Raw genomic sequence first — 54,974 nt, 5'->3', positions numbered from 1 at the left:
CGCCCAGCAGGCCGACCGCGATCGCAAGCCAGCGCCCCAGGCCAACCCGCTCCCTCAGCAGCGGCCCGGCCATCGCGGTCACCAGCAGCGGCGCGACGAACGTGATGGCATAGGCCGTGGACAGCGGCATGCCGCGCAGGCCATAGACGAAACCGGCCATCATCGCCACGCCGAGCGCACCGCGCAGCAGGTGCAGCGGCCAGTGGATGCGCAGCAGGCTGCCGGGCGGGACGGTCAACAGCGCCCACGCCAGCACGAACGGCAACGACGACAACCCGCGCAACGCGGCCACCTGCAGCGGCGGATACTTCGCCGACAGCAGCTTCAGTCCGGCATCCATCAGGGCGAACAGGAGCACGGCCAGCAGCATCAGGACGATGGCGGCGGAATGGGGATGTCGGCGCATGCCGCATTATGACGTCACGGGAGCGCGCCCGCCCATGGATTAGAATGGCCCACCCCCGAATCCATGTTTCCGCCCGCCATGCCCTCCTTCGACGTCGTTTCCGAAGTCAACCAGCACGAACTCACCAACGCGGTCGACCAGGCCAACCGCGAGCTTTCCAACCGCTTCGACTTCAAGGGCGTGGACGCGAAGTTCCTGCTGGAAGAGAACACCATCACCCAGACCGCGCCCAGCGATTTCCAGGTCAAGCAGATGACCGACATCCTGCGCGCGCGCCTGATCGCCCGCAGCATCGACACCCGCTGCCTGGAGTTCGGCGACGTCGAGACCAACCTGGCGCAGGCCAAGCAGAAGGTCACCGTCAAGCAGGGCATCGAACAGAAGCTGGCCAAGAAGATCGCCGCGACCATCAAGGAAGCCAAGATCAAGGTCGAAACCCAGATCAACGGCGACAAGCTGCGGGTCACCGGCAAGAAGCGTGACGATCTGCAGGACGTCATTGCCCTGCTCAAGAAGACCGAACTCGAGCTGCCGTTGCAGTTCGAGAACTTCCGTGACTGATTCCGTGCTGCCCGGCGCAGGCGATTCCGCGCCGGATCCCATCGCTGCGACCCGTCGCTGGATCGAGCGCGCGGTCATCGGCCTGAACCTGTGCCCGTTCGCCAAGGCGGTCTACGTCAAGGAACAGGTACGTTTCGTGCTGAGCGATGCCACCACGCCGGAAGCCCTGCTGGAACAACTGGCCGAGGAACTGGTGCTGCTTCGCGACACCGAGCCTGCGCAGATCGACACTACCCTGATCATCCATCCGGATGTCCTGACCGACTTCCTGGATTACAACGACTTCCTCGACAACGCCGACGCGGCGGTCGAGGCCCTGGACCTGCAAGGCGTCCTGCAGGTTGCCAGCTTCCATCCCGACTACCAGTTCGCCGGCGCCGCGCCCGACGACATCAGCCACTACACCAACCGCTCGCCCTATCCCACCCTGCACCTGCTGCGCGAGGACAGCGTGGAGCGCGCGGTCGCCGCCTTCCCCGATCCCGACGTGATCGTCGAACGCAACATCCAGACCCTGGACCGCCTGGGTCACGAAGGCTGGCGCAAGCTGCTCGCGGATTGACCGCAAGTACGAATACCTTGTGGGAGCGACGTGAGTCGCGATGCGCGGAAAGTTTCAGGGTTCGCGACTTACGTCGCTCCCACAATGACGGCAACGGGAAGGCCGGCTACAACCAGATGCTGTTCCAGTAAGGGTAGTCGCCGATCTGTTCGGCCAAGCCCGCCCGCAACGGATTCCCGACCAGGTAACGGGCAGCGGGTTTCAGCGTGGCCTCGCCGCGTAGCGCGCGGTCATGAAACCCTTTCTCCCATACGCGGACAATCATTGGATGCTCCATGCGAAGCCTGCGTGCGCTGTTGGTCTTCAGTCGCTGCACCACCATCGAAAGATGGTCCAAGCCGCCCACCTCAATCAGGCCATGCCAGTGATCAGGCATCAGGACCCAGGCAAGCAGACGGGATTGATACCAGAGACGCGGGTCCGTGATTGCGCGACAGACACAGCGTGCGGCTGCGGAATCCTGGAATAGTGAATGCCTGGACGCTGTCGTGAACGTCACCAGATAGATCTGTCCGGGCAATGAAAGCCGGCCCCGCCTCAGTTTCGAATAGCCATCCATGGCCGTCCTTCTTCCGTGGATGTCCAGCATCCGTATCAGCGCACGTCCATGCCATCGGGCAAAAGCGCGTCCGGTTGTGGGGATTTCCTGATTCGCGACTTACGTCGCTCCCACAACGACCTATCCGGCGTTCGCGAAAAGCGTTGCGATATCCGCGCCGTCCAGTGCACGCCACTGGCCTGCGGGCAGGTCGTGCAGGGCCAATCCGCCGATGCGGCTGCGATGCAGGGTTTCGACGTGGTTGCCGACGGCGGCGAACATGCGGCGGACCTGGTGGTAGCGGCCCTCGGTCAGGCTCAGGCAGGCGTGTCGCGGGTCGATCACTTCGAGCACGGCCGGTGCCAGCGGCGTGGTTTCGGATTCAAGCATCAGTTCGCCGCTGGCGAACAGGGCCGCCTCGTCGCCGCGCAGGTCGTGGGCCAGCGTGGCCTCGTAGACTTTCGGGAGGTTCGATTTCGGCGAGATGATCCGGTGCAGCAGGGCGCCATCGTCGGTCATCAGCAACAGGCCGGACGTGTCGCGATCCAGCCGTCCCACCGAGGACAGCACCGGCGAACGCAGGCGGAAGCGCGGCGGCAGCAGGTCGTAGATCAGGCGACCGGCGTCCTTGGTCGAACAGGTGTAGCCCACCGGCTTGTGCAGCATCAGCGCCAGGCCCGGCGCGGGATCCAGTGGTTCGCCATCGACGCGGATGTTGTCGTGGTCGACCGGGTCGTCGGCATACAGCACCTCGCCCGCGCCATCGGTGACGCGGCCTTCGCGGAACATCAGCGCGACCTGCTTGCGGCTGCCGTAGCCGAGATTGGCGATGTGCTTGACGATCTTCATGCGCGGCCCGCCTTCACCGCCTCGATCACCTTGAAGCCTCCCCGTTCGGCGAACGTGCGGACCTGCGCGAAGCCGCTGCCCAGCGCCGACTCGTACGGCAGGTGGCGATTGGCGACCAGCCACAACCGCCCACGCGGCTTCAACGCGCCTGCCGCCACTTCGATGAAACGCCGGCCGATGTCGGGACGGTCGCCCCGACCCTGCGCATGGAAAGGCGGATTCATGACGATGAAGTCGTATTGTGCGGACACGCCCGCGGTCACATCGTGCCAATGGAACGACAACGCGGCGGAAGCATCCCGCAGGTTCTCCCGCGCCAGCGCCAGCGCGCGCGCTTCGGCCTCGTAAAGGTCCAATGCAGTGACACCCGGACAGCGCCTCAGCACCTCCGACGAGAGATAGCCGTAGCCCGCGCCCAGATCCGCGCCGTGTCCGGCCAGATCTGTTGGCAGGTGTTCCACAAGCAGCGCGGAGGCGGCATCGATGCGGTCCCAGGCGAACACGCCGGGGCGACTGACGAAACGCCCTTGCAGGATGGGACGCGGTGCATCCAGCCGCCGCCATTCGGCCAGCAACACTTCATCGCGCGCGGGCGCATGCGTCCAGAACACCCGGCAGTGGTATTTGCTGAGCGTCCCGGACAGCGGTGCGATGCGCTTGAGATCACCCTCGCCCGCCTTGGCGCCTTCATCGTTCGGCATGCTCGCCGCGATCACCCCACCCGACGCGGCGAGTGACAACGCCTTCGCGAACAGCGCCCGCGCTTCCTCGCGCTGGCGCGGCGGCAACACCAGCACCAGTGCATAGCCTTCGGCGGGCGCGTGGGACGATGCTTCCTCGACCACCTCCAGGCCCGCACGCATCAAACCATCCGCGGCGGGCTTGAAGCTCTGTTCACAGACCAGCCTGTCCAACGGGAATTGCCGCAGGGCCCAGCCGTCACGCGCGCGCAGGAACAACACGGGCCCTTCCGGCCAACGGAGATCGCCCTGCTGGAAGGGCAACAGCAGCGCGTCGAGCGCGGGATCTGAATGTGCGTGGGACACGTAGGCGTCATCAAGTCGAAACGAACGCGGCGATTCTACCCGTGCCCAAGGCCATCGCCGACGTGACCGCAGGCGTGATCGATCGCGCCGTCGGTCGACCGGAAGAAAATAGAAGTTAAAAAAGTGTTGCATCTTCAAAACAACCGGCGTATCGTGCGCGGCCTTCGCCCTCGTGGCTGTTTTTTCACCGAACCGATTTCCATGACCCGCCTTCCCGCCAACACGAACCTGTTTGCCCTGTGGCCCTGCCACGGCGCGGACGCGTGCGTCCTGTTGCGTGGCGTCGAAGGCGCGCGGTACCTGGATCACTAATCACGGCTGACTCCCTGGGAGATCGGCCACCCCGATCTCCCGAGGCACGCGAACGCCCTCGGGTCGCAAGTCCCGGGGGCGTTTTGTTTTTGGCGTTCGCGGAGGATGCGCATGCATCGAGCAGGTTTCGTTCCATCCGACAGGGAAACCCCTGGTTTCCGCCCTGGAGCATCCGGGTAGCGCGCCTGCGCGCCCCGAGGCAGGGGCGCGGCTGCAACCGGCGCATGTGCGCTGCGTGGTGATGCTCCGACGCGAGCGGCGTTCGGATGGAACAACGAAATGGGCGCCATGCGCCCGCACGGATTGCCGGTTGGCGACAGCCGGCAATGCGGAACATCTTCGAACACGTCTCAGCGGTACGGGCTTGTGTCCCGTCCGGTGCGTGCGGCGCTGCCGTGGCGTATGCCGAAACGTGGGAACGGGTGTTCCACTTGACGATGGCCGAGGGGTCAGGCACCGGCGGCAACGCCGACTACACCGGTTCGATTCCGGGACGTCACCACTGGATAGCTCAGCTGGGTAGAGCATCGGTTCCTTGATACCGAGAGTCGCGGGTTCGACTCCCGCTCCAACACATGGCCTTTCACGTCATGACATCGGGACGAAAGTCCCTTCCAGGAAACGCCCGGTGCGGCGTGCCGAACCATGCAAGGGAATGCGTGGAGACGCACGACGCAGCGGGGCTGGTGCCGGAACCGAGCCCTGGCGGCGGACGTTCCCCATCGATGGCTGACGGCAGGATGCCGGCCGCGCATCGGTGACGGAATCTCCGCCGGCAGCGCCGGACTCCCGCTCCGGTCGCGTCCACGGGCGTTTCCGCCTTTTTCAGATGGCGCCGCATCGCGCGGCGTCGTCAACACCTCGGCACGGCAACCGTTCCCCCGTGCGGAAACAGCCATCCGGGAACGGACCACCAGAGCCAACAACCACATAAGGAGACATGTGCCATGTTCTGGACCAAGAAGGTCGTGATCGGTGACGGCGAGCGCGGCCTGGTGTATCGCAACCGTCAGCTCGAGCGTGTGCTCGAGCCGGGCGTCCACAAGTTCTTCGACCCACGCGGCGAACTGGGCATCACCGTGCACGCCATCGCGCGGCCGGAGTACGCCGGCAACGATGCCGACGTGCTGATCGCGCGCATGGACATGCTGGCGCCGTACTTCATCCTGGCCGACATCGGCGAGCAGGAAGTCGGCCTGGTCTCGAAGAACGGCAAGCTGGAAGACGTCATCCTGCCGGGCGGCCGCAAGCTGTACTGGAAGGGCCTGGTGCGGGTGGACGTGCGCAAGGTCGCGCTGGATGGCCTGCCGGAAGTCGATGCCGCCGTGGCCCGTCGTCTGCGCCAGCTCGGCGCATTGTCGAAGGTGGCCGTGGTCGCCGACGTGCCTGCCGAGTTCACCGGGCTGGTGTTCGTCGACGGCAAGCTGTCGAAGACGCTGGCGCCGGGTGCCTACGCCTTCTGGAATTTCCAGAAGAACGTGGTCGTGGACATCGTCGACTTGCGCGTGCAGGCGGTCGAGGTCTCGGGCCAGGAACTGCTGACCCGCGACAAGGTGTCCCTGCGCGTGAACCTGGCCGCGAGCACCCGCGTCGTCGACGTGGTGGCCGCACGCACCAAGGTGGCGAAGATCGGTGATCACGTGTACCGCGAGCTGCAGTACGGCCTGCGCAAGGCGGTTTCCGCCAAGACGCTGGACGAACTGCTGGGCGACAAGGCGTCGCTGGACGCCGACATCTTCGCCCACGTGCGCGGCCAGATGACCGGGCTGGGCATCGAGGTGCTCGGCGTGGGCGTCAAGGACGTGATCCTGCCGGGCGAGATGAAGGACATCCTCAACAGCGTGGTCCAGGCCGAGAAGTCGGCCCAGGCCAACGTGATCCGCCGCCGCGAGGAGGCGAACGCGACCCGTTCGCTGCTCAACACGGCCAAGCTGATCGAGGACAGCCCGGTGTTGATGCGCCTCAAGGAGCTCGAGGCGTTGGAGAAGATCACGGAGAAGATCGACAAGCTCACCGTGTTCGGCGGCCTGGATGGCGTCATGAAGCAGCTGGTCAGTTTGAAGCAGTAGCAGCACGGCTCCCTCCCCTCGCAAGCGGGGAGGGGGCTTTCACCATTCGACTCCTTCTCCAAGCATGGGAAAAGAAGGGCAACGCCGGCTCCTCCCCCGCTTGCGGGGGAGGGTTGGGGTGGGGGAAGTCGGAGCAGGTGATATCGGTTGAGCGGGGCAAGCATCGAGCATTGTGATGCCTGCTCGATGGTACCTGGGTGTCTTCGTTCGCCCCCATCCCAACCTTCCCCCGCACGCGGGGGAAGGGGCTTTCACCTTGCCGCTCCTTTCCCGCGCACGGGGAAGGACCGTAATCCAGGCTCCCTCCCCCGCTTGCGGGGGAGGGTTGGGGTGGGGGGAAAACCGGAGCAGGTGATGTCGGTTGAGCGAGGCAAGCATCGAGCGTTGTGACGCCTGCTCGATGGATACCTGGTGTCTTCGTTCGCCCCCATCCCAACCTTCCCCCGCACGCGGGGGAAGGGGCTTTCACCTTGCAGCTCCTGTTCCGCGCACGGGGAAGGATCCGCACTACAGGCTCCCTCCCCCGCGCGCGGGGGAGGGCTGGGGTGGGGGAAAACCGAAGCAGGTGATGCCGGTTGAACGAGGCAAGCATCGAGCGTTGTGACGCCTGCTCGATGGTACCTGGGTGTCTTCGTTCGCCCCCATCCCAACCTTCCCCCGCACGCGGGGAAAGGGGGCTTTTCATTACATCGGTCCTTTCCGTACACGGAGAGAAGGGCTAGTCCCTTCCCATTCACCGGAGAGGGCGTTTCATTCTTCAAGGAAGAGATCATGAACACTTCAAACTTTGAATTGCTGCATGCCGAGGGCAGCACCACGCCGATCAAGGGTTGGGTGCGCGGCGTGCCGCTGGAAGCCGAGGCGCATGCGCAATTGCGCAACATCGCATCCATCCCGTTCGTCGGGCCGTGGGTGGCGGTGATGCCGGACGTGCACCTGGGCAAGGGCGCGACCGTGGGTTCGGTCATCCCGACCCGCGGGGCAATCATCCCGGCGGCGGTCGGCGTGGACATCGGCTGCGGCATGGCCGCGGTGCGGACCACGCTGCGCGCCAGCGATCTGCCCGACAGCCTGGCGCAGTTGCGCAATTCCATCGAGCGCAGCGTGCCGGTCGGCAACGGGCGTGGCGGCGAACACCACCGCCTGCCGGACAGCATCGCCAGCCGTGTGGCGGAATCAGGCCTGGCCCAGCGCCTGGACGTGATCAAGCAGAAGCACCGCAGGATCCGCACCGACAAGCTCGACAACCAATTGGGAACGCTGGGTGGCGGCAACCACTTCATCGAAATCTGCCTCGACGAGGCCGATGCGGTGTGGGTGATGCTGCACAGCGGCTCGCGTGGCACCGGCAACCTCATTGGCACCTACTTCATCGAGCGTGCCCGCGAGGCGCTGGCGCACCGCGTGCTCGGGTTCCATCTGCCGGACAAGGATCTTGCCTTCTTCATGCAAGGCGAGCCGCTGTTCGATGACTACGTGGAAGCGGTGTCGTGGGCGCAGGACTACGCGCGCCACAACCGCGAGGCGATGATGGCGCGGGTGCTGGCGGAAATGCGCCACCGCCTGCCGAAGTTCCAGTTGGAGAAGCTGGCGGTGAACTGCCACCACAACTATGTGCAGAAGGAAACGCACGGCGGGCAGGAACTGCTGGTGACCCGAAAGGGCGCCGTCAGCGCGCGTGAAGGCGAGCTGGGCATCATCCCGGGCAGCATGGGCACGCGCAGCTACATCGTGCGTGGCAAGGGCAACACGGACAGTTTCCACAGCTGCAGCCACGGTGCCGGTCGTGTCATGAGCCGTACCGCCGCGCGTCAGCGGATCACGCTGGCGCAACACCGCGAGGCGACCGCGCACGTCGAGTGCCGTAAGGACGAGGGCGTCATCGACGAATCGCCGGCCGCCTACAAGTCCATCGACGCGGTGATGGCCGCGCAGACCGATTTGGTCGAGGTGGTCCACACCTTGCGCCAGGTGGTCTGCATCAAGGGGTGAGCCACGGCTCGCCCCTTTTTTTGGCTGTCAGTCCGGGCCTTCGCGGGCTCTTCGCATTCTCGGAACATTGGCTTGATCGGCACCGAACGTTTCGCCTGTCATGCTCGGCATTCCCCCAGCACAGCGAGGTGAAGGCCATGCGAGCCATGTTCGTCGGCGGTGTCATCGACAACAAGGAAATGGACCTGGACGAGGGGCGTCCGCCGGTTCACTATCCGGAAAACACCGGCGCGGGCCAGCCGCGCTACCGGCTGCAGTACGTTGGCGAGCGCGACGACGGCAGCATCGGTTTCGCGGTCTATGGCGCGCCGGACCTGGCCGATGAGGAGATCGCCCGGATCATCGAGGAACGCGCCTATGCGCGCCGGTTCGACGCGCAACCGGTCAAGCCGCCGGAACTCTCGGGCGTCGATCACGACGGCGGCACCGTCCACTAGCGCCGCGCATCCGGATCAGTTCTGCAGTTCGCGCAGGGTCACCGAGGGCGGCGCGTCGAGCACGCGCCGCGTGGCAAACATGCCGGCCGCCAAGGCGGCCAGCAGGCCGATGCCGCCACCCACCGCCGCCAGTTGCCAGTTGGTGCGCCAGGGCAGTTCGAACACCTGGGTGGCGATGACGCCGGCCAGCACCGAGGCCGCGATGGCCGCGACCAGCCCCGACAGCAGGCCGATGGCGGCGAATTCGGACGCCTGCGCCAGCCTCAGCTGGCGGCGGCTGCCGCCGAGCACCCGCATCACCCCGCCTTCCAGCAGACGCTCGTCCTGGCTGGCGCTGATCGCCGCCAGCAGCACCAGCACGCCCGCGGCCAGCGAGAACCAGAACACCACCTGCACCACCGTCGAGACCTGGTCGGCGGTGCTGCGGACCTGCTTGAGCACCGCATCGACATCGATCACCGACAGGTTCGGGAATGCCGTGACCAGATTGCGGGTGAAGCGCGTCTGCGCCGGCGGCACGCTGACCGCGGTGATGTAGCTGGCCGAGTAGGCATCCAGCGAACGCGGCGATGCGAGCACGAAGAAATTGGGCCGGAAGCTCTCCCAGTCCACGCTGCGCAGGCTGGTGATGCGCCCTTCGAAGCTTTGACCGGCGATGTCGAAGGTGACCCTGTCGCCAATCTTCCAGCCCAGCGATTCGGCGAAGTCCTCCTCCACCGACAGTTCGGGCGAAGCCGGCACGCCGGTCCAGAACTTGCCGGCCGTCACCACGTTGTCGTCGCGCAAGCGATCGGCCACCGACAGGTTGAACTCGCGGTCGGCACGCCGGCGGGTGCGCTCATCGGCTTCGGCATAGTCGTCGCCGCTCGCGGGTTTGCCGTTGAGCTCAATCAGCCTGCCCCGGATCATCGGGTACAGCGTGGTTTCACCCAGTCCCTGCGCGCGCAGGAAATCCCGCACCGGCGCGACCTGATCCTGCTGCACGTTGATGATGAAACGGTTGGGCGCATCCGCCGCCAGCGCCATCTGCCAGCGATCCAGCAGGTCGGTGCGCACGAAGGTCAGCAGCAGCAGCGCCATCAGGCCCAGGCCAAGCGCGGAGATCTGGGCGATGCTGGTGCCCGCGCGCCGGCTGACGTTGGCCAGGCCGTAGCGCAGGCTGCCGCGCAGGCGTCCGCGTACCCGCCGCACGACCAGGATCAGCGCCCACGCCAGCACCGCGAGAACCGTCAGCGTGGCAAGGATGCCGATCAGCATCGCGGTGCCCAGCGTGGCCGAACCGGCCTTCCACCACAGCAACGCGCCCAGTCCGATGAAACCGGCCAGCGCCACCAGCCACGCGCTGGGTTCGGTCGGATCCAGATCCCGGCGCAGCACCCGCAGCGCCGGCACCCGCCGCAGCGCCAGCACCGGCGGCGCGCCGAAGGCCAGCAGCACGATCAGCCCGACGCCGTAGCCCTGCCAGGCCGGCAGCAGGCCCGCCGGCGGTATCGATATCTCCAGCGTGCGCTCCAGCCAACCGCCGATCGCCCATTGCAGGCCGAAAGCGATTGCCACGCCGACCGTGCAGGCAATCAGTCCCAGCAGCAGCAATTCGCCCACGTGCACGCCGACCAGCGTGCGTTGGCTGGCACCGAGGCAGCGCATCACCGCGGTGCCGGACAGATGGCGCTCGCTGTGGCGGCGCGCGGCCATCGCCACCGCGACCGCGGCCAGCACCACCGACACCAGCGCGGCCAGGCCGAGGAAGCGGCCGGCGCGGTCCAGCGCGGAACGGATTTCAGGTCGCGCGTCCTGGATGGTTTCCAGCCGTTGTCCGCGCGCCAGCTGCGTGCGCGCGGCGGCGGTGAAGCGTTCGACGCCTCCGGCATCGCCCGCGACCACCAGCCGGTAGCGGATACGGCTGCCTTCCTGCACCAAGCCGGTCGCCGGTACGTCGGCGATGTTGAGGAACACCCGTGGCGCGACGTTGAAATAGTCGAGCGCGGCGTCCGGTTCCTGCACCACGCGGGCGGCCAGCCGCAGCTGGATGTTGCCGATGCCGATGAGATCGCCTTCGCGGGCACCGAGGGTGTCGGCGCCCGCCTGGGTCATCCACAAGGTGCCAGGGGCGGGAATGCCGCGTGCATCGTGCTCGCCCCGCGCGTCGATGATGCGGAAACTGCCGCGCAGCGGGAAGCCTTCGCCGAGCGCGCGCAGCTCGCCCAGCTTCAGATCCTCGCCGGCGCGGATCATGCTCTGGAATTCCAGGGTCTCGGTCTGCCGCAGGCCCGCGCCACTCGCGGCGCCGCGCAGTTCCTCGCTGATCGGCGCGTCACCGCGCACCACCGCGTCGCCACCCAGCAACCGGTTGGCCTCGATGGCCAACGCGCGTTCGGCGCGATCGGTGACGAAACCCACCGCGGTCACCGCCACCACCGCCAACACCAGCGCGGCGAACAGGATGCGGATGTCGCCCGCGGCCAGATCCCGGCGCAGCTGGCGCCAGGCCATCTTCAGCGTTCTCATGCGGCGCTGTCCGCGATCAAGCGACCGCTGTCCAGCCGCAGGTGGCGGCCACAGCGCGCGGCGAGATGTTCGTCATGGGTGACCAGCACCAACGTGGTGCCGGCTTCCGCATTCAGTGCGAACAGCAGTTCGATGATCGCCTGCCCGGTGTGGGTATCGAGGTTGCCGGTGGGTTCGTCGGCGAACAGCAGCGATGGCCGGGTGACGAACGCGCGCGCCAGCGCCACGCGCTGCTGCTCGCCACCGGAGAGCTGGCGCGGGTAGTGACCCAGGCGCTGGCCCAACCCCACCTTCTCCAGAATCTGTCGCGCCGACGCCTCGACGTCGGCATCGCCGCGCAGTTCCAGCGGCAGCATCACGTTTTCCAGCGCGGTCAGCGAAGGCAGCAACTGGAAACTCTGGAACACGAAGCCGACCTTCTCGCCGCGCACCCGCGCGCGACCATCCTCGTCCAGCGACGACAGCGGTTCGCCTTCCAGCACCACCGTGCCGCCCGAGGGCGTATCCAGGCCCGCCAGCAGTGACAGCAGCGTGCTCTTGCCCGAACCCGAAGCGCCGACGATCGCGACCGTGGCACCGCGCGGAACGCGGAAACCCACGTCCTCCAGGATGGTCAGATCGCCGCCTGGCAACCCCACGCGCTTGCCCAGGCCGCTTACCTGAAGCGCGTCTGTCACGGGAGTACGAGGTGCGGTGGAATCGGCCATGATCATCTCTATGCTGATGCCCCTCCATCATTGGGAGCACGGATTAAATGTTCTTTAAGAACATCCGGTATGGGGCCGCCCGGACCCGCCTGCAATGTGCCATGAGTACCGCCCTGCTGCTATTGGCGTCGCTGCTGGCGCTGCCGCTGGCCGCGCAGGCGCCGGCCGCCGCCGCGCCACGCACCGTCCTGGTGATGGGCGATTCGCTTTCCGCCGCCTACGGCCTGTCCGCCGCGCAGGGCTGGGTCGCGCTCACCGCCGAACAGGTCAAGCGCACCCGGCCGGGCTGGCGGGTGGTCAACGCCAGCATCAGCGGCGAAACCACCGCCGGTGGCGCCTCGCGCATCGCCGCCGAACTGCAGCGCCATCGCCCGGCCATCGTGGTGATCGAACTGGGTGCCAATGACGGCCTGCGCGGCCTGTCGCTGGCGCAGACCCGCGCCAACCTGGACAGGATGATCCAGGCGGCGCGCAAATCCGGCGCGCGGGTGATGCTGATCGGGATGCGCATCCCGCCCAACTACGGCCCCGACTACACGCGCGGTTTCGAAGCCAACTTCAAGGCGCTGGCGGACCAGTACAAGCTGCCGCTGCTGCCGTTCCTGCTGGAACCCGTCGCCCGCGACCGCGCCAACTTCCAGGCCGACAACCTGCATCCGGTGGCGGCGGCGCAGCCGAAGATCCGCGACCACGTCTGGACGGTGCTGGCCCCCCTGCTGAAGTGACGGTCCCGGGGCCGGCCGGCGGGGCGGGGTAGGTTTTTTCCTACAGCACGTAGCGGAATCCGCTGAATGTGCAACGCCTCGCCTCCGGGCAGGCTATGCAACCGCGCAGGACGCGCGTCTGCTGGTTTCCGGAGGTTCCAATGCCCCGTCTTCTGTTCACCATCGCCGCCGCCAACGACGGCTGGCAGCTCTATGAGGGCGAGCATGGCCGTTCCCGGTTCCAGACCCTGAACGACGCCCGCGACAGCGCCCGGCTGCTGGCCGCGACCTTGTACGAGCATCACGGCATCCCGACCGCGGTGGTGATGGACATGGCCGGCCGCGAGGCCGTGGTCGTGTCCCGCCACGGCTGAGTCCGCCTGCCGGGTGCGGGAAGCGGACCCTCTCCCGCGTCCCGCGCCCGGCAGGCGCTTGCCATCCCGCTTCAACCGGCGATGCCGGACAGCTGCCGCAGCGCCTGTTCGAACACTTCCACCGGCTGGCCACCCTGGATCAGGTGGCGATCGTTGAAGACCACCGAGGGCACGGCGTTGATGCCGTGTTCCTGGTAGAGCCGCTCGCGTGCCCGCACCGCCTCGGCATATTCGTCCGATGCCAGGATGGCCCGCGCACGCGCGCCGTCCAGGCCGACCGATTCGGCCAGCGGCACCAGCACGTCCGGCGAGGACACATCCTGGCCTTCGCTGAAATACGCGCGCAGCAGCTCGTGCTTGAGCGCGCGCTGCTTGTCCGGATGCTCCTGCTCGGCCCAGTGCAGCAGGCGGTGGGCGTCGAAAGTGTTGACGATGCGGCGGCGGCGATCCATGTCGAAGGTGAAGCCCAGCGAGGCGCCGCGCTGGCGGATGGCCTCGCTGTTGCTGCGCGCCTGCTCGGCGCTCATGCCGTACTTGCGGGTCAGGTGCTCGACGACGTCTTCGCCGCCGGCCTGCATCTGCGGATTGAGCTCGAACGGCTGGAAGTGCAGTTCCACCTGCAGATCACCGCCCACCCGGGCGATGGCCTGTTCCAGCGACTGCAACCCGATCGCGCACCACGGACACACCACGTCGGAAACGAAATCGATCTTGACCGGCTGGCTCATGCGAATCTCTCCTGGCAAACGACGGTCGCTGGCGTGGGGTTGCGCCAGCGGCAATGGGACGAATGGACCGGATCAGACCGGCGTCGGATTGCGGTACTTGAAACCGGCCTGGTGCCAGTACGGATATGGCTTGGTCACGGCGCTGGCCGCGTCCAGGCGCGCGACCTGCTCGGCGCTCAGGTTCCAGCCGACCGCGCCCAGGTTCTGCTTCAGCTGATCCTCGTTGCGCGCGCCCACCACGATGGTGGAAACGGTCGGGCGTTGCAGCAGCCAGTTCAGGGCGATCTGCGGCAGGGTCTTGCCGGTCTCGGCGGCGATTTCGTCCAGCGCGTCGATCACCCGGAACAGGTGCTCCTGATCCACCGGCGGACCGGAATCGATGCTGGTCTGCGATTGCAGGCGACTGGTTTCCGGCAGCGGCTGGCCGCGACGGATCTTGCCGGTCAGGCGGCCCCAACCCAGCGGACTCCAGACCACCGCGCCCACGCCCTGGTCGGCGGCCAGCGGCATCAGTTCCCATTCGTAGTCGCGTCCGACCAGCGAGTAGTACGCCTGGTGGGCGACATAGCGCGACCAGCCGTAGCGATCGGCCACCGCCAGCGATTTCATCAGATGCCAGCCGGAGAAATTGGACACGCCGAGATAGCGGATCTTGCCAGCCCGCACCAGATCGTCGAGCGTGGACAGCACTTCCTCGACCGGCGTGCGCGCGTCGAAACCGTGCAACTGGAACAGGTCGATGTAGTCGGTGCCCAGGCGCTTGAGCGCGGCATCGATGGCATTGATCAGGTGGTAGCGGGATGACCCGACGCTGTTCTCGCCTTCGTCGAAACGGAAGGTCGCCTTGGTGGAGAGGATCAGCGAATCGCGCGGCCGGCCCTTGATGGCTTCGCCGAGAATCGATTCGGCCGCGCCCTTGGAATAGACGTCGGCGCTGTCGAACATGTTCAGTCCGGCGTCCAGGCAGACGTCGATCAGCCGGCGCGCCTCGGCGACATCGGTCTGGCCCCACGAACTGAACAGTGCGCCCTGGCCCCCGAAGGTGCCGGTGCCGAAACTGAGGACGGGCACGCGGAAACCGGATGCGCCCAGGTAGCGATATTCCATGGCGGAAAACTCATGCGGGGGAGGGTCCGCCATTTCACTCCTCCGCGCCGGAGCGGGCAAGCCGCGGGATGGAAAGCTTTGTTGCCTTCCATCCCGCGGAACCGGGGCAGGTGCCCGTCAGTAGGCGCTGGCGGTCGGGCGCACGATCACTTCGCTGACGTCCACATCATCGGGTTGCTCGACGGCATAGGCGATCGCCCGCGCGATGGCCTCGGCCGGAATCGCGATCTTGCGGAACTCGTCCATGCCGGCCTTGGACGCCGGATCGGTGATGGTGTCGGCCAGTTCGCTGGTCGTCACGCCCGGGGAAATCACGGTGACCCGCAGATCCTGGTGTTCCTGGCGCAGGCCTTCGGAGATCGCCAGCACCGCGTACTTGGTGGCGCAATAGACCGCCGCGGTCGGATACACCGCATGGCCACCGATGGACGACACGTTGACGAACTGGCCGCCGCCCTGCGCTTTCATGACGGGCAGGCCGGCAGCAATACCGTGCAGCACACCACGGATGTTGACGTCGATCATGCGATTCCATTCATCGATCTTCAGCGCTTCCAGCGGCGACAGCGGCATCACGCCGGCGTTGTTGATGATCACGTCCACCCGGCCGAATTCGGCGCGGGCATACTCGACGAACGCACGCGTGTCTTCCAGATCGGTGACGTCCAGCTTGCGGTAAACGGCCTGGCCGCCCGCGCGGGTGATGCCGGCGACCAATTGCTCCAGGCGTTCGGTGCGGCGCGCGCCGAGCACCACGCGGGCGCCACGGCGCGCCAGTTCACGCGCGGTAGCCTCGCCGATGCCGCTGCTGGCACCGGTGATGGCGATGACTTTTCCTTCGATTCCGGACATGGGGGATGGCCTTCTCGCGATGGCCGGCGCGGGATGCGCCGGCGGGAGGCGCAGTCTGGTGCCGCCACTGCTTTCGCCGATATCCGGTTCCTCCGTCATTCTTGCCTGATCCTGCCGCGGGCCCCGCCGGGCCGTATCGGCCCTCCCGGACCGGGCGTAGACTCCATCGCCATGGAAACCTCCCCTGTTTCTGCAAACCCCGCCTCGCCGTCCGGCCTGCCGCCGGCATCCAGTGCGGACGCCCGGATCGAGGAAGGGCGCGCCGCCCTGGCCGCGGCGATTGAACGATTCGCCAGCGAAGACGGCATCCATGCCACCGCCATCGACAACCTGCGCTTTTCCCGGCTCAGCGCGCCCAGCGCGCCGATGGGCGGACTGCAGGAACCCGCGCTGTGCCTGATCGCGCAGGGCAGCAAGCGGACCCTGTTGGGCGAAGAGGTCTACCACTACGACGCCACCCGCTACCTGCTGGCCTCGGTGGATCTGCCGATCACCGGACAGGTCATCCAGGCCACGCCCGAGCAGCCCTACCTGTGCTTTGTGCTGAAACTTCCGCCCGCCGACATCGCCGCGCTGGTGACCCAGGCCGAGGAAGTGTCCGCGCCGCTGCCGCCGCCTTCGCGCGGCATCGCGGTCAGCCAGTGCGATCCGGAACTGCTGGACGCCGCGCTGCGGCTGGTGCGATTGCTGGAAACCCCGCGCGACATTCCGCTGCTGGCGCCACTGATCCAGCGCGAGATTCACTACCGCCTGCTGCGCAGCGAACAGGGCGGCATGTTGCGCCACATCGGCGTGGCCGAAAGCCAGGGCCATCGGGTGGCGCGGGCGATTGGCTGGCTGCGCCAGAATTTCCATCAGCCGCTGCGGATCGATCACATCGCCCGGCAAGTGCACATGAGCCCCTCGGCGCTGCACCACCACTTCAAGGCGGTGACCGCGATGAGTCCACTGCAGTACCAGAAGCAGTTGCGATTGCAGGAAGCCCGCCGCCTGCTGCTCACCGAGGTGGTGGACGCGGCGACCGCGGGGCATCGGGTCGGTTACGAAAGCCCGTCGCAGTTCAGCCGGGAGTACAGCCGCATGTTCGGCGCCCCGCCCCTGCGCGACGTGGAGCGGCTGCGCACGAGCTGAAGACCGGTGTGGATCGGCTGCCGTTCAAGGACATGAACTTCGGGTGACGGACGCGCCGGAAAAGCCCGCCGACGCGTTGCCGCCCCCGGGGGGCCGGCGCAGAATCTGAGTCCCCTGATACTTTCGGAGACCGGTCATGAAACGCGTATCCCTCCTGTCCGCCCTGGTGCTGGGACTGGCGCTGAGTGGACCGCTGCTGGCCAAGTCCAGGACGGTCACCGACCCCAATACCCCGCGCGAACTACCGACCGCCAACGCCGTCAGCGTCGAGTGGACCGACCCCGGCCAGTTCACCGACATCCGCTACAGCGGCAACCGCTGGGAAGCGGTGCAGGGCAACTGGGTGGTGGACCTGGCCACCTACCTGCAGAAGCAGGCCGGCAAGCGCCTGACGCCGGGCCAGCAGATGCACATCACCATCACCGACATCCGCCGCGCCGGCAGCTACGAGCCGGGCCGCGGGTTCAACATGGATCGCATCCGCATCATCAAGGACATCTATCCGCCGCGGGTGACGTTGAACTTCGAATTGAAGGACGCCAATGGCCAGGTGCTGGCCCAGGGCGAGCGCAAGCTGGTCGACAGCGCCTTCATGATGAGCGGCGGCAACGTGATGGACACGGACCCGCTGCGCTACGAGAAGCGCATGCTCGACGACTGGCTGTATCGCGAGTTCCGTCGCGACGACGCCTGAATCGCGCGTTGTCCCGGAGGCACCGGATGAAAGGGAAAGGCGGCCCATGGCCGCCTTTCTTCGTTTCCGCGCCTGCGGCAGCTTCATTCCTGCGCGGGCATTCGGCGTTGCCCGCCCGCACTTGCGGTCCGCCCGGCCGCCACCATATAGGACTGCGGACGAACCCCGGAGCCTTCCATGAGCGCCTTCGATCTCACGCCTCCCACCGATGCCCAGCGCCGGCAACTCACCGACGGCCTCAGCGACGATGAACGCCGGGTCCTGCTCCAGCATGGCACCGAAGCGCCGTTCTGCGGCGTGTTCCTGGACAACAAGCGCGAAGGCACCTACACCTGCCGCTTCTGCGGGCTGCCGTTGTTCCGTTCCAGCGCGAAGTTCGATTCCGGCACCGGCTGGCCGAGTTTCTTCGCGCCGTTCGACGAGCAGCATGTCGGCCGGATCCGCGACAACAGCTACGGCATGGTACGCACCGAAATCGTCTGTACCCGTTGCGGCAGCCACCTCGGCCACGTCTTCCCGGACGGCCCGCCACCGACCCACGAGCGCCATTGCCTGAATTCGGTGTCGCTGGACTTCACCGGCGACGGCGAACCGTTGCCGGACCGGTTGCAGCGCGGCGCGCCGGAAGGCCAGCCGCTGTCCTGACCGCGCCACGGCGCTGTCACAAAACCGGCACACGGCGCATGTAACCTGCCGGTCACGAAACTGTCGTCTGCCGTGAAGGCGGCATCGCCATGCTGGTCCGTTCCGACGCCGACGTCCTGTTTGACGGGTTCCCCGGCCTGCTGTGGGCCGTGCGCTTCGATGCCGAGGGGCGCGCCACGCCGATGGAGGCCGGTGACCCGATGGAACCGGGTGAACACCATGGCTGGCGCTGGCTGCATTTCAACCAGAGCGACGCCCGCAGCGCGCAGTCCATCGCCCGGCTGGCGCTGTCCGAGGATGCCCGCGAAGCGCTGCTGTCCCACGATACCCACGTGATCCTGCAACGCCAGGAGGACGGCGCCTACGGCGTGTTCGTCGATTGGGAACACCAGCGTGCCGGCGGGACCGCGCCGCGCGCGCCCGGCCATCACGACGGCCTGGGCTGGCTGCATTTCGCCATCGGTGGCGGCGACGGCCTGCTGGTCACCGCCCGCCGGCAGCCGTTGCGATCGGTCGAGACGGTCCGGCGGCAACTTTGCGCGGGTGAACGCTGCAGCCATCCGGCCCGCGTGCTGGAAGCCATCGCCGAGCATTTCGCCGACTCGGTGGAACGCGCCACCGATGATCTTTCCGACTCGCTGGATCGCATCGAGGACCGCGTGCTGGCCGACGCCATCGGCGACGAACGGCGCGACCTGGCCTCGCTGCGGCACCAGAGCGTGCGCCTGCACCGGCCGCTGACCGCCATGCGCCGGGTTCTCAAGCAGTTCGAGCAACGGCACGCCCCGGACGAGGACGAGGACGAACTGCTGCCGGTGGCGTCGCGCCTCGGCCAGCGCTTCGATGATCTGGACGGTGACGTCTCGACCCTGCAGGAGCGCGCCCGCCTGCTCCAGGACGAGGTCGCCGCCAAACTTGCCGAGCGCACCAACACGCACCTCTACGTGCTGTCGATGATCACCGCGCTGCTGCTGCCGCCCAGCCTGGTCGTGGGCGTGTTCGGCATGAACCTGCATGGCCTGCCCTTCGCCGATCACCGGGCGGGCGCCTCCGCCGCGCTGGTGCTGGGGCTGCTGTCCAGCCTGGCGGTCTACCTGATCCTGCGCCGCCTGGGCGTCTCGCGCTCGACCTGAGCCGCCCGTCCGCGGCCTCCCCGCGGCCACTCAAGAAACCCGGATCGGGGCCGACATTCCTTCGTACCCCACGCCGCGCCCCGTCCATGTTGATCATCGTAGGAATCCTGGTCGTCATCGCCAGTGTGCTCGGCGGCTTCGTCGCCTCGCACGGCAAGCTCGCCGCCCTGTGGCAGCCGTTCGAACTGGTGATCATCGGCGGCGCGGCGCTGGGCGCGTTCCTGATGAGCAATCCGCCGAAGGTGGTGAAGGCCACCTTCGCCAGCATTCCCGCGGTGTTCAAGGGGGTCAAGTACAAGTCGTCCGATTACCTGGACGTGCTGACCCTGATGTACGAGCTGCTGAACAAGGCGCGCCGCGAAGGCTTCATCTCGCTGGAATCGCACGTCGACAATCCGGGCTCCAGCGATCTGTTCAACAAGTATCCCAAGGTGCTGGCCGATCACCACCTGATGGACTTCATCACCGACTGCCTGCGCCTGATGGTCGGCAGCAACATCGAGCCGCACGAGCTGGAACCGCTGCTGGAACTGGAGCTGGAAAAGCACCATCACGAGATGATGGCGCCGGCCCACGCGCTGGCGAAAGTCGCCGACGCATTGCCGGGTTTCGGCATCGTCGCCGCGGTGCTGGGCATCGTCATCACCATGGGTTCGATCGGCGGCGACATCGCCGAGGTTGGCGCGCATGTGGCCGGCGCCCTGGTCGGCACCTTCCTGGGCATCCTGCTGGCCTACGGCTTCGTCGGCCCGCTGGCCGCGGCGCTGGAAGCGCGCGCCGAGCAGGACAGCCGCATCTACGAAAGCGTCAAGACCGCCCTGCTGGCCTGCCTGCGCGGCTACAACCCCAAGGTGGCACTGGAGTTCGCGCGCAAGACGCTGCCGTCGGCGGTGCGTCCGCAGTTCGCCGAATTCGAGACCCATCTCAAGGGCGCCAAGTAGGCACGCGCCATGGCCGAGAAATCCACGGTCATTGTGGTTCGCCGGGTCCGCAAGATTCAGGGCGGCGGCCATCACGGCGGCTCCTGGAAGGTCGCCTACGCCGACTTCGTCACCGCGATGATGGCGTTTTTCCTGGTCATGTGGCTGGTCGGCGCGACCACCAACAAGGACCGCGCGGCGATCTCCGAGTACTTCCGCAACCCGAGCCCGCTCAGCGGCAAGAGCTTCTCGCCCGCGCCCGGTCCCAACGGACCCGGCGGCGCCAGTACCTCGATGATCAAGCTGGGCGGCACGATGGACATCCCGCGCGGCAGTGGCGACGACCCCTTCAGCAAACCGGATCCGGACGGCCACACGCCGGCCTCGCGCGAAGCCAGCGCGCAGGACCAGGCACGCGAACATGCGCAGGACCAGCAGCGGCTGGAAGCCTTGATGCAAGCGCTGGAGGAGGCGATCAGCCGCAGCCAGGCGCTGGAGCCGTTCAAGGATCAGTTGCTGATCGATCTGACCCCCGAGGGCTTGCGCATCCAGATCGTCGATCAGCAGAACCGGCCCATGTTCGATCTGGGCAGTTCCTCGCTCAAGCCGTACACGACCGACATCCTCCACGAGCTGGCCGGCTTCATCAATCGCGTACCCAACCACATCAGCCTGACCGGCCACACCGACGTCACCGCGTATGCCCGGGCCGGCTACACCAACTGGGAGCTGAGCGCCGACCGCGCCAACGCGGCGCGGCGGGCGCTGGTCGAAGCCGGCATGCAGGAGGACAAGGTGACCCGCGTGGTCGGCTTGTCGTCCTCCGTGCTGTTCGACAAGCAGGATCCGCAGAACCCGATCAACCGTCGCATCAGCATCGTCATCATGACCCGCGCGGCCGAGGCCGAAGCGCTGGACGGCGGCGGCATGGCGCTGGGCAAGGTACTGGCCGACGCGGACACCCAGGTGCCGGCCTTGCCGGCCGCACCCGCCCTGCCCGCGCGCGGCGGGCATCCCTGACGGGCTTCGCCGTACCCGCGCGGGAGGCTATCCTTGCGCGATGACGCTGCGCACCGTTTCCGCCACCCGCTACGTGACGCCCCTGCGCGAAGGCGGCTCGATGCCGGCCATCGTCGAGGCGGACGACGACGGCATGTATGTCCTCAAGTTCCGCGGCGCCGGCCAGGGGCCGCGCGCGCTGGTGGCGGAGCTGATTTCCGGCGAAATCGCCCGCGCACTGCAATTGCCGGTGCCGGAAATCGTGCTGGTCGAACTGGACGCGGAGCTGGCGCGCACCGAGGGCGATCCGGAGATCCAGGATCTGATCAAGGCCAGTGCCGGGCTCAACCTGGCGCTGGACTACCTGCCGGGCTCGGCCAATTTCGATCCCGTGGCCGAGCAGCCGGACCCGGCGCTGGCGTCGGACATCGTCTGGTTCGATGCCTTCATCAGCAACGTGGATCGCACCGTGCGCAATCCCAACCTGCTGATCTGGCATCGCCGGCTGACCCTCATCGATCACGGCGCCTCGCTCTATTTCCATCACGGCTGGGACGGTGATACCAGTGGCGCCGGCCGGCCGTTCCCGCTGATCCGGGATCATGTCCTGCTGCCCTGGGCCAGCGATCTGGAAGCCGCCGACGCGCGGCTCAGCGCGAGGCTGTCCCCGGAACGGCTGGCCGACATCGTCGCACTGGTACCGGACACGTGGCTGCAGGGTGGCGACGCCTTCGGTCCGCCCGACCAGCAGCGTGCGGCCTATACCCACTATCTGCAGCAGCGCCTGGCGCTGCCGCATGCGTTCGCGCAGGAGGCCCAGCGTGCGCGCGACTGACAGCTACGACTACGCCGTCATCCGGGTCGTGCCGCGGGTGGAGCGCGAGGAATTCATCAACGTCGGCGTGATCGTGTCCTGCGAGAAGACCGGCTTCCTGCAGGCGCGCATCGAGCTGGACGAAGCCCGCGTGCTGGCGCTGGATCCGCGCATCGATCTGGATTCCCTGCAACGCCACCTGGCCGCGATTCCGCGCATCTGCGAAGGCGGCGCCCAGGCCGGTCCCATCGGCATGCTGCCCAAACGCGCGCGATTCCACTGGTTGACCGCCAAACGCAGTGCCATCATCCAGACCTCGCCGGTGCACATGGGCAAGTGCGGCGACATGGAGGCGGTCATGGAGCACCTGCTTGACCGCATGGTACGGATCAAGTGAGTCATCCGGAGCCGTTGCGATGATCCCTCCGGCAGCCGATCAATGAGCGTATACGTGGATGACGCGGTGCACCTCTGGCGCGGCCAGCGCTGGGCGCACCTGATGGCGGACACGCTGGAGGAACTGCATGCGATGGCGCAACGGCTGGGCATCCCGCGTCGCGCGTTCCAGAACAAGACCAGCGGCGCCCACTACGACGTAACCGCGGAATTGCGCGAGGACGCCATCCGGCTCGGCGCGATCGCCATCTCGCGGCACGTGGACCGAACGCTGGTCAAGGCGGTGATCGCGCGCGCCAGGGAACAGGGCCGCGGCGGCGACTGAGACGCGCTGGCGTCGCCTCAACGGCCAGCGGGCGAATCCGTCGCCCGCGGCGCCAGCCGCTCCAGCGCCGAAGTCACCTCTCCGGCGATCTGATCCTGCATCGCCAGCTTGTCCTCGTGCGGGCGATCGTAGGTATCCGACCACACCACGAACCCGTCGTCGGCACGCAGCAGGCGCACGGATACACGCAGGGTTCGCTCCGACTTGCGCACGCTGCCGTCCAGCAAATAGGACACCCCGAGTGAACGCGCGATCTCGGGGACCGGCACCTGCTTGTCCTTGAACTGGAACGACGCGGTCGGCGCCGACACTTTCAATCCGGGCACCTTGCTCAGGCGGACGATCAGTTCCTCGGTCATGCCGTCGGCGAACGGTTCCTCGTTCATCGCATCAGTCAAATCCAGGAATGGCAGCACGGCCAGCGTCTGCAAGCGCGCCGGCGCGAGCACGGACAGTGATGCCATCGACGGCGTCTCCGTATTGACGGGCCGGGTCAGCTGATAAGCCGCCACGGCGGACGCCGCCAGCAGCATGACCACCAGCCACAAGCCGATGCGCACGGGAACGCGGGACGGCCGATGTTCGCGGCCTTCCCGTCCCTCGTCGATGGTGGTCCGGTCAGATCCGGATGGCGAACCGTCCACGCCGGGTGATTCCGCGACCGGACCGAGCGGCGTGGTCGCGGAAACGTCGGCGATCAGGCGGTAGCCCAGCCGCGGCACCGTGGCGATGTAGCGCGGCTGCCGCGGGTCGTCGCCCAGCTGGCGGCGCAGCGAGGTTATGGCCTGATACACCGAATCCTGGCTGACGATGACGTCGGGCCAGCCCCGGGCCAGCAGTGCGTCGATGCTCACCACCTCGCCCGGCCGTTCCGCCAGACGCAACAGCAGCGCCAGCGCGCGCGGTTCCAACTGGATGCGCCCGCCATCGCGCGTGGCCACGCCGGAAATCGTATCCAGTTGCCAGTCGCCCAGGCGCAGCGTGGTTCGCGCGGTCGTGTGCAAGTGTTCTTCCATCCGTTTCAGAACTTTTCAGCGCGTTTCAGGCCCGCCTTCAGGACTTCGGGCCGGCGGGACCGGCATCGTACCGCGCACCGGTCGCTGCCAGACAGGGCCGGCTGCTTCCAATCCAACCCGGGAAACCCGCATGCCCTTCGCGTCGAGATCCTTTGCTCTTCCCCTGGCCTGCCTGCTGCTTGCGCTGGCATCGCCGGTCCCCGTCCAGGCACAGCCTCCCATGGGCGACGACGACCATCACTGGGTCGCCAGTTGGAGTGCGGCGCCGGTAGGGGCGGGAGACGCGTTGCCGCCGGTGACGATACGCCAAGTGGTTCGCACCAGCCTGGGCGGAGCGGCGGTCCGCGTGCGCTTGTCCAACCTGTTCGGCAGCCAGCCACTCACGATCGGTCCGGTCCGGCTGGCCCGGCATGCGGACGGTGCCATCCAAGCCGACAGCGATGGATCGGTGACGTTCGCCGGGCTGCCGCAGGTGACGCTCCCGCCGGGAGGGTCGGTCCTGAGTGACGCGGTGGATCTGCCGGTGACGGCATTGGAGATGCTCGCCATCAGTCTGTACCTGCCGCAGGGCGCGGCCGCGCCGACCGTCCACCAGGTCGGCAACCAGACGGTGTACCTGGCGCGGGGCGATCTCACCTCGCGGTCGCGGTTCGAACCGGAAGGCGAACCCGACGATACCCGCTACCTGCTGACCGATCTGGAAGTCGCCGCGCCAGCGGGCGCGCGCGCCTTCGTCGTGCTGGGCGATTCGATCACCGATGGCGTGGGCTCCAGCGAAAACGCCAATGCGCGCTGGCCCGATCGGCTCGCGCAACGGTTGCAACGTGATCCGGCGCTGGCGTCCATCGCCGTGGTGAACGCCGGCATCGCCGGCAATCGCATCCTCAACGACGGCGTGGCGCCCTATCGCGGGCCGAGTTCGCTGTCGCGCCTGCAACGCGATGTGCTGGACAAGCCGGGCGTGCGCTGGATGCTGCTGTTGCAGGGTGGCAACGACATCTCCGCCTCGGACCGGCTCGAAGCGCCGGATCAGAAGGTCAGCGCCACGCAGATCATCGAGGGCATGCAACAGATCATCACCCGCGCCCGTGCGCGCGGTATCAAAGTCTGGGGCGCGACCCTGCTGCCGCGCGGCGGCACCACCTTCCCCGCACCGCCCAGCGCGGAGGCGCTAGCCAAGCGCGAAGCCGTCAATGCCTGGATCCGCGAATCGGGCGCGTTCGACGTTGTGGTGGATTTCGATCGGGTGATGCGCGATCCCGCGCAGCCTGATCGCCTGCTGCCCGCCTACGACAGCGGCGACCACCTGCATCCCAACGATGCCGGCTACCAGGCGATGGCGGACGCCATTGACCTCGTGCGCCTAGCAGAGGGCAACGGGCCCTCAGGAACGATGGCCCGATGACGGCCAGGAATCACGCGGCCGTGGACGTCAGATTGGCAGGGCGTGGCTGCGCTTCACGACCTGGCTGGGCAGATCCGTCTTGACGTTCTGGATGCCGTTGGCGCGTGTGAGGTGGCGGGTCTGGAAGCGGCGATAGTCGTCCAGGTCCTCCACCACCACCCGCAGCATGGCATCGCATTCGCCCAGCATGATGTAGCACTCCATCACCTGCGGCAGGCGTTCCATCGCGGCGATGAAACGGTCGATGGTGTCCGCGTCCTGCGCGGTCAGCCACACCCGCGTGAACAGGGTCTGCGGGTAACCCACCGCGGCGGGATTGACCACCGCCACGTAGCGTTCGATGACGCCGGCCTGCTCCAGCAGCCGTACCCGGCGCAGGCATGGCGAGGGCGAGAGGCCGACAACCTGTGCCAGTTCGGTGTTCTGCATGCGCCCGTCCCCCTGCAGCGCGCGCAGGATGCGGCGATCCAGCTCGTCCAGCTTCGCAGGCATTGAAACCTCCATTTCAGGATTTTATTGGCATCGAATGCCAATCTATCCGAAATTTCTGGAATATTCGCAACCCCGCGGCGAGGCAGTGTCCCTAGCATGATCGGCCATGGACACGACCACCCTGCTGCTCTTCTCGGCCACCGTGCTGCCGCTGATCGCCACGCCCGGCCCGGACATGCTGTTCATCGTCGCCCAGACCCTGGGCGGCGGCGGCGGTGCCGGATTGCGCGCCACGTTCGGAGTCTGCACCGGATACCTGGTGCATTCGATGCTCGCGGCACTCGGGCTGGCGGCCCTGATCGCCGCGTCGCCGCCGCTGTTCGCGATGCTTCGCTGGGCGGGCGTCGCCTACCTGGCCTGGCTGGCCTGGCGCCTGCTGCGGTCGGCGACGCGACCGGGTGGTTTGCAGGTCCGTGGCGACGGGCATCAGGCGGAATTCCGCCGTGGTTTCCTGACCGCGGTACTCAACCCGAAAGGCATGATGATCTACTTCGCGATCCTGCCGCAGTTCATCTCGAGCGCCACTCCGGCGGCGCCGCAGGCCATTGCGCTGTCGGCTACCTTCATCGGCCTGTGCGCCGCGTTCTATTCCCTGCTCGCCCTGGCCATGGCGTCCGGCGGCTGGCGCAACGGTCTCGACGAACGTCGCCGCCGCTGGATCGAAGGCGTGTCCGGCGGGCTCATCGCGGTGGCGGCGGGAAAGCTGGCCATCGGCTGATCATCGTCCGGAGTGCGGCGCGCATCCGGCCTGCTATCGTTCCACCCGCCGCGAACGCGGCGGATACCGGAGGTCATCGCATGCGTGGTCTGGACTTCAGTTCGTGGCAGACATTGCTGTCGACGCTGCTCGGCCTGGCGGTAATCACCTTGATCGGCGTCGGTATCCGCCTGTTGGTCATGCAGACCATCCAGCAACGGCGGGAACGCGAGAATCGCCAGATCAACGAACGGCTGCGCACGCTCATCGCCGCCTACAAGACCCTGGGAGGTTCCTTCACCGGCCATCTGGCCGTGGACCCGACGCACCTGCGGGATCTTCGGATCCGACAGGCCCAGGGCGGTGACGACGAGGCCGGCACCGGTTCGGATCGTTCGCGGAGGATTCGCGACGCGGTCGAGGCCGCGCTGTCCGACATCGTCCTGCTGGGCACCGACGAACAGGTGCGGCTGGCCGCCCGCGCCGCCACCGACATGGTGGAAGGCCGGCCGATACGCACCGATGAACTGGTGATGTCGCTGCGCGATTTCATCCGCCAAGCCCTTGATCTGGATCCGATACCGCCCGGCCTGTCCATTCCTCCCCAGGGCCCGGCGCGTCCCGGTGGCGGCGGTGGCAAGGCCGGCAAGAACGAGGGCGCGCGCGACGACCCACGCCAGGGTGGCGGCAAGACGGGTAACGCCGGAGCCGGAGCGGGTGGCGCCGGCGCGGGAATGGGCCTGGGTGCCGGCATGGCGCTGGGAGATGAAGCCGAATCCCGGCGCTGATCGCGGTCGCCAGCCGGTCAGAACGCGTCGCTGCCGGGGCGCAGTTCGATACCCAGGGCCGCGCACAGCTGCTGCATGCCCTCGTCGTCCCGGCTGAGCGCGATCCAGCCCGCATACGCATCGCCGTCGGTGTTCCAGTTCCAGAGCGTGTAGCCATGTTCGCGCAGGCGGTCATAGGCCACCGCCATCAGGCCCGGCACGTCCACGCCATCGAGGAAGTCTTCGTCGCCGGGATCGCCGCCCCAGTCGATGTCGATGTTCCAGCGCGCAGCCAGTTCGTTCACGCTGTCGATCAGCGACTCGCTGTCCTTCCAGTCGACATAGAAACCCGACGTCCAGTCGATCGCGTCCTTCAGCGCCCACAGCATCCGGCCATCGTCGTCGCCGTCGGCCTCGGCCATGCGCTCGCGCCAGGTCGCGAACTGGCGCAGCGCGGTCTCCTCGTCACCCGGGTTGATCAGTACCAGCAGGTTCCAGATCAGGGCTTCCTGATCACCCAGATCGATGTCCTCGTCCTCGTCGTCACCGGAGCGGGAGAACGCATCGTCGGCGTCGAAGTCGTCTTCGTCGGGTAGGGTCATGGGAAATGTCCTGGATATCCGCGGGATTCCTGCCTCGCCTCCACCATGGGGTTCGTCACCGAGGACGCGGGCCGCGGCAGGAACTTGGGAGGCGGCCCCCGGACGTTTATCCTATGCGCCTTCCGCGACACATGAAACCACCACCATGAGCACCGAAACGCCCCCCGACCGCCTGGCCTCCGACCCGCGCAGCCCCTTCCACGATGCGGAAATGATCGACCGCGGCGTGGGCATCCGCTTCAATGGCGTCGAACGCGACAACGTCGAGGAATACTGCGTCAGCGAAGGATGGATCCGGGTGCCGGTGGGCAAGTCCAAGGATCGCCGCGGCAATCCGATGACGTTGAAGATCAAGGGCGAAGTGGTCGCCTACTTCCGCGAACAGCATTGAGTTCACGGCGGGCGCCCGCGCCCGCCATGCATCGTCGGGGTTGTGCCCGGGTGGAACATGCGTTCCACCCGATCACCCGCGACCTGCCGAATCAGGCAGCCTGATGGTTGGCGTACCGCTGCTTGCGTTGCAGCGAGGCACGATGGGTCGCGACCATCCGGGCCAGGCCCTGCCGCCGGGCGTCGCTTTCCGGCAGGCAGGCCAGCACCGGGTCCCATTGTCCCGCCTTGACCCAGCGCGAGAAGCGCACGTAGACGCTGTGGTTGGCGCCGTATTCGATGGGCAGGCAACGCCAGTAGGCATCGTTGCTTCCCGCCATCCACAGCACCGCCTCGACGAAACAGCGGGCACTGGATTTGTGGCCGCGCGCGCGCGCGCCGAGTCTCCCCCCGAGATTGACCACGATGTGCGCCCACTCGTCATCGCTCAACTGGGGTTCAAGCACCGCCGACAGGGAACAGGACGCATCCTGCGTCTGCGTCAGGCGGCTGATCGTGGCGTCGAGACTTTCCTGATTTTCAGTCAGCATGTTCTGGCTACCGTCTGGGACATGGAAGCGGCGGACTCCGTGCCCACTGCAGACATCGTCTTGGCCCCTTGTCTGCATATCCGTCGGCAACCGCGGATCCACCGTTTTCGCAGTGTTCTTCCCGTCACAGGCCATCGAACATCGGAATCGTCTGAAAAATTCCGGAATGGCACGGATTCGCCGGTGCGCAAGCGATAATTCCGCCGTAAAGCGCACGTTCCGCAGACGTAGTCACAAAATATGCGATGGCGGTGGCTTGCGAATCCGATAGGTTCGCGGAATGGCAAAGCCCCGATATAGAATGTGACTGCTTTCAGCCCAGAATCCGGGAGACCACGGCACATGACATTGAAGATCGTGCTCGCCGACGATCACCCGATCATCGTTGCCGCTGTCCGTCAGCTGCTCGAACGCTCGGGCCACGAGATCGTCGCGGTTGCCGGTTCCAGCGGTTCGCTGATGGAGATCCTCGCCCAGCATCCCTGCGACCTGGTGATTACCGATTTCAGCATGCCCAACGAGGACGAAGCCGATGGCTTGTCCCTGATCGGACTGCTGCAGCGCCGCCTGCCCGAGATGCCGCTGATCGTGCTGACCATGGTCACCAACCCGGCCGTCCTGCAATCGATCCTGGATATCGGCGTGCGTGGCCTGATCAACAAGACCGACGCGATGACCGAACTGGCCACGGCCGTGCAGACGGTCATGCGTGGGCAGACCTATGTCAGCAAGGCCAGCCAGCGCCTGCTGATCCAGGCCGGCAATGGCAAGTCCGCGCAAGCGGTTCCGCTTTCGCCGCGCGAGACCGAGGTCATCCGCCTGTTCGCATCGGGCAAGTCGGTGACCGAGATCGCCCGCCAGCTCAACCGGAGCGTCAAGACCATCAGCACGCAGAAGCAGGAGGCGATGGCCAAGCTGGGGTTGAAGAACGACTTCGACATCTACGCCTACGCGCGCGAGAAGGGCATGCTCTCCTGACGGACGACCGTGTCTCCGTACAAAAACGCTGTCTGAGAGATGAAGCACGCCCGCGGGCGTCGCGACATTAGGAATAATCCGATTCGAAGGCCAGGGCACCACTCCTAGGCTGACGCGCATCGCTTTTGCGCGTGCCTGTCATGTCCTTCCGTGTTTCCTCCCGCCTGCGTGCGTGCCTGTCCGGCATGCTGGCATTGGCGGGGTCCCTCTGCCTGTCACTGATCGTGGTCGCCCATGCGACCGCGCATACGACGCTGGCGTTGGACCAGGAGGAAATCGCCTGGCGTCGCGCCCATCCGGTGTTGCGCGTGGGCGTATTCGCGGGCGATCACATGCCGCTGGAAGCCTGGATGGGAGGCCAGCCGGAAGGATTGGGCATCGACTACGTCCGCCTGCTTGCATCGCGCGCCGGCTTGCAGGTCGCCTTCCATCCATTCACCGACTGGGAGGCCGTCGCGTCGCGCTCCGCCAGGCGGGCACCGCCTTTCGATCTGCTGCTCGCGCTGCCCCATACCCGTGGCGACGAGGGCCACGTCCGCCTGCTGCGGACCTACCTGAGCGCCGCTCCCGTGCTGGTCACTCGTCGCAATGACACGCGCACGCGCGATCAACGGGATCTGGATCGGGCGCGGATTCTCATCGAGCGCCGCTTCCAGGACACCATCGTGCGCCTGCAGGGCGCCTATCCGCACGCGGTGCTGCAGTACTGCGATACCGGCCTGCAATGCCTGGACAGCCTGGCCCGTGGCGAAGCCGACGCCTACATCGGCGTCACCGCGGCCCGCACCCGGGCGCTGCTGGCCGGTCGCCGGGCCGATGATCTCAACCTGACCGGATCGGCGGGCCTGCCGGCCCTGGCGTTCTCGCCCGCGGTGCGGGTCGATGCGGCTCCCCTGGCCTCGTTGCTGGACAAGGCCGCCGCCAGCATCGACGAAGCGGAACTGGCCCGGCTGCGCGATCGCTGGGGCTTTGGCGATTCCGCCGAAGACGGCGCCGCGGCCAACGCCTCGCTGAGCGCCGGGGAACTGGAACGCCTGCGCGCGCTGCCGACGCTGCGGGTGGGATTCGAGGTGGATAGGTACCCGTACAGCTTCATGGACGGTGAAGGCCGCTTCGATGGATTGGCCGCCGACTATCTCGCCCATCTGGGCGAACAGCTGGGCCTGCGCCTGCAGCCGATTCCGGCACGCGACTGGGATCACCTGCAACAGATGATCAAGTCCGGCGAGATCGATCTGGTCGCGGCCGGCACGCCAGACGATTTCCATCATGACGATGTCGCATTCAGCCGGCCGTACGAGTACTTCCCGGAAGTGATCGTGGCGTCCACGCATGGTCCGGCCATCGCCGGCGCACGCGACCTCGACGGGCGAGTGGTCGCGGTCCGCGACGAAGCCGGATTGATAGGCAGGCTGCAGAGCCAGTTGCAGCGGACCACGTTCCGTCCGGTTGCCAGCAACGAGGCGGGCCTGGCGATGGTGTCCGAGCGACAGGCCGATGCCTACATCGGCACCCTGCCCGCGATTGATTCGCTGATACGCGATCACTATGCCGCGGATCTGCGGGTGGTGGGACCGGCGGAACTCGACCAGGAGCTCGCATTCGGCGCACGCGGCGACCTGCAGGCGCTGCTGCCGCTGTTCGATCGCGTGCTGGCCAACATGGCACCCGCGCAGAAGCGCGCCATCCGCGCACGCTGGCTCAGCAGTTCCTATCACTACGGGGTGCCGTGGGGCTGGGTCGCGGGCGGCATCGCCATGGCCCTGGTCATCATCGGCGCGGTCATGCTGGCGTACGCCCGGCTGCACCGCCTGACCCGCGCCCGGGTCTGCGCGGAGCAAGCGTTGGAAGCACAACTGTCATTCCAGCGCGCATTGCTGGAAACCATTCCCTATCCCATCTTCGCCAGGGACGCGCATGGACGGTACCTGGCGGTCAACCAGGCCTACGAGGCGATGTTCCGATGCGGGCGGGATTCACTGCTGGGGCGCCGGCTCGACGACGCGCGGCCGGACCCGGGCGCGGATCTGGCCGGCATGCGGATCGCCGATCGCGCGCTGCCCGGACGCGAAGCCTCGGAACACGGCGAGCTGCGACTGCCGGAGACGGAGGCCGGCGCGGCGCCGCGCGACGTGATCCTGTGGTCGCACGCATTCCTCTACGACGCCGACGAACCCGCCGGGCGGCTGGCGACCCTCGTGGATGTCAGCGAGATCCGTGCCGCGCAGGCACGCGCGCGCTCTTCCGAGCAGCGCCTGTCCGACATCACCGATGCCATTCCGGCGACGGTCTTCCAGTTCCGGCTCTCGCCGCGGGGCGAGCGGCGTTTCATCTATGCGGCCGGCAATGTGCAGGACCTGCTGGGCCTCTCGGCGGAACAACTGGTCGCCGACGAACGCCAGCTCTACGACCGCCTGCATCCGGATGATCGCGAACACCTCAAGGCGGCCTTGCGGGAGACCGCGCGCACCCTGCGTGCCCTGCCCACGCTGGATCTCCGGCTGAGGTTCGGGGATCGCTGGCATTGGGTGCGGACCGAGGCGGGACAACCGCGCCGACTGCCCGACGGAACCCTGGAATGGAGCGGGTACTGGATTGACATCGACGCCGCGCATGCGCAGGAACAGGCGCTGCACGACGCCAAGGCGCGCGCCGAATCGGCCGCGGCGACCAAGGCGGCGTTCCTGGCCTCGATGAGCCATGAAATCCGCACGCCGATGGCGGGCGTGCTGGGCCTGATCGAACTGCTGGCACGCACGACGATGAACCGCGAGCAGGCGCACATGCTGCGCCTGGCCGACGACTCGGCCAAGGCGATGCTGCAGATCCTCGACGATATCCTCGATTATTCGCGGATCGAGGCCGGCCGGCTGGCGATCGCCCGCCAGCCCTTCGATCCGCGCGCGCTGGTCGACAGCGTCGCCGGCCTGTTCACCGCGCGCGCCAGGGAAAAGCACGTCCGCCTGCACGTGATCCAGGAAAACCGGGTGGCCGGCGCGCTGCTGGGCGATGCCACGCGGATCCGGCAGGTGCTCAGCAACCTGGTCAGCAACGCCATCAAGTTCACCGACGATGGCCATGTCGCGCTGAGGCTGTCGGTCGTCGGGGACACCGATGGATACCAGCGCATCCGCTTCACCATCACCGATACCGGCATCGGAATCGGGAAAGACGATCTCGCCCAGTTGTTCCATCCCTTCGTGCAGGCGGAAGGGTCGGAAGCACGCCGGTTCGGTGGCACCGGACTGGGCCTGGCGATCAGCCGCCGCATCGCCTCCCTGATGGACGGCGATTTGCGCCTGGCCAGCGAACCCGGCATCGGGACCGAGGCGGTGTTCGAACTGAGCCTGCCGGTCAGCGAGCCGCTCCGGCCGGTGGCGGCGTTCGCGGGCAAACGCGCCTGGTTGCGCAGCCGCGACCCGTGGCGAAACGAAGGCCTGTTTCATTCGCTGTCGGCACTGGGTTTCGACGTGCTGAGCGGCGAAGGCGCCGACCTTCCGGCGTCCGTCGGTTTCGATCTGGCGGTCGTCGATGCCTGTGCCGTCGGTCCGGCCGGTTGCGCACCGGAAACGCCCTGCGTCCGCGTCGACCTGCAGGCGCCCCTCGCGGCAGGACCGGGCCGCGCCTGCATCGCGCTGCCGGGCGATCCGCTGCTGCATCACGCCGTGGGCGAGGCTTGCCGGGAAGCCCTCGGCGAACAGCCGGCCCGTGAACCGACGCCCGCGCTCCCGCCAGCACTTCCGGCGAACCGGCATGTCCTGGTCGCGGAGGATCATCCGGTCAACCGGGCGCTGATCGCGCGCCAGCTGGATCGCCTCGGCTACACGCATACCGTGGTGGAGGATGGCGAACGCGCGCTGGCGGTCCTCGCGGCAGGTGGCATCGATCTGCTGATCACCGATTGCCACATGCCGGGCCTGGACGGGCTGGCGCTGACGCGCAGGATCCGCGCCGCCGAGCCGTCCGGCCGCCACCTGCCCGTCATCGCGCTTTCGGCCAGCGCGCTGCCCGAGCAGGCCAGGCGTTGCCTGGAGGCCGGCGCGGACGATTTCCTCGCCAAGCCGGTGCGACTGGATCAATTGGCGGGCAAGCTGGCGCACCACCTGCGCCCGTCGCCCGCCTCCCAGTCCGTGCTCGAACCACAGCCCGCACCGCAGGACGTGCTTCCGGACGGCGACGATGGCGATCTGATTCCCGACCTGGTCGCGGCGTGCCGCGAGGACCTTGCGCGGCTGGATCGCTTGCCGGCCTCGGCACTGGTCGCCCGGCGCGAGCTGCTGCACCGCATGGAAGGCGCGCTGGCGCTGGTGGCACCGGTTCCGGAAGGCGATGTATTCGCGGCGGACGCCCGCGCGATCGGCCAACGCGAACAGGAGATACGCGAGCGGGTGGCGTTCCTCGAGGCATCGCTCCTGCAAGACCACCATCACGCCAGCGCCCTGCCCCATCCGCCCTGAAAAAACCCCGGTCCATCCAAAGATCGGAGCGCCAGACGTCGCATGCATCCGGTCCGGGCAATCGTTCCGGCCACGCACTTTTCACGGCTTCCTCCAGCGGCTGAGCCAAAGCACCCGTTCGCTTTGCATTTCTTGCGGTCCTGACGAGGGTCTCGGAGCTTTCCGATTCCAGCGCTCCGCCACGCCGGCCAATCTGCCGATCCGTCCGGAGTCCGCCGGACGCAATCACCGCGCCTTTCGGCGTGCCGGACCGGAGGCATGAACAAGATGGAAGCAACGATGCTGTGGGCCGATCGTGGCCGGACCCTGCGCTGCGGAGAAACCACCACTCCGCATGCACCACCGCGCTGTCTCGCCGTTTCCCGCCAGGGCAATCTCGGCCTGCAGGCGCGCCGGTTCTCGTTGTGGGTACAGGTGCGGGGCGAAGCCTGGATAGAGTCCGCCGAAGGACGGTTCCGGCTGAGGCCGGGCCAGTGGATCGCCCTGGACCGGGAGTCGCGCCCCACCGTCCAGGCCAGTTCGACCGGGCTGTGCCTGGGCATGTCGTTCGAGGCGGGCGGATCGCCCTCGCGGCGGCCGGCGGATGATTCGCGGGTATATCCGGGTCGCGGACGGTTGAATCGCCGCGAACGCGTGGTCTTCCTGCGTTTGTGGCGGCGTGCCTGCCCACGTGCGCTGATGGGGGCCGGCAGCCACGGCGATACCCGGCCACTGCTGGCGTTCATGGCCGAAGTACAGCGCGACCTCCAGCGCTTCGCGCAACGCTGCCCCGGCAGGACCCGCGGCCACCGCCACCAGGTGTTCGTGCGCTTGCAACGCGCCCGCCTGTACCTGAAGGGACATCACCACCGGCGCATCCCCATGCGCGAGCTCGCCCGCCTGGTCAATTTCTCGCACAGCTATTTTTCGCGCACCTACACCTTCGTCTACGAGGAGCAGCCGCAGGTGACGGCATCGCGGATCCGCCTCGCCCATGCCGCGGATCTTCTGATCAGCACGGGCGCGCCCATCGGCGAAATCGCCCAGGCGTCCGGATTCGAGAACAACTGCAGCTTCTCGCGCGCCTTCCGCGCGCACTTCGGCATCTCCGCCACCGACTATCGCCGTCATGGCGATCAGCAGGAAGGCAATTCGAGCAAAGCCACTGCGTAAAGCTAGCAACGTCTCCGCTCACATCCGCCGGTAACGTTAAGAAGGCGTTTTTTTAGCCTTATTTAGCGTTCCCAGGAGAGCATTCGAAATGAAGTACAAGAAGTCCACGTCGGCCCTGCGGCTCGGCGTTCTGCAGGCGTCCGTGCTGCTGGCCCTGTCCCCCGCCGCCTTCGCGCAATCGTCCGACCAGGTCTCGACACTCGACAAGGTCGAGGTGACCGGATCGCGTATCCGTGGCGTGCAAATGGAAACGCGGCAACCTGTGCTGACACTCAGTCGCCAGGATATCGAGAAGCAGGGCTTCACGTCTGTCGCCGACGTCCTGCAGAACCTTACCTCCGCGGGTTCCCCATCGATATCGCGCGCCAACGCGCTTTCTGCGGGTGAAGCCGTCGGTGGAAGCTATATCGACATCCGTCATCTTGGAAACACCCGCACGCTGGTTCTGATCAATGGAAAGCGGCTTGGCGCCACCACGGGAGGGTCTCAGGATCTCAGCCAGATTCCGATGGCGGCCATCGAGCGTATCGATGTGCTCAAGGATGGCGCTTCAGCGATCTACGGATCCGATGCCATTGCGGGCGTGGTCAATGTCATCACGCGCAAACAGACTGAAGGTCTGGAAGTGAATGCCTATTGGGGTCAGGATAGCGCCGGCGATAGCCGAACCAATCAGTATTCCTTCAGCCTCGGCACCCAGGGCGAACGCAGTGGAACCACCCTCTCGGTGGAATACCATCAGCAGAAGCCCGTATCGGCGGGAGATCGCTGGTTCAGCAAATGGGGGAGCGCCGGCCCGGACTACAAGGGTGATGGCTGGAGTCCGATCAGCCAGAACGGCTCGTTCTGCGATCCGTGCTCGCCTGCGGCTGCCGCAAAGTGGTGGACGTTGAAGGATGGCGGCGATCCGACGAATCGTGCCGACTATCGGTTGCACACCGCTTCGGACAACGCAAACGCCAACCAGCAGATGTACCTCCAGACGGGCGTCGAACGCCGTTCGGTGTTCGCCAGCGCGTACTACGACATCAACGACCGCGTGACCTTCAACGTGGACGCGCTCTACAACCATCGGACCACCGATCAACAGATCGCCGGCTATCCCTATCAGTCCGCCGCTTTCGGAACCCCCCTTAGCCGCGACAGCGCGTTCAATCCGACGCCCGGCCAGGACGTCACCTTCCGCCGCCGCCTCTGGGAAGTCCCCCGCACGACCAGGAGCGAACTGGAGACCTACCGCTTCGCGGGCAGCCTCGACGGTAATTTCGAAATGGGTGGCCGCCAATGGAACTGGGACATCGGCGCGCTCTGGAACCGCAACACGCTGACCAAGACGGGGCATGGCGACGCCAGCCTGATCGCTACCCGGCAGGCGCTCGGTCCGTCATTCATCAACGGTGATGGCGTCGCGCAATGCGGCTCTGCCAACAACCCCATCCCGTTGACCGCCTGCCGTCCCTGGAATCCCCTCCTCCCTCACGGCGTGGATGGCCAAGGATCGCTGGCCAACGCGGACCTGCAACGTTTCCTGCTGCCGCACTACACCGACACCGGCCTGACCCGCACCACCAGCTATACCGCCAACCTCGCGGGCGGCCTGTTCGACCTGCCTGCGGGCGAGGTGGGCCTGGCGATCGGCGTGGAACATCGCAAGGAAGAAGGGCGCTTCGCCCCCGATGCGTTCTCCCAGTCGGGTGAGAGCACAGGCCTGGGTGGATCCACCACGGAAGGTTCCTACAAACTGGATGAGGTCTATCTGGAGCTGAATGTTCCGATCTTTGCGGACCTGCCGGGCGCCAAGGAGCTGACGTTCAACGCCGCGGGGCGTTACTCCGACTACAGCAATTTTGGCGACACCACCAACGCCAAGTACGGGTTCACGTGGCGTCCATTGGACGAGCTCTTGGTTCGCGGCACGTTCGCCGAAGGCTTCCGGGCTCCCTCCATCAGCAATCTTTATGGCGGTTTCTCCACCAGCTTCGAGCGCTACACCGATCCCTGCGGCACCAAGGCCACCGACAGCGTGAATGGCAACGCCGCCTGCAATGCCGCCGGGGTCCCCGTGGGCTATGTCCAGTTGGGACAGGGCCTGATTCCCTGCACCAGCTACCCCTGCCAGACGCCGGACCAGTTCATCCGGATGCCGAACGCGCAGCTGCGCCCGGAAACCTCCCGCAGCAAGACCGTTGGTGTAGTGTGGAGTCCGCGCTGGGTGCAAGGCCTGGATATCTCGCTGGACTGGTACAACTACTCGCTCAAGGACATGATCATCTCCGACAGCGTTGATCGCATTCTTCGGGATTGCTATGTCCTCGGAAATGCATCCCGCTGCTCCTCCGTTCAGCGCGATCCGAGCGACGGCCATATCACCGGAATGACGTACGGACTCATCAACCTGGGCCGCATGGAGACGGAAGGCTACGACCTGGGCGTCAAGTACCGGCTTCCCGAGTTTGCCGCAGGACAGTTCAGCATCGACTGGCAGTCTTCCTACGTCAGCAAGTACGACGAGCAGAAGCAGAACCGCCACGGAGTCGACATCATGAGCGGTTCGGTTGGCATCCCCGGCATCTTCCGGCTTCGTTCCAACCTGGGTGTCGATTGGCAGAAGAACGAGTTCGGCATTTCGTGGACCGCGCGCTATTACTCCGGCATGCGGGAAAGTTGTGTCCCCAACCGGCCGTGCACCGATCCCGGCCGCTATGCCGACGGCGAGAAAAGTGCCGCCCGCCGCGTTGGCGCCAACACGTTCCACGACATCCAGGCGCGCGTAAACCTGCCGTGGGAAGCGACGGTTTCTCTGGGTGCGGACAACATGTTCAACCACCGCGGACCGTTGCTGTTCTCCAACTCGAATGCCCGCAGCAGCGACTTCCCGTACTACGGCGACTTCGACATCGGCAGGTTCATCTACATGAAGTACCAGCAGCGGTTCTGATCCACCACCAAGATGAAGTGCCCTCAACCTCTCCCGTTCGCGGGAGAGGTTTTTTCATGCATCCAGGCACGCCGCCGCACGCGCCAGCATCAGGTCGCGTTCGCGGGCGTTGCGGGTCAGGGCGGCGGCACGTTCGAAGGCTTCGCGTGCTTCGCCGCGGCGACCCAGTTGTTCGAGCAGGTCACCGCGGACCGCGGGCAGCTGCGGGTATTCGCGCAGCAGCGGTTCCTCGCCCAGTGCATCCACCAGCAGCAAGGCCGCGGCCGCGCCCTCGGCGCGGCTCAGGGCCACGGCGCGATTGAGTTCCACCACCGGCGACGGCATCACCGCCGCCAGCTGCGCGTAGAGGGCGGCAATGCGGGGCCAATCGGTCTGATCGGCGCGCACGGCGCGGGCGTGGCAGGCGGCGATCGAGGCCTGGAGGGTATAGGGCAGCTGCGCGCCACCCAGTTTCACCGAGCGCTCCAGCGCCTGCAGGCCGCGCTGGATCTGCAGGCGATCCCAGCGCGCGCGATCCTGTTCCAGCAATAGAATCGGCGTGCCGTCGGGCGCGGTGCGCGCGCGGGCCCGCGAGGCCTGCAGTTCCATCAGGGCGAGCAGGCCGTGCACTTCCGGTTCGTTCGGCACCAGTCCGGCCAGCACGCGACCCTGGCGCAGGGCCTCCTCGCACAGCGCCGGGCGCATCCAGTCATCGCCGGCGGTGGCGGAGTAGCCTTCGTTGAAGATCAGGTAGACGACTTCCAGCACCGAATCCAGGCGCTCGGCCAGTTCGCTCCGGCGCGGCACCTCGAACGGCACCTGCTTCTGCGCCAGGGTGCGCTTGGCGCGCACGATGCGCTGGGCGATGGTCGGCTCCGCCTGCAGGAATGCGCGCGCGATTTCATCGGTGGACAGGCCGCCCAGCAGGCGCAAGGTCAGTGCCGTCCGCGCCTCGGTGGAGAGCACCGGGTGACAGGCGATGAACACCAGGCGCAGCAGATCGTCGCCGATGTCGTCTTCCAGCCGGTCGCTGTCGTCAGGGCCCGGCATGTCCTGCCCATCCAGCTCGTAAGCCAGTTCGTCGTGCTTGCGCGCGTGCAGTTGGTGCTGGCGCAGGCGATCGATGGCGCGATGCTTGGCCGCGGTCATCAGCCAGGCGGCGGGATTGTCGGGCACGCCCGACGCCGGCCAGCGTTCCAGCGCGGACACCAACACGTCCTGTGCCATCTCCTCGGCCAGGCCGACGTCGCCCAGCATGCGGGTCAGGCGGGCGATCAGGCGCGGGGATTCCATTCGCCAGAGCGCGTCGAGGGTGCGGTGCAGATCGTGGGGGGCCATGGCCGGCGATCTGACCACCGCCCGGCGCACCGTGCAAGCTGAATGGCGGACGCCTCATTGGCACACCCCTTTTTGTCCAGGTCCGCGGGCGGTTCGCCTTCCCTGGGCGCGGCCGTCCGGAAGCCGCCCTGTCGGCCGCGTCGGCCGTTTTTGCTAGCAGCCGTCCAGTTCGAAGTAATGCAGCGGCCGGATCTCGATGCCCCATCCCCAGGCCTCGCCCTCGTCCAGCCGCGTGGTGGGGTGCAGCATCGCGATGCGCACGGCATGGTCGATGTCGTCGGCCTCGATGAGGAACGCGCTGCCGACGCGTGCCTCGCCCGGCGCGAACGGTCCCTCGGCCACCCGCACCGCGTCCCCGACCCGGCGCAGGCTGTGGATTTCCCGACCCAGCCCGGCGTCCAGGATGACCTGCCCGCTGCCATACAGCTCCTCCAGATGCGGCTCGCATTGCCGCATCGCCTGTTCGACCTGTTCGCGCGGGCAGGCGTCCATCCGTTCCGGATCGAAGTAGCCCAGGCACAGATACTTCATCGCGTCCGCCCTCCGCTCAGCGCACCGGACCGCGCGCCGTCCGGGCGTTCGAACTTCAGGTGCACGACCGTCGGCGTGGCCAGCGTGCGCACCAGCGCCAGGCCGTGCAGATCGTCGCCGATCCGTTCGAACAGGCGTTCGCCGCCGCCCAACAGCACCGGCACCAGATGCAGCTCCATTTCATCGACCAAGCCCGCCGACAGGTACTGGCGTGCCGCCTGCGCACCTCCGGCCAGGGCGACATCGCGGCCGTCGGCGGCGCGACGCGCCTGTTCAAGGGCGGCATGGATGCCCTCGGTGACGAAGTGGAAGCGCGTGTCGCCCAGCGCCAGCGGTGGCCGCGGATGGCGGGTCAGCACGAATACCGGATGGTGGAAGGGCGGGTCATCTCCCCACCAGCCATTCCAGGGCGTGCGCTCGTTCCATCCACCCGGATGTCCGCCGAACATGTTGCGCCCCATGATCGTGGCGCCGATGCCGGCCATCGATTCCTCCATGACCGTGGTGCTGGCGTTGACGTCGCCACCTTCCATGCCGTGCGCCCGGCGCCATGACGCCAGCGCGGTTGCCCAGTGATGCAGGCGTTCGCCGCCGATGCCCAGCGGGTTCTGCACGCTCTGTCGCGGACCGGCGACATGGCCGTCCAGCGAGATCGAAATACGGAAACGCAGCCGCGACATGAGTTGCTCCTGGGATGTGCCGGTCCGGAATGTTCCTCGCTCAGTCCTCGCCGGCGGCAATCTTCCGCTGGCGCTCGAGCTCTTCCGCCGAGGGTTGCTCCAGGCCGAAGTAGCCATACTCCGGCCGGCCCTCCATGCGATAGCACTGGCGGATCACGCCGGTATCGAAGGCCTGGTGCGATTGCAGACGCAGCGATGCCGGCACCGCGCCGTCGGCGAACAGCCGCTTGCCCTCGCCCAGCACCACCGGGAACCACCACAGCTGCAGTTCGTCGATCAGATCCTCGCGCAGCAGCGTCTGCACCAGCCCACCGCTGCCGTGCACCTGCAGTTCGGCGCCACGCTGCCGCTTCAGCCGGCGGATATCCGCCGTCACGTCGGCTTCCAGCCGCTCGCTGCCTTGCCATGCCAACGTGTCCAGCGTGCGCGTGGCGACGTATTTGGGGATGCGGTTGAAGCGCGCGGCCACCGGGTCCTCGTCGCCGACATGCGGCCAGTGGGCGGCGAACATCTCGTAAGTGCGCCGGCCCAGCAGCAGGGCATCGAGATTCGCCATGCCGCCGTTGATCAGGGTGAGCATGGCCTCGTCGAAATAGGGCGCGGCCCAGCCGCCATGCCGGAAACCGCCGCTGCGGTCCTCGTCCGGACCGCCCGGCGCCTGCACCACACCGTCCAGGCTCAGGAAGGCGGTCACCACCAGTTTCATGACGCCTGCTCCGTTTCCTGTTCCTGCTCCTGCATCGCGGCCATGTCCATGTAGACGACTTCCCACAGGTGGCCGTCCGGATCCTCGAAGCAGCGCTGGTACATGAAGCCATGATCCTGCGGCTCGCGCGGCTGGCGACCACCCGACGCGATGGCCGCGTCGGCCAGCTTGTCCACACCGGCGCGGTCGTCCGCGGACAGGCACAGGATGGCCTGGGCATGCGTGCCCGGATCGCTCAGGGCCTTGTCGGTGAAGCCCTGGAAGAATTCCCGGGTCAGCAGCATCACGTAGATGGTGTCGCTGATGACCAGGCAGGCGCCCTGCTCGTTGGTGAACTGCGGGTTGAAGTGGTAGCCGAGGCCCTCGTAGAACGCTTTCGAGCGGGCCATGTCGGATACGGCGATGTTGACGAAGATTTGCGTGGGCATCGGAATTTTCCTGGTTGTATGGCGTATGGATTTCGGGAGGAAATTGCAGGGGCTCAGGTGCAGTTGATCATCCAGCGCACGCCATGCCGATCGGCGAGGCTGCCATAGCGCCGCGCCCAGAACGTCTGCTGCAGCGGCATCTCGACCACCTGCGCGCCTTCGGACAGCGCGGCGTACAGCGATTCGGCCTTTTCCGGATCATCCAGATCGATCACCACGTAGGCACCGGTGACGCCCTGGTAGGGATGATCGGGCGTGGCGTCGGTACCCATCAGGCTGAAAGCGCCGACGTCGACGCGGCCATGCAGGATCCGCTCCTTGAGCGCGGCGGGAAGATCACCGCAACCGGGGGTTTCGCCGAAGCTCTGCATCGCGGCCACCTGGCCGCCCAGCAATCCGGCATACCAGGTCAGGGCCTGGCGGCAATCGCCATCGAAACTGAGATAGTGCTTGAGACGCATGGGAGGATTCCTTCTCTTGTCAGGGATGTTGCGGGAGGATGCGGATGGAGCGGATACGCGTTACTTCTCGCCGGCGATGCGCGCGGCCAGGCGTTCTTCCTGTTCGCGCAGTTCCGGCGTGAGCGCTTCGCCGAAGTCGTCGAGTTCGAAGATCGGACGGATTTCGACCTCGGCGCCGCCGTCGAAGGGCGCGCGCTTGAGCCACTCGATGGCTTCTTCCAGCGAACGCACCTGCCAGATCCAGAAGCCGGCAACCAATTCCTTGGTTTCGGCAAACGGACCGTCGATGACGGTGCGCTGCTTGCCATCGAAGCGCACGCGCGCGGCATGCGAGGTCGGGCGCAGTCCCTCGCCGGCCAGCATGACCCCGGCGTTGACGAGTTCCTCGTTGAAACGGCCCATTTCTTCCAGCTGTTGCTGGGTGGGCATCACGCCGCCTTCGGTATCGGCGTCGGCTTTCACGAACACAATCACTTTCATGTCGTACTCCTTCGGAGGGAATGGGAAGGGCGGCGTCCGGAGGCCGGAGCATCGCTGCTTACTGGGTACGACGGGCGTGAAGGGCGGGGATCGACAGCCCCCTGAAAAAAAGTTTTCCGCGGCGGGCGATTCCGGGCAGCGCCGGTCTCGGCCGCTGCGACGCCTGGGTCGGAGGATGCCCGCCCCGTCCGGATGCGGCATCATGCGCGCTCTGGCGGCGGCCCCGTCCCCTCACTGGAGCAAGACATGCAGTACCTGTTGCTGGTCTATACCGATGACGCCCTGCTGGAAACCCTGCCCCCGGGCGAATACGACCAACTGATGCGCGGCTGCCTGAGCCACGCCGACGAGCTGAAGCAGGCCGGCACGCTGATCGCCAGCCAGCAGCTGGAACCGGCACGGACCGCGCGCTCGCTGCGGGTCCGCAACGGCCAGCCGGCGATCACCGACGGTCCGTTCGCGGAGACCAAGGAAGTGCTGGCCGGCTTCAACCTGATCGAAGCCGACAACCTGGACGAGGCGGTGCGGATCGCCCATGAGTTTCCGTGGTCGCGCTTCGGCTGCATCGAAGTGCGGCCGGTGCACGACATGGGGCTGGAACGGCAGCGGGTCGGCCTGGGCTGAGTCCCGCCGCCGCGCGGTTACAGCTGCGCGCTGATCCGCGCTTTCACGCCGGGATGGTCGCGGTAATAGGCCGCGTTGTCGGCCAGATCACGCCAGCGGCGATGATCGGCCAGGGTCCGGCCGATCTGCTGGGCCAGCCGCTGCAGCAGCGCCGGCTCGGGCGGGTGCTCGCCTTCCAGCGCGCCTTCCATCAGGTGGAGCATGAGCTGCGCCCGATCCAGACAGGTCTCGGCCTCGCGGGAGGCATTGCCGTGCAGGGCCTCCAGCCGCGCCGGCGGGAAGCGAGTGATGCCGACGTCGGCCAGGACCGGTTCGTGCGCCCCCTGCAACAGGTGCAGCAATTGCGACAGTGAGTTTTCGTTGGACGCGATGCTCTCCTCGGGCATCGCGTCGACGCCTTCCTGGTGAGCGGTTTCACTTCTTGAATACGGATGCACGGGCAACCTCCTTGTGCGTTCAGTCGATGCGATCCCGTGGCCGTTCAGCGGTTTTCCCGTCGACGAAAAACGAGATTCAAACACGGTAGATGAATGCTCTGTAGATTGTCAAACGGTAGCGGGTGAGTCTGAGACATGGCCAAGCCGTCGTCCCCGCCGCGCTCCGCGACTACCGCGCGCGAACGCATTTCCGTGAACCTGAAGAAACTGCGCAAGGCGCGCAATCTGAGCCAGGAAGAACTGGCTGAACTCGGCGAATTCCATCGCACCTACGTGTCACAGTTGGAGCGTTGCGTCACCAACATCTCCATCGACGGCCTGGAACGGCTGGCGAACGCGCTGTCGGTGGACATCCGGGAACTGCTCAAGCCGGTCGACTGATCCGCGCCGCCGGCCGCCCATCGGTTCGGCCAACGACGAGGCCCTACTCCGCCGCCATCCCGATCAGCCTGGCGACCGTGTTGAGGTTGCGCGCGGTACCGGCCCGCGCGGCGGGAATGACCAGGCGGGAGTCGGCCATGCCGTCGCCGTAGTGCACGTAGATCTCGCGTTCACCCAATGCCACCTGTTCGTCGCGCCGATGCCGCAGCGTGGCCAGGGTATCGGCCGGCGGCGGTTCGTCCAGGAAAATCACCACCACCCGGTTGGGCGCCGCCGTGGTGAACGGCTGCGCCTCCAGCGCGCGCACGAGTTCCGCATGCTGGCGCAGCACCACGCCGACCGGCTTGCCGGCGTAGGCGGCCAGGCGTTCCTCCAGTGCGGCCTTCACCCCCGCGGCCCGCTTGGCGCTGCGGAACACCACGTTGCCGCTGGCGATGTAGGTGCGCACGTCGCGGAAACCGGCGTCCTCGCACATGGCGCGCAGTTCGGCCATCGGCAGTTTGCCGGTACCACCGACATTCACGGCGCGCAGCAGGGCGATATAGGTTTCCATCGCGCCAGCATACGCGCTCCCATCAAGCGGCGGCGCGGGCGGAGTTTCCCGCGTTCCTCACCGGGGAAGGCGTGGCCGGGGCTGGCTCCGCTTCACATGGAGGACGGGGTGACGGTGGTCGCCATGACTTTTCCCACGGGTCGCGCCGGCGCGCATCCGCGAAGCTTGCGCCATCGTTCCACCCGGATACCGCCATGCGCCCGTTGCCGCTCATCCTGTCCGTCCTCGCGCTGCTGCCGCTGGCGGGCCACGCCGGGGAGCCGGTGCGGCCCAAGGTCGATTCCCGCCAATGCGGCATCAGCACGCCGTACAACGTGCTGGTCGATACCGGCGGCGTGTGGCTGTATCGCGACGAGGGTTCGCCGCGCGAGGTGTTCTTCCACGACGGCGAACTGAGCGTGGACCGCAAGGTGCGCACGATCAGCGATGCCGACGCGCAGCGCCTGCGCCAGCTGGAATACCAGGCCTACCGGCTGATGCCGGAAGTGGCCGGGCTGGCCCGCGATTCGGTCGAGGTGACCTTCGATGCGCTGTCCGGCGTGGTCGAGGCGATGACCGGCAGCAAGCGCAAGGCGCGCAAGGTGGACGATTTCCGCAGCGAGGCGATCGCCCATGTCGATCGCACCCTGGGTCGCGGTCGCTGGGATCAGGAAGTCTTCGACGAGAAGTTCGAGGAGAACATCGAGAACGCGGCCGAATCGATGGCCTCGATGATCGGGCGCAGCGCATTGTGGAGCGTTTTCACCGGCCGCGCCGGGCAGTTGGAAGCGCGCGCGGACAAGATGGATCGGGAGCTGGAGCAGATGCTGGAAGTGCGCACGAAGGCCATCGAGGCGCGCGCGGACGGCCTGTGCGCGCAGGTCCGTGCCATCGATGCCGTGCAGGCGGGGCTGGAGTATCGCCACGACGGCCAGCCACTGCGCCTGCTGGAAATCTCGGGCGATGGCGGGGACAACCAGGCGACCGTGGCCGCGCGTCCCTGAGCGACGCGATGCGGCCAGCCGGCGCGCCCGCCGCCTGACGGACGGGAAAGGAATTCAGGCCGGTCCGGTTTCAGCCACCGGGTGCACCACGAAGCCGTGCTTGCTGAAGATGCGGGCGAACTTGTCCGCGTTGCGGCCGAAATAGAAGAACGCCTGCCCGCGTGTATTGCCGGAGATGTGCTTGCGGTCCGCGTTCCAGAAACTGATGCGGTGGTGGGTGAAGCAGATGCGGGTGCAGCGCGCGACCAGCACGTTGAACCAACGGGTGTCGGTGGCGTTGTTGACCAGCACCACGCCCTCGCCGAACTGGCCGGCTTCCAGCTGATCGACGAAACGATTGACCGCGCGCGCGCACAGGCCCGCCGAGTAGGGCGGGTTCATGAACACCCGTCCACGCCGGCCGACGTTCCAGTCCTCGTCGAACGCGGAACGCTCGGCGGTGAGAATCCGGCGCGCGCCGACGATCTCGTTGGCGGTTTCCGAGGTGAAGGGGTCCAGATCGATGCCACCCATCACCGCGCGCACCGAGTCCAGGTACTCCGGCGGGGTGAACCAGGAATCGGCGTCGCGGGCCTTGGCGGTCGGCACCCGGCCGATGTAGCCGAGCCGGTGGGCGCTGGCGGTGGACACCGGGAGCGCGACGATGTTGGTGCGGGGCGTCTTGGGCATGGTCGGGCATTCTATGCGCGCACGAGCCGGCTGTGCGCAGACATCGGTCTAGCGCAGCAGGATCCGCAGATCGCGGTTGGCGGCGGCGGCGTTGCCGCTGTAGTCCAGCGCGGTGATCCGGATCAGGTACTCGCCGGCGGGCAGTTCCGTGGGTTGCCACGCTCCGGCTTCCACCACGCCATCGCGGATCCGGTTGGTCACCACGTACTGGAAGCGGGTGATGGCGCTGCCGTGCACGGTGATGCCGCTGCCCGGCCCGTAGGCGAGCATCACCGCGTCCGGATCCGGCGGCATGCGGTTGAACTCGATGTTCATTCGCGGCGCCTCGTGGCCGGGCAGGGGCCTGCCTTCGGCGTCCAGCAGCTGGTAGCCCAGCGCGTACAGCCCCAGCCGGCGGCGCGGCAGGTTGCGATCGACCTGATCCCAGGCTTCGGCCACGATCTGCACGCCGGACAGTTCGCGCGGCACGATCAGCCGGCCGCCTTCCTTCTCCTCCAGCGGCTGGCCCAGGGTATCGAGCAGGTGGATGCCGTCGATGCGCGGTGGCTGGTGATCGGCATAACCGGTGAAACCCAGTGCGATCGCGTTGCGCTCGTAACCGCTGGCGCCGACGCTCAGGTGCACGTGCGCCATCGGATTGATGGTGCCCAGCACGTCGCCGGCGTGGAAGCGGGTGCCGCGCCGGACCCGGATGCGTTCGGGCTGGCCGGCTTCGTCCATCAGCAACTGGAAGCGCGGATCGGTCACCTCCCCGCGCGCGCTCCGGCCCACCCGCATGTGGATGTAGGCCAGCACGTCCAGCCCCATCCCTTCGCCCTGCCCGCCATATCCCCACGCGGCATAGGGGCTGCTGACCTTGCCGTCGGCGATCGCCAGCACCGGCTGGCCGATGTCGCCGCGGATGTCCAGCCCGCTGTGCAGGTGGTCGCGGTTTTCCTTGCGGAAATTGCCGCGCACTTCGCCCAGCGTGCCGACCACTTCGTGCCAGCCGTCCTGCGGATGCAGCGGCCAGCGTCCCTGCGTGTCCGGCAGCGGCGCGTGCGGAGCGGGACCGGCGACCGGGGGCGGCGGCGTGGCGGTACGCGGCGCGATGCGGTGCACACGGTAACCGGTGGCATCGGTGGCGTGCAGCACGCCGCGCCCATCCAGCGCCAGACCAGCCGGGCGCGAGAGACGCTCCTGCTGCGCCAGCCCGGTGATCACGCGGATATGGCCGTCGGTGGCGATCTGGAGGATGCGGCCGCCGCTCATTTCCGACACATACAACACGCCGTCGCGGGTGATCGCCAGCGCCAGCGGACGGCCGATGCCGGTGGATCCATCCGGCCACCAGGTCCTGGCGGTGCCGACCGCGCCATCGGCGGTGACATGGCGGATTGCGTTGTTGCGCAGATCGGCCACCCACAACACCCCCTGCCGATCGATCGCCAGCGCGGTGGGCGTGTCGAAACGCGCCGCCGCTCCCATGCCGTCGACGAAGCCGGGATACCCGCCACCGGCCAGCGTGGTGACCTGGCCGTCCGGCGAGATCACCCGGATGCGGTCGTTGTAGGTGTCGGCGACGTACACCCGTCCCCGCGCATCCACCGCCACGCCGGTCGGTCCGTCGAACCTCGCCTGCTCGGCCGCGCCGTCGCGATGGCCGGCGGTGCCGTCGCCGGCCAGCGTGCTGACGATGCCCTGCGGCGTGATCCGGCGGATGGCGTGGTTGCCGGTGTCGGCGACATACAGATTGCCGGCGCGATCCAGCGCCAGTCCGGACGGCGTGTGGAACGCCGCCGCGGTGCCCGCGCCATCGCGGAATCCCTCCCCCGAACCGGCCAGGGTCGCCACCTGCCCGTCGCGGCCGATCCGGCGGATGCGGTTGTTGTCGCCGCCATCGGCCACGTAGACGGTGCCGTCGCCCGCCATCGCGATTCCGTAGGGATCGGCGAAGCGCGCGGCGGCCGGCGGGCCGTCGCGATCACCCCGGATGCCGTCACCGGCAATCAATTCGAGCTGCGCGGCCCAGCCCAGCGGCGTCGGTGCAGGTCCGACGCGCGGCTTCACCGCGGGTGCGAAGGGATCGAAGAAGAACGTGGCCGCCAGGGCCAGGGCAGTCAGGCCGATGACCAGACCCAACCAGGTTTTGCGCGTCATGCCGGTACGGGCTCCTGTCGAACAGCGCGGCAGCCATCGTGGCGCGGCGGTCGTGGCGATGGTCACATTCTTGCATGCGCCGACGCCCTCGTCCGCCGGGACCGCTAACATCACGGTCCATGTCTTCCGACCCCGTCCACGACGCCGCCCTCCCTGTCACCGCACCCACCTGGCCGCGCCGGCTCGCCACCGCGACACAGGTGGCGTGCCTCGTGTTCCTGGCGATGGCATCGCTGCTGCAATTCCTGCGTACGGATCTGGACTGGCAACGCACGCCGCTGAGTTTCTATCTGGTCGGTCCACACGGTCCGCTGCTGCAGGCCGCATACCTGTTGCTGGCATCGGGATTGATCGGACTGGGCGTGTCGGCGTATCGCAGCGGCGCGGCGCAGGCCCGCAGCGCGGCGCCGCTGCTGCTGTTCGTGGTGGCCGGCGTCGCGCTGGCGATCACGGCGTTGGCGCAAACGCCTTTTCCCGGACGTCCATTGACCTTGCAGGGCCTGGTGCACGGACTCGCGGCGCAGACCGCGTTCCTGTGCGTCACCGTGGCGATGCTGTTGCAGGCCTGGCGCTGGCGTGCCGATCCGGGCTTCCGGCACCGCTTCGCGCCCGCGTTCTGGCTGGCGGTGCTGTGTTTCCTCGCGCTGTGGACACATGTGCTGGTCCGCGATCTGCCGAGGGGCGCCAGCCAGAAGGCCGTCATCGCGCTGATCGGCCTGTGGCTGGTGCTGGCAGCCGGCTGGGTGGGCCGCGACCGGCGCGGATAACTCAGCGCGCGGTCTTGCCGCCCAGGTGGCGCGAGAGGAAGGCCAGCAGGCGCGTGTAGTACTCACGCCGGTGCTCTTCGGTATAGAAACCGTGGCCTTCGGTCTTGTAGTACAGGGTTTCCACCGGCACGCCGGCCTGCTTCAACGCTTTTTCCATGCGCTCGGAATGCGCGAGCGGCGCGCGCTCGTCGCGCCCGCCGGCGGCGAGGAACACCGGTGCCTTGATGCGCGCGGCCAGGGTGGTGGGCGAACGCTCGGCCAGGCCTTCGGGCGGCCCCATCCACTCGCCCGCCCAGGTCTTGCCCGAACGGCTGCGGTTGGATTGGCGCCTGTGCATCAGGCGCAGGTCGTACACGCCGACGTAACCGGCCGCGCAGCGGTACAGGTCCGGTTCCCGGGCCGCGCCCATCAACGCCGCGTAGCCGCCATAGCTGCCGCCGTAGATGCAGATGCGCGCGGGATCGGCGATGCGCTGTTCGATGGCCCAACGGGTGGCGTCGGTGAGGTCGTCCTGCATCCGGCCACCCCACTCGCGCGCACCGGCCTGCACGTGCGCGCGTCCGTAGTTGCCGGAACCGCGATAGTTGACCCGCAGGACCGCGTAACCGGCCTCGGCGAGCATCTGTGCCTCGCTGTCGAATCCCCATTCGTCGAAGATGCCGAACGGGCCACCATGCGGAAGCAGCACCATCGGCGCCTGCGCCGCGGCGTTGCGCGGCAGGGTGAGGTAGCCATGCAACGGCAGGCCGTCCCGCGCCTTCATCTGCACCAGGCGGGTGGGCAGGACCACCGCGGGATCAAACCATTCGCGGGTGGAGAACACCCGGTCCGCCTTCTTCTCGACGGTGTCGAACAGGAAGTAGTCGCCGTGGTTGCGGTCACTCCACACGAACAGCAGCGCCAGCCGGCCATCCGCGGTGATCGAGGTCATGTGGACGCCATGCCCCGGGAACGCGCGTTCCAGCGCGCGGTAGAACCGCGCGGTCTTGCCCTTTTCGTCGAAGAAGGCGTTGCGGACGCCCTCATGCACATAGGACACGCCAATCGGGGTTCGTCCATCGACGTCATAGAGCGTGCGGAAGGGGTCCACGACGCGGTCGCGCAACAGCTCGGTATATGTGCCGTCGGCCGGATTCCAGGCGACAACCGCGTCCGGGCCGTTCTTCTGCTCCACCTGCAGATAGGCGGTGCCGCCGTCGGCCGAGAATCCGAGCGGGAACTCGCGATGCCCGGTCTCGTTCTCGTCGTTGATCAGGCGCCATTCGGCCCGGTCCCCGTCGCGATAGTAGAGCCGGCTGGCGTTGTCCACGTCGGCGCCGTGCGCGAAGCGGACCACGCCCGCGCGGTCGGTGGTGAAATCCGCCCGCCGCACCGGCGCGGTCGCCACGGTGATTCGCCGTCGCGTGTAGATGTCGAGCCGGTCGATCGAGATGTAGGGATCGGTTGTCAGCGGCATCGCGGCAACCAGCACGTTGCGCTCGTCATCCGGCAGGGTGTCGGTGAGAAAGACCGCGCGCGGCGGGCCGGGCGTGTCCGTACGGCTGCCGATCTCGCCGGTACCGAACGGACTGGCCAGCAGGCGCGCGCCGCTGCCGTCGGCATTCACCGCATGCAGTTGGCCAAGCACCGACGGCTGGTCGCGCGAGCCCAGCCTTTCGGCCATCGATACGACCACGCGTTCGTTGTTGGCCCACCAGAAATCATCCACCACCGAATCGCGATCGCCACCAATCTTGGCGGTGACCGCGCGATCCATGCGCCGGATGATCGCCAGCACGGTGCGATCCTCGAGCGGCACGGTGACCGCGTAGTAGTCCCCGCTGGGGGAGATCTTGATCCGTTCGAACTGATCCGGCCGCAGATACGGCGCCAGATCCACGTTGGTGCCCGCATCGCTCCCCTGCGCCCACGCCGCCATCGGCACCAGGCACAACAACAACCCACCCCAAGTCCGCTTGCGCATTCCGATTCCAATCCCTGGCAGTCCCCCGCATGCCCCGTGCATGCGCCTCCCCGGGGCGCATCGTCGCAGTTGGCACGCTTTCCGTCCACGGTCGGGCCGGGTCAACAACTGACGTGACGCGGCGTCGGCGTCACCTCCGCTGCTGACCGCCGCTTGTCGCATGTCGTTGAAAAGGCGGAATTTCCTGCAATGGCACGAAGCCTGCGTATTTCCAGGCGTGGGGATGGAGAGGTGCGGGACGCAGGGAGGAGCAAGGGCTGGTGCGATCCCGTTGGGGAACGGGGCGTGATGTCCGGCGGAGGCCGGATGACAGGGGGCCAGCCTGATCGGAGCACGGCCGTACAGGGGCGGCCGTGGCTCCGCGCGAATTCCGGTCGAAGGCGTGCCTATTCGCCGTCCACGCCCGCCAGATCCATCACCCACTTGGGCACCTCGGGCTCGCCGGCATAGAAGGTCTTCGGTTTCTTTTCGGCCATCGCCCAGCGGTGCAGCCAACTCGGGCCGAAACGTCCGTCATAGCCTTCCTCGCCGCGCCGGTAGGCGGGATCGCGCAGGGCTTGTTCCAGCGTCACGAAGGTGTAGCCGCGACGACGGGCGCCGTCGATCAATTCGGCGAACGCGACCGCGTTGAGTTCGTTGGCATGCATCAACCAGACCTGTGGCAATGCATAGCCCAGCAATGCCTGTGACTGCTGTTCGTAGTAGTCGAGCTTGTTGAGCATGTAGGGCACGTAGCCCTTGCGCAGACGGTCGAGCGTGGCGTCGCGATCGGTGCTGGCGGCTCGCGCCACCACGTTGGCGTAGGCAAAGGCCCAGACCCATTCGCCGTTGTCGACCGTGACCGGGGCGACGCGATAACCATGCGTGCCAAGGAACGCCGTCAACGCGGCGCGGTCGGCCGGCGTGCGGCCCGCGCGCAGGTAGGGATGGCGGAACCAGCGCGGCGCCTTGCCCTGTTCGGCCAGCAGCGGGCGCAGCACGCGTTCGCCCTTGAGGATGTTCTCCTCGAACGCGGGCAAACCGACTTCGTGCAGATCCACGTGATCGAAGGTGTGGTTGCCCAGTTCATGGCCGGCGTCGCGCCAGTCGCGCAGCATCCGCAGGCGTTCGGGCTGCACCACGCCACCCACTTCCAGCTTGCCCTCGTTGACGAAACCCACGACCGGCACGTCCGCCTTGCGCAGTTGCGCCATCAATCGCGCATGCCATTCCGGCAAATCCGCCACCGGCCTTTCGCCCAGGCGCTGCCAGGGCAGGTCATCGATGGTGACGGCGATGCGGCGATCCGGGGCGGTCGCCGTGGCGGACTCCCGCATGGCCGCCGGTTCGGCGGTGCGTGCCGTGCAGGACAACGCGCAGGACAACAGGACGAACATGGCACAGCACAGTTGGATCGCGCGCATCGGCACCGCCCGGAAAGAAGGATGGCGCCGAGCTTATCCCGTGCCGGGTCATCGCCGCCTGTGCCGGCGGCCGGTGTTCATGCCGTGGCCACCGCCGGTGCCAGCAGCCGTTCGATCTTCGAATGCAGATCGGGATGCGCGGGCACGCGCAGGCCGAACTCGCGATGCAGCACCTGGATCACCGCGTCCGCACCGGCCAGTGCATGGCGCTCGCTGGCGGCGCCCATCCGGCGGATCGCGAAGCTGCCCCCCTTGAGGGTCTTGCGCCAGCCCGGGCCGGTGCGCGCCACCCGCAGTTGATCGCGGAAGGTCGAATCCGGATGGGTGGACACGTACCAGTTGCCCACCACGAAATCGATGTCGGCCTGTCGCTGCAGGTCGAATGCGTACAGCGGCCGCCACTCCCCGGCCACCCGCGCGCGCAGGGTGTACTGGCCTTCGCCGGATTCCAGCCGATAGACCTCGTGCGGCGTGGACTGCGCCTCGGTGCTTTCCAGTTGCAGCGGCGCGGTGGGCACCATGCCGCCGAAGCCGACATCGGTGATCCACGACTCGCCATCGATTTCCACCAGCACCAGCATGTGGGTGCGCGCGGGAACGATGTCGGCCGCGCCGTCCATCAGCACCCGCCCGGTCAGTCCGCGCGCCTCGAAGCCGAGCCGTTGCAGCAGGGCCAGGAACAGGCGGTTGAGCTCGAAACAGTAGCCGCCGCGACCTTCGAACAGCAGTTTGCGTTCCAGTGCCGGCAGGTCCAGCGGCACCGGCAGGCGCAGCAGGGTCGAAAGCGTCTCGAAGGGAAACTCGGCGGTGTGCCGCTGCTGCAATTCGCGCAAGGTCTCCAGCGTGGGCGGCGGCGCGGCGGCATGACCGAGCCGTTGCAGGTAGGGATAGGCGTGCTGCAGGGTCGGGATCATGGGCATGGCGGGGATCGGGGGGAATGCCACTGTGCGCCCTCAAGCCCGCTTGAGGTCAAGGCCGCCCGGCGACCGCGCCCATCCGCGGTCGCCCGTCCGCCCGTCCGCCCGGTCGCCGCGCGAGCGGGCGTTTCAGGCTGCCGCACCCACGCTATCGCGCCTGTCGGAACCGCCAGCCGTAATTGTTGCCCGGCAGGACCGGCAGGGTGTTGCGATAGGCGCGCATGCGTTCCTCATTGGTCGGGGCCGTTGGAACCGCGTGGCGCGCGGGATGCTGCAGCGAAAGGAACGCCAGCGGCCCCAGGGTGGCCCGCATGGCGCGGATGAAGTCCGAATCGTTCATGGCGCACCTGCCTCTGTCGTGGCGATGGCGCACCTGGTGCGGACGGGGAAGGAACCGCCCGCAGGCCGGTGCTTCGATCGGAACAACGCGGCGGCCCGCGGGGAACGGCCAGCGGCGCCAGCGACCGGGCGATGCCGCACCGCAACTCGCATGTAAACGTTTACATCACTAGTATCCGGGCATCCGCGGGGTCCCGCGGCCTCCCCGCCACGCTCGAGGGCTCGCGATGTCCGGTTCCACCGTTGTCCGCCGCACCCGCCTCACCCTTCGCCACGGACTGGCCCTGACCGCCCTGCTCGGGTTTCCGCTGGCGCAGGCCCAGCAGCCCCTGCCGCCGCGCGCCGAATGGAAGGCCAGCAGCTCCTCCACGACCAATCCGGCCATGGCCCCGGCGATGGGCGTCGACGGCAATCCCAAGACCTACTGGGGCGGGCCGTTCTCGGCCGGCCACTGGTACCAGGTGGATCTGGGCCGCACCACGCCGGTGGGCGGCGTCCTCATCCGGTGGGAAGGCGGCTTCGCCACCCACTACCTGATCCGCTACTCCAACGATGGCCAGCAATGGCAGGACGCGGTGCGGGTGACCGGCGGCAAGGGCGGCATCGAGTACGTGATGTTCCCGGCGGTGCAGGCGCGCTACCTGCGGCTGGCCGCGCCGGATCGCACGGCCGACTGGGGCGTGTCGGTGGGCGAGTTCGAGCCGGTCGCGCACGCGCCACGCCTGCGGGGCGTCGTGGGCGATGGCGATACCGACGCGCTGTGGATCGGCGGCGCGGCGCGCGTGCTGGACAAGCGCCGGCCGCTGGAAATCGAACTGCCGCGCCCGCTGGCGCTGGCAGGCCTGGAAGTCACCTGGAAAACCCCGCCCGGCCGCGCGCGGCTGGAGGCGCGCGGCGCGGACGGGCGCTGGACGCGGTTGGCCGAGGATCCGAATGTCGAAGGCACTTCTTCCTTTCTCGCCG

At 67.3% G+C, this 54,974-nt stretch carries 56 protein-coding genes, 1 tRNA gene and 1 pseudogene (2 of these 58 cut by a window edge); 30 read left to right on the top strand and 28 right to left on the bottom strand.

Annotated elements, in window-relative coordinates; translation table 11 throughout:
* A protein-coding gene (locus IB228_RS15165; protein WP_183640729.1) for a DMT family transporter crosses the window boundary here: on the bottom strand, positions 1 to 406 show its 5' portion. It extends 473 nt beyond the left edge of the window; only the first 406 of its 879 coding nucleotides appear in the window; it begins with the start codon at positions 404 to 406; its stop codon lies beyond the left edge, outside the window.
* A 78-nt stretch (positions 407 to 484) separates the two neighbouring features.
* Here IB228_RS15165 and IB228_RS15160 point away from each other — a divergent pair, with 78 nt between their 5' ends.
* Positions 485 to 967, top strand: a complete 483-nt coding sequence (locus IB228_RS15160; protein ID WP_141454342.1) for a YajQ family cyclic di-GMP-binding protein — start codon at positions 485 to 487, stop codon at positions 965 to 967.
* A 7-nt stretch (positions 968 to 974) separates the two neighbouring features.
* Positions 975 to 1,529 carry a DUF1415 domain-containing protein gene (locus IB228_RS15155; RefSeq protein ID WP_192199221.1) on the top strand — a complete coding sequence of 185 codons (555 nt, stop codon included), beginning with the start codon at positions 975 to 977 and terminating at the stop codon, positions 1,527 to 1,529.
* A 106-nt stretch (positions 1,530 to 1,635) separates the two neighbouring features.
* Here the strand turns inward: IB228_RS15155 and IB228_RS15150 are convergent, their stop codons facing one another.
* From IB228_RS15150 to IB228_RS15140, 3 genes are all read right to left on the bottom strand, one after another.
* On the bottom strand, positions 1,636 to 2,088 hold the full coding sequence (locus IB228_RS15150; protein WP_192199079.1) for a transposase: 453 nt from the start codon (positions 2,086 to 2,088) through the stop codon (positions 1,636 to 1,638).
* Positions 2,089 to 2,208: 120 nt separating this feature from the next.
* Positions 2,209 to 2,916, bottom strand: a complete 708-nt coding sequence (locus IB228_RS15145; RefSeq protein ID WP_192199078.1) for a pseudouridine synthase — start codon at positions 2,914 to 2,916, stop codon at positions 2,209 to 2,211.
* Positions 2,913 to 3,962 carry a class I SAM-dependent methyltransferase gene (locus IB228_RS15140; RefSeq protein ID WP_343227092.1) on the bottom strand — a complete coding sequence of 350 codons (1,050 nt, stop codon included), beginning with the start codon at positions 3,960 to 3,962 and terminating at the stop codon, positions 2,913 to 2,915. Before IB228_RS15140 ends, IB228_RS15145 begins: the two co-directional genes overlap by 4 nt.
* Before the next feature lie 816 nt (positions 3,963 to 4,778).
* Here IB228_RS15140 and IB228_RS15135 point away from each other — a divergent pair.
* The 4 genes from IB228_RS15135 (at position 4,779) to IB228_RS15120 (ending at position 8,772) form a co-directional block, all read left to right on the top strand.
* Positions 4,779 to 4,845, top strand: a tRNA-Gln gene (locus IB228_RS15135).
* Positions 4,846 to 5,221: 376 nt separating this feature from the next.
* Entirely contained in the window at positions 5,222 to 6,343 is a 1,122-nt protein-coding gene (locus IB228_RS15130) for a slipin family protein (protein ID WP_192199077.1), read from the top strand.
* Between the two features lie 771 nt (positions 6,344 to 7,114).
* Positions 7,115 to 8,335 (top strand): RtcB family protein, encoded by a 1,221-nt coding sequence (locus tag IB228_RS15125; protein WP_192199076.1) that lies wholly within the window; start codon positions 7,115 to 7,117, stop codon positions 8,333 to 8,335.
* Positions 8,336 to 8,472: 137 nt separating this feature from the next.
* Positions 8,473 to 8,772 (top strand): hypothetical protein, encoded by a 300-nt coding sequence (locus tag IB228_RS15120; RefSeq protein WP_183640718.1) that lies wholly within the window; start codon positions 8,473 to 8,475, stop codon positions 8,770 to 8,772.
* Positions 8,773 to 8,787: 15 nt separating this feature from the next.
* Here the strand turns inward: IB228_RS15120 and IB228_RS15115 are convergent, their stop codons facing one another.
* Positions 8,788 to 11,280, bottom strand: a complete 2,493-nt coding sequence (locus IB228_RS15115; protein WP_192199075.1) for an FtsX-like permease family protein — start codon at positions 11,278 to 11,280, stop codon at positions 8,788 to 8,790.
* Positions 11,277 to 11,957, bottom strand: a complete 681-nt coding sequence (locus tag IB228_RS15110) for an ABC transporter ATP-binding protein (RefSeq protein ID WP_318288313.1) — start codon at positions 11,955 to 11,957, stop codon at positions 11,277 to 11,279. The genes IB228_RS15115 and IB228_RS15110 overlap by 4 nt, the downstream gene beginning before the upstream one ends.
* Positions 11,958 to 12,088: 131 nt before the next feature.
* Between IB228_RS15110 and IB228_RS15105 the strand changes: the two genes are divergently transcribed.
* On the top strand, positions 12,089 to 12,712 hold the full coding sequence (locus IB228_RS15105) for an arylesterase (protein WP_192199074.1): 624 nt from the start codon (positions 12,089 to 12,091) through the stop codon (positions 12,710 to 12,712).
* Positions 12,713 to 12,852: 140 nt separating this feature from the next.
* On the top strand, positions 12,853 to 13,065 hold the full coding sequence (locus IB228_RS15100) for a hypothetical protein (RefSeq protein WP_183640708.1): 213 nt from the start codon (positions 12,853 to 12,855) through the stop codon (positions 13,063 to 13,065).
* A gap of 71 nt (positions 13,066 to 13,136) precedes the next feature.
* On the opposite strand, the gene IB228_RS15095 is transcribed toward IB228_RS15100, so the two are convergent.
* From IB228_RS15095 to IB228_RS15085, 3 genes are all read right to left on the bottom strand, one after another.
* Positions 13,137 to 13,793: a DsbA family oxidoreductase gene (locus IB228_RS15095; protein WP_192199073.1), complete on the bottom strand. Its 657-nt coding sequence runs from the start codon at positions 13,791 to 13,793 to the stop codon at positions 13,137 to 13,139.
* 72 nt (positions 13,794 to 13,865) lie between these two features.
* Complete coding sequence (locus tag IB228_RS15090; RefSeq protein ID WP_192199072.1) at positions 13,866 to 14,900, bottom strand: aldo/keto reductase; 1,035 nt, start codon at positions 14,898 to 14,900, stop codon at positions 13,866 to 13,868.
* 117 nt (positions 14,901 to 15,017) lie between these two features.
* On the bottom strand, positions 15,018 to 15,752 hold the full coding sequence (locus IB228_RS15085; protein WP_192199071.1) for an SDR family oxidoreductase: 735 nt from the start codon (positions 15,750 to 15,752) through the stop codon (positions 15,018 to 15,020).
* A gap of 171 nt (positions 15,753 to 15,923) precedes the next feature.
* Here IB228_RS15085 and IB228_RS15080 point away from each other — a divergent pair, with 171 nt between their 5' ends.
* The 9 genes and pseudogenes from IB228_RS15080 (at position 15,924) to IB228_RS15040 (ending at position 22,809) form a co-directional block, all read left to right on the top strand.
* Positions 15,924 to 16,883 (top strand): AraC family transcriptional regulator, encoded by a 960-nt coding sequence (locus IB228_RS15080; RefSeq protein WP_192199070.1) that lies wholly within the window; start codon positions 15,924 to 15,926, stop codon positions 16,881 to 16,883.
* Positions 16,884 to 17,019: 136 nt separating this feature from the next.
* Positions 17,020 to 17,577 carry a DUF3016 domain-containing protein gene (locus IB228_RS15075; RefSeq protein ID WP_192199069.1) on the top strand — a complete coding sequence of 186 codons (558 nt, stop codon included), beginning with the start codon at positions 17,020 to 17,022 and terminating at the stop codon, positions 17,575 to 17,577.
* Positions 17,578 to 17,754: 177 nt separating this feature from the next.
* Positions 17,755 to 18,222 carry a peptide-methionine (R)-S-oxide reductase MsrB gene (gene msrB / locus IB228_RS15070; RefSeq protein WP_183640694.1) on the top strand — a complete coding sequence of 156 codons (468 nt, stop codon included), beginning with the start codon at positions 17,755 to 17,757 and terminating at the stop codon, positions 18,220 to 18,222.
* Positions 18,223 to 18,311: 89 nt separating this feature from the next.
* Positions 18,312 to 19,355 carry a CorA family divalent cation transporter gene (locus IB228_RS15065; RefSeq protein WP_183640692.1) on the top strand — a complete coding sequence of 348 codons (1,044 nt, stop codon included), beginning with the start codon at positions 18,312 to 18,314 and terminating at the stop codon, positions 19,353 to 19,355.
* A gap of 86 nt (positions 19,356 to 19,441) precedes the next feature.
* The gene (gene motA / locus IB228_RS15060) at positions 19,442 to 20,296 is read left to right on the top strand and encodes a flagellar motor stator protein MotA (protein ID WP_183640689.1); all 855 of its coding nucleotides are present in this window, start codon (positions 19,442 to 19,444) and stop codon (positions 20,294 to 20,296) included.
* Positions 20,297 to 20,305: 9 nt separating this feature from the next.
* A pseudogene (gene motB / locus IB228_RS15055) lies at positions 20,306 to 21,253 on the top strand (flagellar motor protein MotB); the annotation flags it as partial.
* 88 nt (positions 21,254 to 21,341) lie between these two features.
* Complete coding sequence (locus IB228_RS15050; RefSeq protein WP_183641393.1) at positions 21,342 to 22,109, top strand: HipA family kinase; 768 nt, start codon at positions 21,342 to 21,344, stop codon at positions 22,107 to 22,109.
* Positions 22,072 to 22,485, top strand: a complete 414-nt coding sequence (locus IB228_RS15045) for a DUF3037 domain-containing protein (RefSeq protein WP_203321911.1) — start codon at positions 22,072 to 22,074, stop codon at positions 22,483 to 22,485. The genes IB228_RS15050 and IB228_RS15045 overlap by 38 nt, the downstream gene beginning before the upstream one ends.
* A 42-nt stretch (positions 22,486 to 22,527) precedes the next feature.
* A complete protein-coding gene (locus tag IB228_RS15040; RefSeq protein ID WP_192199067.1) occupies positions 22,528 to 22,809 on the top strand; it encodes a DUF4031 domain-containing protein in 282 nt (93 codons plus the stop codon).
* Between the two features lie 17 nt (positions 22,810 to 22,826).
* Here IB228_RS15040 and IB228_RS15035 read toward each other — a convergent pair whose 3' ends face one another.
* Positions 22,827 to 23,813, bottom strand: coding sequence for a winged helix-turn-helix domain-containing protein (locus IB228_RS15035; protein ID WP_183640679.1), 987 nt, complete (start codon positions 23,811 to 23,813; stop codon positions 22,827 to 22,829).
* A 322-nt stretch (positions 23,814 to 24,135) separates the two neighbouring features.
* Here IB228_RS15035 and IB228_RS15030 point away from each other — a divergent pair, with 322 nt between their 5' ends.
* Positions 24,136 to 25,230: an SGNH/GDSL hydrolase family protein gene (locus IB228_RS15030; protein WP_343227091.1), complete on the top strand. Its 1,095-nt coding sequence runs from the start codon at positions 24,136 to 24,138 to the stop codon at positions 25,228 to 25,230.
* A gap of 27 nt (positions 25,231 to 25,257) precedes the next feature.
* Here IB228_RS15030 and IB228_RS15025 read toward each other — a convergent pair whose 3' ends face one another.
* Complete coding sequence (locus tag IB228_RS15025) at positions 25,258 to 25,722, bottom strand: Lrp/AsnC family transcriptional regulator (protein WP_192199065.1); 465 nt, start codon at positions 25,720 to 25,722, stop codon at positions 25,258 to 25,260.
* Between the two features lie 106 nt (positions 25,723 to 25,828).
* On the opposite strand from IB228_RS15025, the gene IB228_RS15020 reads away from it, so the two are divergent.
* Positions 25,829 to 26,440 (top strand): LysE family translocator, encoded by a 612-nt coding sequence (locus IB228_RS15020; protein ID WP_183640671.1) that lies wholly within the window; start codon positions 25,829 to 25,831, stop codon positions 26,438 to 26,440.
* A gap of 80 nt (positions 26,441 to 26,520) precedes the next feature.
* The gene (locus IB228_RS15015) at positions 26,521 to 27,207 is read left to right on the top strand and encodes a hypothetical protein (RefSeq protein WP_183640668.1); all 687 of its coding nucleotides are present in this window, start codon (positions 26,521 to 26,523) and stop codon (positions 27,205 to 27,207) included.
* A gap of 17 nt (positions 27,208 to 27,224) precedes the next feature.
* On the opposite strand, the gene IB228_RS15010 is transcribed toward IB228_RS15015, so the two are convergent.
* Positions 27,225 to 27,788 carry a hypothetical protein gene (locus tag IB228_RS15010; RefSeq protein ID WP_192199064.1) on the bottom strand — a complete coding sequence of 188 codons (564 nt, stop codon included), beginning with the start codon at positions 27,786 to 27,788 and terminating at the stop codon, positions 27,225 to 27,227.
* Positions 27,789 to 27,933: 145 nt separating this feature from the next.
* Here IB228_RS15010 and IB228_RS15005 point away from each other — a divergent pair, with 145 nt between their 5' ends.
* Positions 27,934 to 28,179 (top strand): DUF3297 family protein, encoded by a 246-nt coding sequence (locus tag IB228_RS15005; protein WP_183640663.1) that lies wholly within the window; start codon positions 27,934 to 27,936, stop codon positions 28,177 to 28,179.
* A 91-nt stretch (positions 28,180 to 28,270) separates the two neighbouring features.
* On the opposite strand, the gene IB228_RS15000 is transcribed toward IB228_RS15005, so the two are convergent.
* A complete protein-coding gene (locus tag IB228_RS15000) occupies positions 28,271 to 28,708 on the bottom strand; it encodes a transposase (RefSeq protein ID WP_192199063.1) in 438 nt (145 codons plus the stop codon).
* A gap of 342 nt (positions 28,709 to 29,050) precedes the next feature.
* On the opposite strand from IB228_RS15000, the gene IB228_RS14995 reads away from it, so the two are divergent.
* The 4 genes from IB228_RS14995 (at position 29,051) to IB228_RS14980 (ending at position 38,233) form a co-directional block, all read left to right on the top strand.
* Positions 29,051 to 29,686, top strand: coding sequence for a response regulator transcription factor (locus IB228_RS14995; protein ID WP_192199062.1), 636 nt, complete (start codon positions 29,051 to 29,053; stop codon positions 29,684 to 29,686).
* Between the two features lie 140 nt (positions 29,687 to 29,826).
* Complete coding sequence (locus IB228_RS14990) at positions 29,827 to 34,143, top strand: transporter substrate-binding domain-containing protein (protein ID WP_192199061.1); 4,317 nt, start codon at positions 29,827 to 29,829, stop codon at positions 34,141 to 34,143.
* Positions 34,144 to 34,401: 258 nt separating this feature from the next.
* The gene (locus tag IB228_RS14985; protein ID WP_192199060.1) at positions 34,402 to 35,295 is read left to right on the top strand and encodes an AraC family transcriptional regulator; all 894 of its coding nucleotides are present in this window, start codon (positions 34,402 to 34,404) and stop codon (positions 35,293 to 35,295) included.
* 88 nt (positions 35,296 to 35,383) lie between these two features.
* A complete protein-coding gene (locus IB228_RS14980) occupies positions 35,384 to 38,233 on the top strand; it encodes a TonB-dependent receptor (protein ID WP_192199059.1) in 2,850 nt (949 codons plus the stop codon).
* A 54-nt stretch (positions 38,234 to 38,287) separates the two neighbouring features.
* Here the strand turns inward: IB228_RS14980 and IB228_RS14975 are convergent, their stop codons facing one another.
* The 7 genes from IB228_RS14975 to IB228_RS14945 form a co-directional block, all read right to left on the bottom strand.
* Positions 38,288 to 39,550 (bottom strand): RNA polymerase sigma factor, encoded by a 1,263-nt coding sequence (locus tag IB228_RS14975; protein WP_192199058.1) that lies wholly within the window; start codon positions 39,548 to 39,550, stop codon positions 38,288 to 38,290.
* A 153-nt stretch (positions 39,551 to 39,703) separates the two neighbouring features.
* Complete coding sequence (locus IB228_RS14970) at positions 39,704 to 40,081, bottom strand: YciI family protein (protein WP_183640644.1); 378 nt, start codon at positions 40,079 to 40,081, stop codon at positions 39,704 to 39,706.
* On the bottom strand, positions 40,078 to 40,761 hold the full coding sequence (locus IB228_RS14965) for a dihydrofolate reductase family protein (RefSeq protein ID WP_192199057.1): 684 nt from the start codon (positions 40,759 to 40,761) through the stop codon (positions 40,078 to 40,080). Before IB228_RS14965 ends, IB228_RS14970 begins: the two co-directional genes overlap by 4 nt.
* Positions 40,762 to 40,801: 40 nt before the next feature.
* Positions 40,802 to 41,467 (bottom strand): dihydrofolate reductase family protein, encoded by a 666-nt coding sequence (locus IB228_RS14960; protein WP_192199056.1) that lies wholly within the window; start codon positions 41,465 to 41,467, stop codon positions 40,802 to 40,804.
* Entirely contained in the window at positions 41,464 to 41,895 is a 432-nt protein-coding gene (locus IB228_RS14955) for a VOC family protein (RefSeq protein ID WP_192199055.1), read from the bottom strand. The genes IB228_RS14960 and IB228_RS14955 overlap by 4 nt, the downstream gene beginning before the upstream one ends.
* 53 nt (positions 41,896 to 41,948) lie before the next feature.
* Positions 41,949 to 42,356 carry a VOC family protein gene (locus IB228_RS14950; RefSeq protein ID WP_183640632.1) on the bottom strand — a complete coding sequence of 136 codons (408 nt, stop codon included), beginning with the start codon at positions 42,354 to 42,356 and terminating at the stop codon, positions 41,949 to 41,951.
* A 60-nt stretch (positions 42,357 to 42,416) separates the two neighbouring features.
* Positions 42,417 to 42,836 (bottom strand): YciI family protein, encoded by a 420-nt coding sequence (locus tag IB228_RS14945; RefSeq protein WP_192199054.1) that lies wholly within the window; start codon positions 42,834 to 42,836, stop codon positions 42,417 to 42,419.
* 246 nt (positions 42,837 to 43,082) lie between these two features.
* Between IB228_RS14945 and IB228_RS14940 the strand changes: the two genes are divergently transcribed.
* On the top strand, positions 43,083 to 43,460 hold the full coding sequence (locus tag IB228_RS14940) for a YciI family protein (protein ID WP_183640627.1): 378 nt from the start codon (positions 43,083 to 43,085) through the stop codon (positions 43,458 to 43,460).
* 17 nt (positions 43,461 to 43,477) lie between these two features.
* Here IB228_RS14940 and IB228_RS14935 read toward each other — a convergent pair whose 3' ends face one another.
* Positions 43,478 to 43,897 carry a hypothetical protein gene (locus tag IB228_RS14935; protein ID WP_192199053.1) on the bottom strand — a complete coding sequence of 140 codons (420 nt, stop codon included), beginning with the start codon at positions 43,895 to 43,897 and terminating at the stop codon, positions 43,478 to 43,480.
* A 135-nt stretch (positions 43,898 to 44,032) separates the two neighbouring features.
* Between IB228_RS14935 and IB228_RS14930 the strand changes: the two genes are divergently transcribed.
* Positions 44,033 to 44,278 carry a helix-turn-helix transcriptional regulator gene (locus IB228_RS14930; RefSeq protein ID WP_183640622.1) on the top strand — a complete coding sequence of 82 codons (246 nt, stop codon included), beginning with the start codon at positions 44,033 to 44,035 and terminating at the stop codon, positions 44,276 to 44,278.
* 43 nt (positions 44,279 to 44,321) lie between these two features.
* On the opposite strand, the gene IB228_RS14925 is transcribed toward IB228_RS14930, so the two are convergent.
* Positions 44,322 to 44,831: a DUF1697 domain-containing protein gene (locus IB228_RS14925; RefSeq protein WP_192199052.1), complete on the bottom strand. Its 510-nt coding sequence runs from the start codon at positions 44,829 to 44,831 to the stop codon at positions 44,322 to 44,324.
* A 194-nt stretch (positions 44,832 to 45,025) separates the two neighbouring features.
* On the opposite strand from IB228_RS14925, the gene IB228_RS14920 reads away from it, so the two are divergent.
* Positions 45,026 to 45,814: a DUF2884 family protein gene (locus IB228_RS14920; protein WP_192199051.1), complete on the top strand. Its 789-nt coding sequence runs from the start codon at positions 45,026 to 45,028 to the stop codon at positions 45,812 to 45,814.
* 54 nt (positions 45,815 to 45,868) lie between these two features.
* Here the strand turns inward: IB228_RS14920 and IB228_RS14915 are convergent, their stop codons facing one another.
* On the bottom strand, positions 45,869 to 46,483 hold the full coding sequence (locus IB228_RS14915) for a DNA N-6-adenine-methyltransferase (protein WP_183640613.1): 615 nt from the start codon (positions 46,481 to 46,483) through the stop codon (positions 45,869 to 45,871).
* Between the two features lie 48 nt (positions 46,484 to 46,531).
* Positions 46,532 to 48,622: a gluconolaconase gene (locus IB228_RS14910; protein WP_192199050.1), complete on the bottom strand. Its 2,091-nt coding sequence runs from the start codon at positions 48,620 to 48,622 to the stop codon at positions 46,532 to 46,534.
* A gap of 119 nt (positions 48,623 to 48,741) precedes the next feature.
* Between IB228_RS14910 and IB228_RS14905 the strand changes: the two genes are divergently transcribed.
* A complete protein-coding gene (locus tag IB228_RS14905) occupies positions 48,742 to 49,389 on the top strand; it encodes a DUF998 domain-containing protein (protein WP_183640608.1) in 648 nt (215 codons plus the stop codon).
* Position 49,390: 1 nt separating this feature from the next.
* Here the strand turns inward: IB228_RS14905 and IB228_RS14900 are convergent, their stop codons facing one another.
* The 4 genes from IB228_RS14900 to IB228_RS14885 all read right to left on the bottom strand — a co-directional run bounded on the left by IB228_RS14900 (position 49,391) and on the right by IB228_RS14885 (position 54,012).
* The gene (locus IB228_RS14900) at positions 49,391 to 51,307 is read right to left on the bottom strand and encodes a S9 family peptidase (protein WP_192199219.1); all 1,917 of its coding nucleotides are present in this window, start codon (positions 51,305 to 51,307) and stop codon (positions 49,391 to 49,393) included.
* A gap of 431 nt (positions 51,308 to 51,738) precedes the next feature.
* Positions 51,739 to 52,668: a polysaccharide deacetylase family protein gene (locus tag IB228_RS14895; RefSeq protein WP_192199218.1), complete on the bottom strand. Its 930-nt coding sequence runs from the start codon at positions 52,666 to 52,668 to the stop codon at positions 51,739 to 51,741.
* 164 nt (positions 52,669 to 52,832) lie between these two features.
* On the bottom strand, positions 52,833 to 53,675 hold the full coding sequence (locus IB228_RS14890; RefSeq protein WP_225562478.1) for an arylamine N-acetyltransferase: 843 nt from the start codon (positions 53,673 to 53,675) through the stop codon (positions 52,833 to 52,835).
* Positions 53,676 to 53,820: 145 nt separating this feature from the next.
* The gene (locus tag IB228_RS14885; RefSeq protein WP_183640605.1) at positions 53,821 to 54,012 is read right to left on the bottom strand and encodes a hypothetical protein; all 192 of its coding nucleotides are present in this window, start codon (positions 54,010 to 54,012) and stop codon (positions 53,821 to 53,823) included.
* 226 nt (positions 54,013 to 54,238) lie between these two features.
* On the opposite strand from IB228_RS14885, the gene IB228_RS14880 reads away from it, so the two are divergent.
* On the top strand, positions 54,239 to 54,974 hold the beginning of the coding sequence (locus IB228_RS14880) for a discoidin domain-containing protein (protein WP_192199049.1). The gene runs 2,366 nt beyond the window's last position; the window shows 736 of its 3,102 coding nt (coding positions 1–736); its start codon is at positions 54,239 to 54,241; the stop codon falls past the right edge of the window.

Origin of the sequence: Pseudoxanthomonas sp. PXM04 (assembly GCF_014851695.1) — a bacterium.
GTDB classification, from domain to species: domain Bacteria; phylum Pseudomonadota; class Gammaproteobacteria; order Xanthomonadales; family Xanthomonadaceae; genus Pseudoxanthomonas_A; species Pseudoxanthomonas_A beigongshangi.
Note: the sequence above shows the minus strand (reverse complement) of the source record. Positions and strands in the feature narration are given on the sequence as shown.

What these genes read in the sequence shown, in the direction of transcription:
- IB228_RS14955 (WP_192199055.1), bottom strand. Translation starts at nt 41,895, where the DNA reads ATGCCCACGCAAATCTTCGTCAACATCGCCGTATCCGACATGGCCCGC.
- IB228_RS15120 (WP_183640718.1), top strand. Translation starts at nt 8,473, where the DNA reads ATGCGAGCCATGTTCGTCGGCGGTGTCATCGACAACAAGGAAATGGAC.
- IB228_RS15020 (WP_183640671.1), top strand. Translation starts at nt 25,829, where the DNA reads ATGGACACGACCACCCTGCTGCTCTTCTCGGCCACCGTGCTGCCGCTG.
- IB228_RS14890 (WP_225562478.1), bottom strand. Translation starts at nt 53,675, where the DNA reads ATGCCCATGATCCCGACCCTGCAGCACGCCTATCCCTACCTGCAACGG.
- IB228_RS14920 (WP_192199051.1), top strand. Translation starts at nt 45,026, where the DNA reads ATGCGCCCGTTGCCGCTCATCCTGTCCGTCCTCGCGCTGCTGCCGCTG.
- IB228_RS15115 (WP_192199075.1), bottom strand. Translation starts at nt 11,280, where the DNA reads ATGAGAACGCTGAAGATGGCCTGGCGCCAGCTGCGCCGGGATCTGGCC.
- IB228_RS15085 (WP_192199071.1), bottom strand. Translation starts at nt 15,752, where the DNA reads ATGTCCGGAATCGAAGGAAAAGTCATCGCCATCACCGGTGCCAGCAGC.
- IB228_RS15090 (WP_192199072.1), bottom strand. Translation starts at nt 14,900, where the DNA reads ATGGAATATCGCTACCTGGGCGCATCCGGTTTCCGCGTGCCCGTCCTC.
- IB228_RS14940 (WP_183640627.1), top strand. Translation starts at nt 43,083, where the DNA reads ATGCAGTACCTGTTGCTGGTCTATACCGATGACGCCCTGCTGGAAACC.
- IB228_RS15015 (WP_183640668.1), top strand. Translation starts at nt 26,521, where the DNA reads ATGCGTGGTCTGGACTTCAGTTCGTGGCAGACATTGCTGTCGACGCTG.
- IB228_RS15010 (WP_192199064.1), bottom strand. Translation starts at nt 27,788, where the DNA reads ATGACCCTACCCGACGAAGACGACTTCGACGCCGACGATGCGTTCTCC.
- IB228_RS15075 (WP_192199069.1), top strand. Translation starts at nt 17,020, where the DNA reads ATGAAACGCGTATCCCTCCTGTCCGCCCTGGTGCTGGGACTGGCGCTG.
- IB228_RS14970 (WP_183640644.1), bottom strand. Translation starts at nt 40,081, where the DNA reads ATGAAGTATCTGTGCCTGGGCTACTTCGATCCGGAACGGATGGACGCC.
- IB228_RS15045 (WP_203321911.1), top strand. Translation starts at nt 22,072, where the DNA reads ATGCGTTCGCGCAGGAGGCCCAGCGTGCGCGCGACTGACAGCTACGAC.
- IB228_RS14975 (WP_192199058.1), bottom strand. Translation starts at nt 39,550, where the DNA reads ATGGCCCCCCACGATCTGCACCGCACCCTCGACGCGCTCTGGCGAATG.
- IB228_RS15105 (WP_192199074.1), top strand. Translation starts at nt 12,089, where the DNA reads ATGAGTACCGCCCTGCTGCTATTGGCGTCGCTGCTGGCGCTGCCGCTG.
- IB228_RS14960 (WP_192199056.1), bottom strand. Translation starts at nt 41,467, where the DNA reads ATGAAACTGGTGGTGACCGCCTTCCTGAGCCTGGACGGTGTGGTGCAG.
- IB228_RS15080 (WP_192199070.1), top strand. Translation starts at nt 15,924, where the DNA reads ATGGAAACCTCCCCTGTTTCTGCAAACCCCGCCTCGCCGTCCGGCCTG.
- IB228_RS14990 (WP_192199061.1), top strand. Translation starts at nt 29,827, where the DNA reads ATGTCCTTCCGTGTTTCCTCCCGCCTGCGTGCGTGCCTGTCCGGCATG.
- IB228_RS15150 (WP_192199079.1), bottom strand. Translation starts at nt 2,088, where the DNA reads ATGGATGGCTATTCGAAACTGAGGCGGGGCCGGCTTTCATTGCCCGGA.
- msrB (WP_183640694.1), top strand. Translation starts at nt 17,755, where the DNA reads ATGAGCGCCTTCGATCTCACGCCTCCCACCGATGCCCAGCGCCGGCAA.
- IB228_RS14950 (WP_183640632.1), bottom strand. Translation starts at nt 42,356, where the DNA reads ATGCGTCTCAAGCACTATCTCAGTTTCGATGGCGATTGCCGCCAGGCC.
- IB228_RS15145 (WP_192199078.1), bottom strand. Translation starts at nt 2,916, where the DNA reads ATGAAGATCGTCAAGCACATCGCCAATCTCGGCTACGGCAGCCGCAAG.
- IB228_RS15130 (WP_192199077.1), top strand. Translation starts at nt 5,222, where the DNA reads ATGTTCTGGACCAAGAAGGTCGTGATCGGTGACGGCGAGCGCGGCCTG.
- IB228_RS14945 (WP_192199054.1), bottom strand. Translation starts at nt 42,836, where the DNA reads ATGAAAGTGATTGTGTTCGTGAAAGCCGACGCCGATACCGAAGGCGGC.
- IB228_RS15100 (WP_183640708.1), top strand. Translation starts at nt 12,853, where the DNA reads ATGCCCCGTCTTCTGTTCACCATCGCCGCCGCCAACGACGGCTGGCAG.
- IB228_RS14905 (WP_183640608.1), top strand. Translation starts at nt 48,742, where the DNA reads ATGTCTTCCGACCCCGTCCACGACGCCGCCCTCCCTGTCACCGCACCC.
- IB228_RS14895 (WP_192199218.1), bottom strand. Translation starts at nt 52,668, where the DNA reads ATGCGGGAGTCCGCCACGGCGACCGCCCCGGATCGCCGCATCGCCGTC.
- IB228_RS15065 (WP_183640692.1), top strand. Translation starts at nt 18,312, where the DNA reads ATGCTGGTCCGTTCCGACGCCGACGTCCTGTTTGACGGGTTCCCCGGC.
- IB228_RS14925 (WP_192199052.1), bottom strand. Translation starts at nt 44,831, where the DNA reads ATGGAAACCTATATCGCCCTGCTGCGCGCCGTGAATGTCGGTGGTACC.
- motA (WP_183640689.1), top strand. Translation starts at nt 19,442, where the DNA reads ATGTTGATCATCGTAGGAATCCTGGTCGTCATCGCCAGTGTGCTCGGC.
- IB228_RS15025 (WP_192199065.1), bottom strand. Translation starts at nt 25,722, where the DNA reads ATGCCTGCGAAGCTGGACGAGCTGGATCGCCGCATCCTGCGCGCGCTG.
- IB228_RS14900 (WP_192199219.1), bottom strand. Translation starts at nt 51,307, where the DNA reads ATGGCGGCGTGGGCGCAGGGGAGCGATGCGGGCACCAACGTGGATCTG.
- IB228_RS14980 (WP_192199059.1), top strand. Translation starts at nt 35,384, where the DNA reads ATGAAGTACAAGAAGTCCACGTCGGCCCTGCGGCTCGGCGTTCTGCAG.
- IB228_RS14995 (WP_192199062.1), top strand. Translation starts at nt 29,051, where the DNA reads ATGACATTGAAGATCGTGCTCGCCGACGATCACCCGATCATCGTTGCC.
- IB228_RS15005 (WP_183640663.1), top strand. Translation starts at nt 27,934, where the DNA reads ATGAGCACCGAAACGCCCCCCGACCGCCTGGCCTCCGACCCGCGCAGC.
- IB228_RS14915 (WP_183640613.1), bottom strand. Translation starts at nt 46,483, where the DNA reads ATGCCCAAGACGCCCCGCACCAACATCGTCGCGCTCCCGGTGTCCACC.
- IB228_RS15160 (WP_141454342.1), top strand. Translation starts at nt 485, where the DNA reads ATGCCCTCCTTCGACGTCGTTTCCGAAGTCAACCAGCACGAACTCACC.
- IB228_RS14910 (WP_192199050.1), bottom strand. Translation starts at nt 48,622, where the DNA reads ATGACGCGCAAAACCTGGTTGGGTCTGGTCATCGGCCTGACTGCCCTG.
- IB228_RS15125 (WP_192199076.1), top strand. Translation starts at nt 7,115, where the DNA reads ATGAACACTTCAAACTTTGAATTGCTGCATGCCGAGGGCAGCACCACG.
- IB228_RS14985 (WP_192199060.1), top strand. Translation starts at nt 34,402, where the DNA reads ATGAACAAGATGGAAGCAACGATGCTGTGGGCCGATCGTGGCCGGACC.
- IB228_RS15095 (WP_192199073.1), bottom strand. Translation starts at nt 13,793, where the DNA reads ATGAGCCAGCCGGTCAAGATCGATTTCGTTTCCGACGTGGTGTGTCCG.
- IB228_RS14930 (WP_183640622.1), top strand. Translation starts at nt 44,033, where the DNA reads ATGGCCAAGCCGTCGTCCCCGCCGCGCTCCGCGACTACCGCGCGCGAA.
- IB228_RS14885 (WP_183640605.1), bottom strand. Translation starts at nt 54,012, where the DNA reads ATGAACGATTCGGACTTCATCCGCGCCATGCGGGCCACCCTGGGGCCG.
- IB228_RS15000 (WP_192199063.1), bottom strand. Translation starts at nt 28,708, where the DNA reads ATGCTGACTGAAAATCAGGAAAGTCTCGACGCCACGATCAGCCGCCTG.
- IB228_RS14965 (WP_192199057.1), bottom strand. Translation starts at nt 40,761, where the DNA reads ATGTCGCGGCTGCGTTTCCGTATTTCGATCTCGCTGGACGGCCATGTC.
- IB228_RS15040 (WP_192199067.1), top strand. Translation starts at nt 22,528, where the DNA reads ATGAGCGTATACGTGGATGACGCGGTGCACCTCTGGCGCGGCCAGCGC.